The organism is Aeromonas sp. 1805 (assembly GCF_013085525.1).
In the GTDB taxonomy this organism is placed as follows: domain Bacteria; phylum Pseudomonadota; class Gammaproteobacteria; order Enterobacterales; family Aeromonadaceae; genus Aeromonas; species Aeromonas hydrophila.
In genome coordinates this window covers 1,585,001-1,641,470 of record NZ_CP038515.1, presented here as the reverse complement: position 1 = coordinate 1,641,470, position 56,470 = coordinate 1,585,001, and the positions used below count along the sequence as shown (strand labels likewise).

General features: G+C 61.7%; 52 protein-coding genes, 1 tRNA gene and 2 rRNA genes (2 of these 55 cut by a window edge). 21 read left to right on the top strand and 34 right to left on the bottom strand.

The features are described 5' to 3' along the window. Window positions 1-175: the start of a DNA-3-methyladenine glycosylase I gene (locus E5E96_RS07790; RefSeq protein ID WP_171281876.1), read on the bottom strand. The gene continues 407 nt to the left of window position 1, outside the view; only the first 175 of its 582 coding nucleotides appear in the window; its start codon is at window positions 173-175; its stop codon lies off the left edge, out of view. Window positions 176-384: 209 nt separating this feature from the next. Between E5E96_RS07790 and glyQ the strand changes: the two genes are divergently transcribed. Both glyQ and glyS read left to right on the top strand, forming a co-directional pair. Further along, on the top strand, window positions 385-1,308 hold the full coding sequence (gene glyQ / locus E5E96_RS07785) for a glycine--tRNA ligase subunit alpha (RefSeq protein WP_016348984.1): 924 nt from the start codon (window positions 385-387) through the stop codon (window positions 1,306-1,308). A 9-nt stretch (window positions 1,309-1,317) separates the two neighbouring features. After that, entirely contained in the window at window positions 1,318-3,387 is a 2,070-nt protein-coding gene (glyS, locus tag E5E96_RS07780) for a glycine--tRNA ligase subunit beta (RefSeq protein WP_171281875.1), read from the top strand. A gap of 79 nt (window positions 3,388-3,466) precedes the next feature. Here glyS and E5E96_RS07775 read toward each other — a convergent pair whose 3' ends face one another. Then, window positions 3,467-4,441, bottom strand: coding sequence for a hypothetical protein (locus E5E96_RS07775; protein ID WP_171281874.1), 975 nt, complete (start codon window positions 4,439-4,441; stop codon window positions 3,467-3,469). A 491-nt stretch (window positions 4,442-4,932) separates the two neighbouring features. Then, the gene (locus E5E96_RS07770) at window positions 4,933-5,439 is read right to left on the bottom strand and encodes an AAA family ATPase (RefSeq protein WP_171281873.1); all 507 of its coding nucleotides are present in this window, start codon (window positions 5,437-5,439) and stop codon (window positions 4,933-4,935) included. A 565-nt stretch (window positions 5,440-6,004) separates the two neighbouring features. On the opposite strand from E5E96_RS07770, the gene E5E96_RS07765 reads away from it, so the two are divergent. The 3 genes from E5E96_RS07765 (at window position 6,005) to E5E96_RS07755 (ending at window position 7,639) form a co-directional block, all read left to right on the top strand. Beyond that, a complete protein-coding gene (locus E5E96_RS07765) occupies window positions 6,005-6,385 on the top strand; it encodes a hypothetical protein (RefSeq protein WP_017410846.1) in 381 nt (126 codons plus the stop codon). Between the two features lie 257 nt (window positions 6,386-6,642). Next, the gene (locus tag E5E96_RS07760) at window positions 6,643-7,047 is read left to right on the top strand and encodes a g-type lysozyme inhibitor (RefSeq protein WP_171281872.1); all 405 of its coding nucleotides are present in this window, start codon (window positions 6,643-6,645) and stop codon (window positions 7,045-7,047) included. A 112-nt stretch (window positions 7,048-7,159) separates the two neighbouring features. After that, the gene (locus tag E5E96_RS07755) at window positions 7,160-7,639 is read left to right on the top strand and encodes a DM13 domain-containing protein (protein ID WP_171281871.1); all 480 of its coding nucleotides are present in this window, start codon (window positions 7,160-7,162) and stop codon (window positions 7,637-7,639) included. Between the two features lie 83 nt (window positions 7,640-7,722). Here E5E96_RS07755 and E5E96_RS07750 read toward each other — a convergent pair whose 3' ends face one another. Beyond that, on the bottom strand, window positions 7,723-9,264 hold the full coding sequence (locus tag E5E96_RS07750) for an AexT-like T3SS ADP-ribosyltransferase toxin (RefSeq protein ID WP_171281870.1): 1,542 nt from the start codon (window positions 9,262-9,264) through the stop codon (window positions 7,723-7,725). A 198-nt stretch (window positions 9,265-9,462) separates the two neighbouring features. Here E5E96_RS07750 and E5E96_RS07745 point away from each other — a divergent pair, with 198 nt between their 5' ends. Further along, complete coding sequence (locus tag E5E96_RS07745; RefSeq protein WP_029302611.1) at window positions 9,463-9,819, top strand: CesT family type III secretion system chaperone; 357 nt, start codon at window positions 9,463-9,465, stop codon at window positions 9,817-9,819. A gap of 122 nt (window positions 9,820-9,941) precedes the next feature. Here E5E96_RS07745 and E5E96_RS07740 read toward each other — a convergent pair whose 3' ends face one another. The 6 genes from E5E96_RS07740 to norV all read right to left on the bottom strand — a co-directional run bounded on the left by E5E96_RS07740 (window position 9,942) and on the right by norV (window position 16,301). Continuing rightward, entirely contained in the window at window positions 9,942-10,241 is a 300-nt protein-coding gene (locus E5E96_RS07740) for a hypothetical protein (protein WP_017410841.1), read from the bottom strand. A gap of 166 nt (window positions 10,242-10,407) precedes the next feature. Then, window positions 10,408-11,634, bottom strand: a complete 1,227-nt coding sequence (locus E5E96_RS07735; protein WP_043168070.1) for an aromatic amino acid transporter — start codon at window positions 11,632-11,634, stop codon at window positions 10,408-10,410. A 287-nt stretch (window positions 11,635-11,921) separates the two neighbouring features. Next, window positions 11,922-13,139 (bottom strand): 4Fe-4S binding protein, encoded by a 1,218-nt coding sequence (locus tag E5E96_RS07730; RefSeq protein WP_171281869.1) that lies wholly within the window; start codon window positions 13,137-13,139, stop codon window positions 11,922-11,924. Between the two features lie 121 nt (window positions 13,140-13,260). Next, window positions 13,261-13,602 (bottom strand): DUF1971 domain-containing protein, encoded by a 342-nt coding sequence (locus tag E5E96_RS07725; protein WP_019840749.1) that lies wholly within the window; start codon window positions 13,600-13,602, stop codon window positions 13,261-13,263. 51 nt (window positions 13,603-13,653) lie between these two features. After that, window positions 13,654-14,820: an NADH:flavorubredoxin reductase NorW gene (gene norW, locus E5E96_RS07720; protein ID WP_171281868.1), complete on the bottom strand. Its 1,167-nt coding sequence runs from the start codon at window positions 14,818-14,820 to the stop codon at window positions 13,654-13,656. After that, a complete protein-coding gene (gene norV / locus E5E96_RS07715; RefSeq protein ID WP_171281867.1) occupies window positions 14,817-16,301 on the bottom strand; it encodes an anaerobic nitric oxide reductase flavorubredoxin in 1,485 nt (494 codons plus the stop codon). The genes norW and norV overlap by 4 nt, the downstream gene beginning before the upstream one ends. Before the next feature lie 170 nt (window positions 16,302-16,471). On the opposite strand from norV, the gene norR reads away from it, so the two are divergent. Then, a complete protein-coding gene (norR, locus tag E5E96_RS07710; RefSeq protein WP_171281866.1) occupies window positions 16,472-17,998 on the top strand; it encodes a nitric oxide reductase transcriptional regulator NorR in 1,527 nt (508 codons plus the stop codon). A gap of 80 nt (window positions 17,999-18,078) precedes the next feature. On the opposite strand, the gene E5E96_RS07705 is transcribed toward norR, so the two are convergent. Beyond that, the gene (locus E5E96_RS07705) at window positions 18,079-19,083 is read right to left on the bottom strand and encodes a substrate-binding domain-containing protein (protein WP_011704143.1); all 1,005 of its coding nucleotides are present in this window, start codon (window positions 19,081-19,083) and stop codon (window positions 18,079-18,081) included. Between the two features lie 435 nt (window positions 19,084-19,518). Between E5E96_RS07705 and E5E96_RS07700 the strand changes: the two genes are divergently transcribed. The 6 genes from E5E96_RS07700 to E5E96_RS07675 all read left to right on the top strand — a co-directional run bounded on the left by E5E96_RS07700 (window position 19,519) and on the right by E5E96_RS07675 (window position 25,218). Next, window positions 19,519-20,640 carry a branched-chain amino acid ABC transporter substrate-binding protein gene (locus tag E5E96_RS07700; RefSeq protein WP_016348967.1) on the top strand — a complete coding sequence of 374 codons (1,122 nt, stop codon included), beginning with the start codon at window positions 19,519-19,521 and terminating at the stop codon, window positions 20,638-20,640. A 64-nt stretch (window positions 20,641-20,704) separates the two neighbouring features. Further along, entirely contained in the window at window positions 20,705-21,631 is a 927-nt protein-coding gene (gene livH / locus E5E96_RS07695) for a high-affinity branched-chain amino acid ABC transporter permease LivH (RefSeq protein ID WP_011704141.1), read from the top strand. Further along, complete coding sequence (locus E5E96_RS07690; RefSeq protein WP_044798805.1) at window positions 21,631-22,899, top strand: high-affinity branched-chain amino acid ABC transporter permease LivM; 1,269 nt, start codon at window positions 21,631-21,633, stop codon at window positions 22,897-22,899. Before livH ends, E5E96_RS07690 begins: the two co-directional genes overlap by 1 nt. After that, window positions 22,896-23,669, top strand: coding sequence for a high-affinity branched-chain amino acid ABC transporter ATP-binding protein LivG (gene livG / locus E5E96_RS07685; RefSeq protein WP_171281865.1), 774 nt, complete (start codon window positions 22,896-22,898; stop codon window positions 23,667-23,669). Before E5E96_RS07690 ends, livG begins: the two co-directional genes overlap by 4 nt. Window positions 23,670-23,679: 10 nt before the next feature. Next, window positions 23,680-24,381: an ABC transporter ATP-binding protein gene (locus E5E96_RS07680; RefSeq protein WP_011704138.1), complete on the top strand. Its 702-nt coding sequence runs from the start codon at window positions 23,680-23,682 to the stop codon at window positions 24,379-24,381. Window positions 24,382-24,384: 3 nt separating this feature from the next. Then, window positions 24,385-25,218 carry an AraC family transcriptional regulator gene (locus E5E96_RS07675; protein WP_171281864.1) on the top strand — a complete coding sequence of 278 codons (834 nt, stop codon included), beginning with the start codon at window positions 24,385-24,387 and terminating at the stop codon, window positions 25,216-25,218. Here E5E96_RS07675 and E5E96_RS07670 read toward each other — a convergent pair. After that, a complete protein-coding gene (locus E5E96_RS07670; protein WP_171281863.1) occupies window positions 25,215-25,901 on the bottom strand; it encodes a LysE family translocator in 687 nt (228 codons plus the stop codon). The genes E5E96_RS07675 and E5E96_RS07670 overlap by 4 nt on opposite strands. A gap of 70 nt (window positions 25,902-25,971) precedes the next feature. On the opposite strand from E5E96_RS07670, the gene glpE reads away from it, so the two are divergent. Both glpE and glpG read left to right on the top strand, forming a co-directional pair. Then, window positions 25,972-26,295 (top strand): thiosulfate sulfurtransferase GlpE, encoded by a 324-nt coding sequence (glpE, locus tag E5E96_RS07665; protein ID WP_011704135.1) that lies wholly within the window; start codon window positions 25,972-25,974, stop codon window positions 26,293-26,295. Continuing rightward, window positions 26,292-27,125, top strand: coding sequence for a rhomboid family intramembrane serine protease GlpG (glpG, locus tag E5E96_RS07660; RefSeq protein WP_011704134.1), 834 nt, complete (start codon window positions 26,292-26,294; stop codon window positions 27,123-27,125). Before glpE ends, glpG begins: the two co-directional genes overlap by 4 nt. A gap of 137 nt (window positions 27,126-27,262) precedes the next feature. On the opposite strand, the gene E5E96_RS07655 is transcribed toward glpG, so the two are convergent. Beyond that, complete coding sequence (locus E5E96_RS07655) at window positions 27,263-29,677, bottom strand: VolA/Pla-1 family phospholipase (protein ID WP_171281862.1); 2,415 nt, start codon at window positions 29,675-29,677, stop codon at window positions 27,263-27,265. Window positions 29,678-29,978: 301 nt separating this feature from the next. Between E5E96_RS07655 and E5E96_RS07650 the strand changes: the two genes are divergently transcribed. After that, complete coding sequence (locus tag E5E96_RS07650) at window positions 29,979-30,236, top strand: accessory factor UbiK family protein (RefSeq protein ID WP_171281861.1); 258 nt, start codon at window positions 29,979-29,981, stop codon at window positions 30,234-30,236. Between the two features lie 129 nt (window positions 30,237-30,365). On the opposite strand, the gene fre is transcribed toward E5E96_RS07650, so the two are convergent. The 5 genes from fre to trxA form a co-directional block, all read right to left on the bottom strand. Continuing rightward, window positions 30,366-31,064: an NAD(P)H-flavin reductase gene (fre, locus tag E5E96_RS07645; RefSeq protein ID WP_016348960.1), complete on the bottom strand. Its 699-nt coding sequence runs from the start codon at window positions 31,062-31,064 to the stop codon at window positions 30,366-30,368. 168 nt (window positions 31,065-31,232) lie between these two features. Continuing rightward, complete coding sequence (ubiD, locus tag E5E96_RS07640) at window positions 31,233-32,702, bottom strand: 4-hydroxy-3-polyprenylbenzoate decarboxylase (protein ID WP_017410827.1); 1,470 nt, start codon at window positions 32,700-32,702, stop codon at window positions 31,233-31,235. Between the two features lie 30 nt (window positions 32,703-32,732). Further along, window positions 32,733-33,740, bottom strand: coding sequence for a hypothetical protein (locus E5E96_RS07635; protein WP_039215403.1), 1,008 nt, complete (start codon window positions 33,738-33,740; stop codon window positions 32,733-32,735). A gap of 106 nt (window positions 33,741-33,846) precedes the next feature. Continuing rightward, window positions 33,847-35,112, bottom strand: a complete 1,266-nt coding sequence (gene rho / locus E5E96_RS07630) for a transcription termination factor Rho (RefSeq protein ID WP_005307308.1) — start codon at window positions 35,110-35,112, stop codon at window positions 33,847-33,849. A 207-nt stretch (window positions 35,113-35,319) separates the two neighbouring features. Beyond that, window positions 35,320-35,646, bottom strand: a complete 327-nt coding sequence (gene trxA, locus E5E96_RS07625) for a thioredoxin TrxA (protein WP_005307306.1) — start codon at window positions 35,644-35,646, stop codon at window positions 35,320-35,322. 113 nt (window positions 35,647-35,759) lie between these two features. On the opposite strand from trxA, the gene rhlB reads away from it, so the two are divergent. The 4 genes from rhlB (at window position 35,760) to E5E96_RS07605 (ending at window position 40,025) form a co-directional block, all read left to right on the top strand. Further along, complete coding sequence (gene rhlB, locus E5E96_RS07620; protein WP_011704129.1) at window positions 35,760-37,049, top strand: ATP-dependent RNA helicase RhlB; 1,290 nt, start codon at window positions 35,760-35,762, stop codon at window positions 37,047-37,049. Between the two features lie 14 nt (window positions 37,050-37,063). Beyond that, window positions 37,064-38,554, top strand: a complete 1,491-nt coding sequence (gene gppA / locus E5E96_RS07615) for a guanosine-5'-triphosphate,3'-diphosphate diphosphatase (protein ID WP_016348957.1) — start codon at window positions 37,064-37,066, stop codon at window positions 38,552-38,554. A gap of 195 nt (window positions 38,555-38,749) precedes the next feature. Further along, the gene (locus tag E5E96_RS07610; RefSeq protein ID WP_171281860.1) at window positions 38,750-39,730 is read left to right on the top strand and encodes a DUF4382 domain-containing protein; all 981 of its coding nucleotides are present in this window, start codon (window positions 38,750-38,752) and stop codon (window positions 39,728-39,730) included. Between the two features lie 25 nt (window positions 39,731-39,755). After that, the gene (locus tag E5E96_RS07605; protein ID WP_171281859.1) at window positions 39,756-40,025 is read left to right on the top strand and encodes a Rho-binding antiterminator; all 270 of its coding nucleotides are present in this window, start codon (window positions 39,756-39,758) and stop codon (window positions 40,023-40,025) included. Between the two features lie 59 nt (window positions 40,026-40,084). Here E5E96_RS07605 and E5E96_RS07600 read toward each other — a convergent pair whose 3' ends face one another. The 13 genes from E5E96_RS07600 to E5E96_RS07540 form a co-directional block, all read right to left on the bottom strand. Continuing rightward, window positions 40,085-40,831 carry a class I SAM-dependent methyltransferase gene (locus E5E96_RS07600; protein ID WP_171281858.1) on the bottom strand — a complete coding sequence of 249 codons (747 nt, stop codon included), beginning with the start codon at window positions 40,829-40,831 and terminating at the stop codon, window positions 40,085-40,087. A 94-nt stretch (window positions 40,832-40,925) separates the two neighbouring features. Then, a complete protein-coding gene (locus E5E96_RS07595) occupies window positions 40,926-43,469 on the bottom strand; it encodes an EAL domain-containing protein (RefSeq protein WP_044798790.1) in 2,544 nt (847 codons plus the stop codon). A gap of 204 nt (window positions 43,470-43,673) precedes the next feature. Beyond that, window positions 43,674-45,716: an oligopeptidase A gene (prlC, locus tag E5E96_RS07590; protein WP_016348952.1), complete on the bottom strand. Its 2,043-nt coding sequence runs from the start codon at window positions 45,714-45,716 to the stop codon at window positions 43,674-43,676. 222 nt (window positions 45,717-45,938) lie between these two features. Continuing rightward, the gene (gene hemB / locus E5E96_RS07585; protein ID WP_171281857.1) at window positions 45,939-46,958 is read right to left on the bottom strand and encodes a porphobilinogen synthase; all 1,020 of its coding nucleotides are present in this window, start codon (window positions 46,956-46,958) and stop codon (window positions 45,939-45,941) included. A 3-nt stretch (window positions 46,959-46,961) separates the two neighbouring features. Then, complete coding sequence (locus E5E96_RS07580) at window positions 46,962-47,747, bottom strand: TatD family hydrolase (protein ID WP_029305262.1); 786 nt, start codon at window positions 47,745-47,747, stop codon at window positions 46,962-46,964. 111 nt (window positions 47,748-47,858) lie between these two features. Continuing rightward, on the bottom strand, window positions 47,859-48,614 hold the full coding sequence (gene tatC, locus E5E96_RS07575) for a twin-arginine translocase subunit TatC (RefSeq protein ID WP_011704121.1): 756 nt from the start codon (window positions 48,612-48,614) through the stop codon (window positions 47,859-47,861). After that, complete coding sequence (tatB, locus tag E5E96_RS07570; RefSeq protein ID WP_171281856.1) at window positions 48,611-49,054, bottom strand: Sec-independent protein translocase protein TatB; 444 nt, start codon at window positions 49,052-49,054, stop codon at window positions 48,611-48,613. The genes tatC and tatB overlap by 4 nt, the downstream gene beginning before the upstream one ends. A gap of 3 nt (window positions 49,055-49,057) precedes the next feature. Beyond that, a complete protein-coding gene (gene tatA / locus E5E96_RS07565) occupies window positions 49,058-49,306 on the bottom strand; it encodes a Sec-independent protein translocase subunit TatA (RefSeq protein WP_011704119.1) in 249 nt (82 codons plus the stop codon). A 40-nt stretch (window positions 49,307-49,346) separates the two neighbouring features. After that, window positions 49,347-50,987 carry a ubiquinone biosynthesis regulatory protein kinase UbiB gene (gene ubiB / locus E5E96_RS07560; protein WP_171281855.1) on the bottom strand — a complete coding sequence of 547 codons (1,641 nt, stop codon included), beginning with the start codon at window positions 50,985-50,987 and terminating at the stop codon, window positions 49,347-49,349. After that, on the bottom strand, window positions 50,987-51,595 hold the full coding sequence (locus tag E5E96_RS07555) for an SCP2 domain-containing protein (RefSeq protein ID WP_011704117.1): 609 nt from the start codon (window positions 51,593-51,595) through the stop codon (window positions 50,987-50,989). The genes ubiB and E5E96_RS07555 overlap by 1 nt, the downstream gene beginning before the upstream one ends. Before the next feature lie 8 nt (window positions 51,596-51,603). Beyond that, the gene (gene ubiE, locus E5E96_RS07550; RefSeq protein ID WP_011704116.1) at window positions 51,604-52,356 is read right to left on the bottom strand and encodes a bifunctional demethylmenaquinone methyltransferase/2-methoxy-6-polyprenyl-1,4-benzoquinol methylase UbiE; all 753 of its coding nucleotides are present in this window, start codon (window positions 52,354-52,356) and stop codon (window positions 51,604-51,606) included. Between the two features lie 65 nt (window positions 52,357-52,421). Next, a complete protein-coding gene (gene crcB / locus E5E96_RS07545) occupies window positions 52,422-52,799 on the bottom strand; it encodes a fluoride efflux transporter CrcB (protein ID WP_171281854.1) in 378 nt (125 codons plus the stop codon). Between the two features lie 87 nt (window positions 52,800-52,886). Next, window positions 52,887-54,152, bottom strand: a complete 1,266-nt coding sequence (locus tag E5E96_RS07540; RefSeq protein ID WP_171281853.1) for a cytosine deaminase — start codon at window positions 54,150-54,152, stop codon at window positions 52,887-52,889. 93 nt (window positions 54,153-54,245) lie between these two features. Here E5E96_RS07540 and E5E96_RS07535 point away from each other — a divergent pair, with 93 nt between their 5' ends. Continuing rightward, a complete protein-coding gene (locus E5E96_RS07535) occupies window positions 54,246-54,500 on the top strand; it encodes a hypothetical protein (RefSeq protein ID WP_016348944.1) in 255 nt (84 codons plus the stop codon). A gap of 49 nt (window positions 54,501-54,549) precedes the next feature. Here the strand turns inward: E5E96_RS07535 and E5E96_RS07530 are convergent. The 3 genes from E5E96_RS07530 to E5E96_RS07520 form a co-directional block, all read right to left on the bottom strand. After that, window positions 54,550-54,625, bottom strand: a tRNA-Thr gene (locus E5E96_RS07530). 106 nt (window positions 54,626-54,731) lie between these two features. Beyond that, a 5S ribosomal RNA gene (gene rrf, locus E5E96_RS07525) occupies window positions 54,732-54,846 on the bottom strand. 108 nt (window positions 54,847-54,954) lie between these two features. After that, window positions 54,955-56,470, bottom strand: a 23S ribosomal RNA gene (locus E5E96_RS07520) (it continues 1,373 nt past the right edge of the window).

Sequence of the window (56,470 nt, the reverse complement as noted above, 5' to 3'; positions counted from 1 at the left end):
GATGGTAGCTCTCGGTGCGTTTCAAGATGGTGATCCACGACAGCCCCGCCTGCTGGCCGTCGAGGCAGAGCTTGGCAAACAGCTCACGCGAGTCATGGACCGGCCTCCCCCACTGTTTGTCATGGTATTCGATGTATTCCGGGTCTTTGGTCACCCAGGCGCAACGCAACTCCATTCCCTCTCTCCTGTCATTTCATCCAATCCCCGGGGTCGATGCCAACCTGGGCGTAGGAGTGCCGAGAACCCCTCCCGCCCAGGCCCGGCGCAGCGCCATCACATTAATCCGCTGTAATTTCGCCTATTATCCGACCATGCCAGACGGTATACTCCTTCGGTTCACATTCAGCAAATCTTGCTCTGATTTCATTTCGCGCGAAAAAAATTATGCAAAAATTCGATGTCAAAACCTTTCAGGGCCTGATCCTGCAGCTGCAGGACTATTGGTCCCGCCAGGGCTGTACCATCATTCAGCCGCTGGATATGGAAGTGGGTGCCGGTACTTCTCACCCCATGACCTGCCTGCGCGCCCTGGGCCCCGAGCCCATCGCCTGCGCCTACGTGCAACCGTCCCGCCGTCCGACTGACGGCCGCTACGGTGAAAACCCGAACCGCCTGCAGCACTACTATCAGTTCCAGGTGATCATCAAGCCTTCCCCCGACAACATTCAGGAACTCTATCTGGGCTCCCTGAAAGAGCTGGGTATGGATCCTGAAATCCACGACATCCGCTTCGTGGAAGACAACTGGGAAAACCCGACCTTAGGGGCCTGGGGTCTGGGTTGGGAAGTGTGGCTGAACGGCATGGAAGTGACCCAGTTCACCTACTTCCAGCAGGTCGGCGGCCTCGAGTGCAAGCCGGTCACCGGCGAGATCACCTACGGTCTCGAGCGTCTGGCCATGTACATTCAGGGCGTAGACAGCGTCTACGATCTGGTCTGGTCTGACGGCCCGCTGGGCAAGACCACCTATGGCGACGTGTTCCACCAGAACGAAGTGGAGCAATCCACCTACAACTTCGAACACGCCGACGTGGAGTTCCTGTTCCACTGCTTCGAGCAGTACGAGAAGGAAGCCCAGCACCTGCTGGCACTGGAAAAACCGCTGCCGCTGCCCGCCTACGAGCGCATCCTCAAGGCCGCTCACTCCTTCAACCTGCTGGATGCCCGCAAGGCCATCTCGGTCACCGAGCGTCAGCGCTACATCCTGCGCATTCGTACCCTGACCAAGGCCGTGGCAGAGGCATACTACGCCTCCCGCGAAGCGCTGGGCTTCCCTATGTGTCAGCGCAGTGAGAACAAGCAAGGTTAAGGAACGGACATGGCACAACATACATTTCTGGTAGAGATCGGTACTGCTGAGCTGCCGCCCAAAGCCCTGCGCTCCCTGGCCGAAGCCTTTGCCGACAACCTCAAAAGCGAACTGACCAAGGCCGATCTGGCCTTCGGCGACGTCGAGTGGTTTGCCTCACCGCGCCGTCTGGCGCTGAAAGTGAGCGAGCTGGCTGGCGAACAGCCGAGCAAGAGCGTCGAGAAGCGCGGCCCGGCCGTTGCCCAGGCGTTCGATGCCGAAGGCAAGCCGACCAAGGCTGCCGAAGGCTGGGCCCGTGGCAACGGCATCACCGTTGAACAGGCCGAGCGTCTGGTCACCGACAAGGGTGAGTGGCTGGTTCACACCGCCAAGGTCGAAGGCCGTCCGGCCGTCGATCTGCTGGGTGAGCTGGTTAGCCAAGCGCTGGCCAAGCTGCCGATCCCGAAAATGATGCGCTGGGGCGACAAGACCATCCAGTTCGTGCGTCCGGTCTTCACCGTGACCCTGCTGCTGGATGGCGAGCTGGTTCCCGCCACCATTCTGGGTATCGACTCTGCCCGCACCCTTCGCGGTCACCGCTTTATGGGCGAGAGCGAGTTCACCATCGACAACGCCAGCCAGTACCCGCAGATCCTGCAGGAGCGCGGCATGGTGATTGCCGACTTCATGGCGCGCAAGGCCAAGATCAAGGCTGACGCCGAAGCGGCCGCTGCCGCCTTCGGTGGCGTGGCCGATCTGGACGACGCCCTGCTGGAAGAAGTGACCGCCCTGGTCGAGTGGCCTGTGGTGCTGACCGCCAACTTCGAAGAGAAGTTCCTGGCCGTACCGGCTGAGGCGCTGGTTCACACCATGAAGGGTGACCAGAAGTACTTCCCGGTCTACGACAAGAACGGCAAGCTGCTGCCGAAGTTCATCTTCGTCACCAACATCGAGTCGAAAGACCCGAGCCAGATCATCAGCGGCAACGAGAAGGTGGTTCGCCCCCGTCTCTCCGACGCCGAGTTCTTCTTCAAGACCGACCTCAAGCAGACCCTGGCCTCCCGCCTGCCGCGCCTTGAAACCGTGCTATTCCAGCAACAGCTGGGCACCGTCAAGGCCAAGGTCGAGCGCATCGAGACCGTCGCCGGCTTTATCGCCGAGCGTATCGGTGCTGATGTCACTCAGGCCAAGCGTGCCGGTCTGCTCTCCAAGTGTGACCTGATGACCAACATGGTCGGCGAGTTCACCGACACCCAGGGTGTCATGGGGATGCACTACGCCCGTCACGATGGCGAAGACGAAGCGGTGGCCGTGGCCCTCAACGAGCAGTACATGCCGCGCTTTGCCGGCGATGCCCTGCCGTCCGGTCTGGTTGCCTGCGCCGTCGCGCTGGCCGACAAGTTCGACACCCTGGCCGGTATCTTCGGCATCGGCATGCTGCCGAAGGGTGACAAGGACCCGTTCGCCCTGCGTCGCGCCGCCATCGGTGCCCTGCGCATCATGACCGAGAAGCAGCTGGACTTGGATCTGGTTGAACTGGTGGAAGAAGCGGTACGCGTCTACGGCGACAAGCTGACCAACCAAACCGTCGTCACCGACGTGGTCGACTTTATGCTGGGCCGCTTCCGTGCCGCCTATCAAGACGAAGGTATCGGTGCCGACGTGGTGCTGGCCGTACTGGCCCGCCGCCCGACCCGTCCGCTCGACTTCGATCGTCGCGTCAAGGCCGTCAGCCACTTCCGCACGCTGGATGCCGCACTGGCACTGGCTGCCGCCAACAAGCGCGTGAGCAACATTCTGGCCAAGGTCGAAGGTGAGCTGCCGACTGCCGTCAAACCGGAACTGCTGGTCGATGCCGCCGAGAAGGCGCTGGCCACCCAGGTTGCCGAACTGCAAGCCGAACTGGCCCCGCTGTTCGCCGCCGGTGACTATCAGGCTGCCCTCACCCGTCTGGCCGCCCTGCGCGAGCCGGTCGACACCTTCTTCAACGAAGTCATGGTGATGGCCGACGACGAAGCCCTCAAGGCCAACCGTCTGGCGCTGCTGAACAACCTGCGCAACCTGTTCCTGCAAGTGGCGGATATCTCTCTGCTGCAGTGATATTGGTTGGGTTGATTGATATTAAGAACGGCGCCGTAAGGCGCCGTTTTTTATGATACGTCATTAATTTATCTTGTTATTAAAAGTCACGTTCCACATTTGGTAGAATGGAGTCAAATTGATCATCAATAGCCTGTATTAACTCCTCTACCTTCTCAATTAATTCAATAATTGTTGCTTTTGATATCTCTAAAAGCTCCCCATGTCTGTCCTTTCCATTTCGATGAACCCAATCATGTCGTTGAGAAACTGCTTTATATAACACTCCGATATCTCTTGGAAACTCTATCCCATATGTAATCTTATACAATGGCACCGCTATAGACTTCAGTTTATGCCATAATTTATCGACTAAACTTGCCTTAATATCTCTTTTTATTTCCTCTAATTGTTTTTCTATCTCGGCAGGTGAAGAGAATAATCGGCTCATTGGGATGTTCTTACCTTTATATTCTTCACTTTGGCTCAAAAAATTAAAAATGAAACGAGAATCCCGCTCTAATGATGAAATAAAAGCTTCAGCCAGATATGTTTCCATTGCAGTAATAATATTAACTTGCAGCATGCCAAGCATATATCGCTCTTTTTTTGGAGCAACCTGAATCTCAAGCATTCCTCTAATATGGCCAATGCTTTCATTAAAAGACGTCAATGGACTAACATAAGAATAAATATCTTCATATTGGTTTTCCATCAAGTCTATGAACTGTTCATAATACCAGTCTGATTTATCTGGGTTTCTTCCCCACTCGTAATTTTCAGAGTTCAAGTCATCAGCAAGCTCTTCAATAAAGCGATCTTCGACATATTCAGAAAACATTCCAAATAGCTCTTCACCTGCATCATATGGACCACCATGTATATATTGATAGCCACCTTCACGGCCATTATATGGTAGGTCTATAGGGTCTGAATAATTTTCAAAAAACCATGCCCTCATCAATTCTATTTTATCTTCGTTAGACTTGTACTTTAATGAATCAAGGCGATATTTTTTGGATCCAATATATACAGTTGCATTTTTCTTTTGAAAGTGTTTAATCTTATCTTCCATTTTAACCGCCCCGACATGAAAATTAGCTTCATATTAGGCCCACTGCTTCGATTAGCGAAGCGTAATCGGATGTTCGCGTAAATGGATTCTCCCGCCATAAGGGCCAGCCGAATTCCCCCTCTGGCTGGCCCCCCTGCTGCACGGCAACAACCGCAATCAAAACCTCTCGTGCGTCCGATTACGCTGCGCTAATCGAACCTACGTGAGGCGGTGAGATATGGTGCATGCCGGTCGGTGCCAAACATCGAGAAGCCCAACATTGACCTTGGGTTGGCATAACGCCCCCTCATCCCCAAACCTTCTCCCGCAAGGGGAGAAGGGGGCAGCTCGTAGGTTCGATTAGCCGCCAGGCGTAATCGGACGTTCGCGTAAATCAATTCTCCCGCTATAACGACCAGCCGAATTTCTCCCTCCGGCTGGCCGCCTCTGTTGCACGGCAACAACCGCAATCAAAGCCTCTCGTTCGTCCGATTACGCTCCGCTAATCGAACCTACGATTCCTGTGCCAATGCAGCGACAATCTTTTCCACGCTCTGGGTGACCGACAGGGTGGCGCTATCCAGTACCAAACGCTCCCTGTCCCAGGGTTGATAGTCGCGATAGATCACCGCCTGCCAGTCCGGCAATGCCAACCCCTCGATATCCACCGTCCGGTTTTCGACCCGCTCGCGGTGCAGCTTCGGATTGGAGCAGACCACCTCGACATCGAGACAGGGCACCCCGACCGAAAGGGCGATATCGTGGTAAGCATCCCGGGTCAGCTGGATGGGGTTAACGGAATCCGTGATGACGATCGAGCCAAGTGCCAGGTTCTCTCTGGCCAGCCCATAGGCGACGAAATAACCGGCCGGCCCCATCTCGTTATCCGCCTGTTCCGCAGCACGAATGGCCTGCTCTATGGTATCGATGCGCAGGTAGACGGCGCCCAACCGCTGGGCCAGCGCTCGTGCGATAGTGCTTTTTCCGCTGCCCGGCAAACCACTGAAGATGATCAGCATGTTCCATTCCCGTGATAAAAGAAGAACTCGAGTCATAGGGTATCGGATTGCCATCGCGCCCACAGCGTCTGATTCAAAGCTGCACGGGATATGCCCGCCAGCGGGTTCTCTTGCTCGGCAGCCATCATCGAATACGCGCGAATATAAGCCTGCCTCTCTACCGATCATCCAAATTCATATGCAGGCTGGCTGATGGATAGCAATAACCAAAAAAGATATTTTTACGCCCCATTTCTTCTTGTTGTGACTCATCAATTAAGCTGTAGCTTTTACCAAGTCATACCTAAAAATAAATAATGCAGCATTAAAAATGCTTTGTTTTATATATCCAACCATCTTTCGTATCACCGCGATGATGAAAAATAGTGACATCCGAATTCAAAAACAAACCATTGAAAATCAATACTTTATCTCCAATTTAAAATAGACACCCCAAACAAGGCACTTGCCAAGCAATATATAAAATCAATATCAGACTTATCAGAATTAAATAGGCATGGCCTTTTCCACCTCTCCATTTTAATTTCCGCCATTCACCCAAAACACACAAATGGAGATGTGTAGAATGATAATTAAACAGAAGTTCGTTATGTTGGCCGCCTTGTCCACCCTGATGTTATCTACCAGTGCCTTGGCCACTTACCGGGTCGACGTGCAGTGTCTTGATCGGGTCATGTTGACCGATGTGCATGCCGGCTATATCAAATCGGCCAGTGGCGGCCCCGACGCCGGCAATGCGGTGGTGATTTCATGGGAAAAGAATTATGAGCAGGGCAGCACGAGCTTCCATGTCTTCAAAAACCTGAATGATTACCCCGGCAGGGGCATGTTCGAAATGGCCCTGCTGGCGCTGGATCGCGGCCTGCCGGTCAGTGCCTGGGGCAATGACTCCCAATGCTCCGGTGGGATTCATCAGTTGAAGATTACCCGCAGCGTCAACCCCTAATCCTGCCCGCGCACTGATTCGTGCGATAAAGGGAGTGAACACCAAGCCGGGCCAGGCAGCTGCGCCCGGCTTTAACAACCCGCTCGACCACTTGCCTTGCGCTGCAACATGCGAAGCAGCGTCGCCACGCATCTCACCTGTTCATGCCAACTCGGCCGGGACGATATCTCTGAGCCGGATAGGCAACCCACCGATTTGGGCATATCTTGTCGAGGCGGCTCTGCCAGGGTGACAGGGCCCCTTCACGAGGTGCAACGATGAAACGAGCAATCCAGGCCGCCCTGCTGGCCATCACCATGGTCGCCGGTGCGCAAGCTGCCGACAAGATCACCACTGTCCAGGTGCAGTTTGCCAAGGGAACCCACAGCGCCCAGCTCAAGGGCAGCTTCACCGGCTATGACACCATCCATTACACCCTGGTGGCCAAGGCGGGCCAGACCATGACGGTCAAGATCGGCGGCAGCAGCAACGCCAACTTCAATGTCTTCGCCCCCGGCGCCCAACCCGGCCAGGCCGAGGCGATCGGTCGCAACGATGGCGATGGTCAGTGGCAAGGCGCCCTGCCCACCTCCGGCAAGTACCTGATCCAGGTCTATCAGATGCGTGCCTCCGCCCGCCGCGGCGAGCAGGTGCCCCACACCCTGGCGGTCAGCATCCAGTAAACCCCGCCTGCGCGATGCCCGTGCAACCACCGTCATGCCCCATTCCGGGGTGGGCATGACGGCGGCCTGCTGGTAGGGTGGTGCCATCAATTAATCAACGACCGAGACCGCCATGCAACGCAAAACCCTGGCCCTGCTGCTGACCAGCCATCTGCTGGTGGGCGCCGCCGGCTTTGCGGCCGGCATCTATGCCCTGCCGATCCTGATAGCCCCACCCGCCCCCGCCAACGAGCAGGTTGCCGCCCGGCAGGCCCAGGCCAGCTTTCACGGCACCTTTCGCCGAGATCTGCAAGACAGCGACCGGCTGCACTGGGGAGAAGGGCAGGTCAGCATAGGGCCCGATGCCATCAGCCTGATGGGCAAGCTGGCGCCCGGCCCCGACTACCAGCTCTACCTGTCGCCCACCTTTGTCGAGACCGAGGCCGACTTTGCCAGTCTGAAGGAGAAGATGGTGAAAATCGGGCCGGTGAAGACCTTCGACAACTTCATCGTCCCCCTCCCTGCCGATGTGAACCCGGCCGACTACGACAGCGTGATCATCTGGTGCGAGACCTTCGGCCAGTTCATCACCGCCGCCCGTTACCGGCAGTAACTCCGCAACCGGGCTACTCACCATGCAATAACGGACACCCTGAGGTGTCCGTTATTGCATGCAGTTTCCTTGTAGGGAGCCAATTACTCGAGATAACCGGCCTCGACGCCGATATGGGCCAGGGCCGCCAGCTCCAGCGGGGTCAGCTGGCTGACGGAGTCAATCATGGTCGGCTCACCACGTGCTGATTCGGGCAGCTGGAGGCGCACCTTCAGCTCGTCGGTCAGGCTGCCCACCAGGTTGCCCATGCGGGTCAGGCGGGAGACCAATACGGCTTCCGGGCTGCTCTCGCTGTCGGCAAAGGTCGAGACCTGCGCTACCGCGAAGTCGCAGACGGCCTTGGCTCGATCACCAAAATCCCCCTCCAGCTGTAGCAGCACCTGTCGCGCCGCGCTGTCGTCAAGACGAGCCAGCTCCGCCTTCATGTGGCCGGTATCAAAGCGCAGTCTTGCCCCCGCATCGAGTCGATCCTCCGGCTTGCCGGCGGTCTGGTCTGCCCATGCCTGATCGGTCTGACCGGCAAACTGCATCAGGCCGCCCAGCACCAACCGCTGGTTGGGACGCGCCGAGGCAAGACTGTCGAGCGCATTGCCCAGAGAAGCACCATTGGCATCGCTGCCGCCCGCAAGAGAGAGCGCCAATGTACGCAGGATCTGCAGATCACCCCGGGTTTGCAGCTTGGCCATATGGGAGCCATTGATGGAGCCGTCGGCAATGTGCTGGTGCAAGGCATTGAGGTCATCACTGCTCAGGGTAACCTCGGTCGAAGCCTGACCCCGCAGCAGGTAGCTGGCCTGGTAGCTGATGAGCTCCAGCGCCTGCTTGTAACCAGTGGCCTCGGTCTGGCGTGCCATGGTTACGGTTTCGCGGGCGGCAGGCTTGGCCTCTCCATGTGGAGCCGCCGCAACCTCGGCATTGGTGGTGGCCGGCAGCGGTTCACCAGCGACCTCGGCCTTGACAGCGCGCTGCAAGTCGGCCACTTCCGCCATCACGGCGTGCAGCTGGCTCATCGCCTCCTGTAACTGCTCCGGGGTGGCACTGGAGATCAACTCCGTTACCTTGCCGCCCACCGTGCCCCACTGCTGGAGCGGGATACCGACGATGGGACGTTCAAGCAAACCGGCCGCCAAGGTTTGGCTCTCCTGCCGCATGGAGCCATCCTTGATCCCGTTCAGTGAGGTTGCCAGCGAGCGCAGGGCGCCATTGCCGGTCGCCAGCCTGGCATGTTCCTGTCCCAGCTGCTGTGCATCTATGTTATTGAGCTCGTTCGCCTTATCGAGGCCACCCAGGGTAAAGGGCAGCGCCTTTTGCAGCAGCAGGCGCTTTTGGTCGGCCAGGGAGAGGTTGTCTGCCGGCGGTGCCGAGCGGGCGGGCGCCGCGGGGCTAGCCCCCAGCAGATTGCCGATCCACTCTTTCAGTGCCACAAACGGACGGGCCAACTGGGCTCCCAAACGGGACAGCAGCCCCTCTCCTTTTTGCGGTTCGCTGCGGCTGCCCAGCTGAAGGGCATCCTGACTGGTGGCAACCTGACGAGCATCCAGCTGGCCGAACTTGCCAACCCCGGCCGCAGCATCACTGTGCTGGGCGACGGCCTGCAGGCCGCCAGTATGTGTTTGAATCTGCATGGTGTTTATCTTCTCGTGATGTTTCGCGCTCAGTCTAGGAGAGGCAATGGGGGCGGACTATCGCGATTGGTCGGGATTTTTGCACTGAATGCGACACGCCACCCAACTGGCCGGAAAGCTAAAAAAACAGAGCCACCATTAACAGTGTCGTCTGCGGTGAGCTGCTCTAATTGCACCATCACTAATTTGGAGCCCTCGATGAACTCTCTCTATCACGCCGCCCTCCACCAGCTGTTTCTTTCCCTCTCTCTCCCCATGCCAGCACAGGAAGAGAGCGTCACCAGCCTGCAGATCGGCGAGCAAACCTACCACCTGACCGAACACCCGGCCAACTACCTGCTGATGTTTACCCGCCTAGAAGCCGCCACCAGCGCACAAGCCGCAGCGCAGAACTTGTTCAGCCAGGACCCCTGCAAACCGGTTCTGGCATTCGATCCGGATAGCCTGACCCCAGTCCTCTGGAGCCGTCAGCCACTGCAACAGCTCGATCGAGGCCAGATCCATCATCAACTGGAGCAGCTGGTACACGCCGCCAGCGAGATTGGCGCGATCTGACTCGCCCGCAGCAGGGCCGTATGACCGACTGCTGACCACACCACCCACAGCCCGCTCGGGCTGCGGTTGTCAGCCAATAAAAAAGGCGCCATCAGGCGCCTTTTTGTACTCAACCAGACCACTCAGCTCGGTGGAAAGTGGCCACCTATGCTGATCACATTCACCTGCTGCAGGGTGCTGTTGATGGTAAAAGCGACCCTGTGCTCCTGGCTGAGGCGGATCGTGTAGATCCCTTTATTCTTGCCGCTCAACTGCTCGTAGTGCATGTCGCCCACCTTGTCGGCAGCATTCTTGGGATCGGTACCCCGCACTATCTCCCGGCGCCACTCATGGTACTTGCTCATGGCCGACGCCGTCACGGCCACGTGCTTGTCCTTGTTGTAGAGGATGCGGGGTTGCGAATCATCGATAGTCCATGCCATAGCCAGCTCCTATTTTGGCTCCAAAGAGAACCAAACTATAGTGCACGCCATCCCACTGGCGAGTCCGAACGGCACCAACCTGTCTGTCTGCGTCACAATTTGGAACGCAAAACGGCGCCATCAGGCGCCGTTTTTTGTCGCAGTCTGCCGGGGCAGACCGGGGTGGTCAGCCGGTGTAGACGGGCAGCATGCCCGCCATGTTGAGCAGGTGGAATGCTGCGGTCAGCACCCCGAACAGGAAGACGCCGGCGATCATCGGCATGCCGCCCGGCGCCCGGAAGCCCTCCTGTTTGTCACCTTGCTTGCCCTTGCCGGCGCGCACCTTCCAGGCCAGCAGGGCCGGGATGATGCAGGTCCACAGGGTGGCCACGGCGCCCGCGTAGCCGATGGCCATCAGGAAGCCGAACGGGAACAGCAGGGAGAGCAGCAGCGGCGGCAGGAAGGTGGCCGCCCACGACTTGGCGCGGCCGCCACGGCCGTTGTCGAACTTGAACAGATCCGCCAGATAGTCAAACACCCCCAGTCCCACCCCGATGAAGGAGGAGAGGATGGCAGCCATGGAGAAGAGGTTGAGGGCGCTGGCCACCGCCTCGGATTCGATCACCGAGGCCAGCGCCTTGAGCAGCACGTCGACGTTGCCGCCCTGCGCCACCACGGGGCCGAACTCGCTGCGCGGCAAGTTGCCGAACACGCTCACCAGCCAGATGAGGTAGAACAGCAGGGCGATGGCGGTGCCGCCGAGGATGGCGTAGCGGGCGCGGCGCTCCTCACCGTAGTAGGCGCGCATGGACGACACCGAGTGGTGATAACCGAACGAGGTGAGTGCCACCGGCAGCATGGCCAGCGCATAGGGGGCATAGCTGGCGTGCTCGCTCAGGGTATCGAACAGCAGGGTCGGCTTGATGTTGAGCGACAGGCCCGAGATGCCGAACACGAAGCTCAGCCCCATGGCGATGACCAGCACTACTGAGATGCGATCCACCGCCCGGGTGGAGTGCCACACCAGGCCGGAGAAGCCCAGGGTAAACAGGATTGAGCCCCATTGGCTGCCGATGCCGGTCATGCCGTCGATGATGAGGCCGGCCGAGGTGATGTAGGCGTAGAGCAGGATGCCACCGACGAAATAGACGGTGAGGTTGTTGAGGGCGTTGAGCTTCTCCCCCAGCAGTTCGCGGGTAACGGTATCGAACGACACGCGCAGCGGATAGCCCTGATAGGACTCCAGCAGCATCCAGCCGGAGAGCGTCATCACGATCATGGTCAGGGTGATGGCCAGCACCGACCAGATGGTCCAGGCGCCCGCCCCCGCACTCGGCAAGCCCAGCATGCCGGCCCCTACACAGACGCCGGCAATGATGCATGCCCCGCCCACCAACGATGGTTTCTGTCCCATTTACTTCTCCAAAGACGATTGTGGATCTGATCGCGACCGCGGACCGTTGCATGTGCTACGCCGGTTGTCATGGTAGATCGCGCTCATCTAGGTGCCGGCGCCCGGCGCTGGCTGCTTCGCAAGGGAAACAAGGTGCGCTCAAGGCGGGCTGCCGGCTCGACACGGCAGCAGGGCCGCCTGTCGGGGAAGGGACTTTACCCTGCTACCCCTCAGGTATCAAATGCGGGTGCATGTTCAGGCTGCCCGATGGACCCTTCGCAGACAGCCTGCAACTGGCTCTTCACTACTCAATGGGTCAGTTGCGGCAGCAGTTGCAGCAGCTGGGCGCGATCCGCCAGTGGCGTCTGGCTGACCCAGATCCCCAGCAGGCCGTAAGCGAGCAGCGGCAGCACCAGCAGCAACAGGCAGAGCAGCCCCAGCAGCTGGCGGGGAGCGAGCCGGCGCCCCTGCGTGCCCAAGTGCAGCGCATCGGCCCGCTTGGGGCAGGCGGCCACGCAGCTCAGGCAGCTGGTGCACTCGAGACTGCGCACCGCGATCAGCTGGTGCACCTGGATGCGCGACGGGCAGGCCCGGCTGCACTTGTCGCAGTCGTGGCCCGCACTGCGCAGGCAACGGGCCGGGTCACGGCGAATGCGCAATGGGGTCAACAAGCCGAGCAGGGCCAGCCAGGCGCCATAGGGGCAGAGGTAGCGGCAGAAGCCCTGGCGGAAGGTGGCGGTGAGCAGCAGCACCCAGCCAAGGCACAGACCCGAGATCAGGGTCAGGTTGAAGAAGAAGGCCCCCATCTTCATGTCCGCCGCCTGATGGTAGGGGCTGGTGAAGTAGCCGGGCAGGGTGGCGCTTGGCACCGCGATCAGCACGATAAACAGCAGAAAGGCGAGCACCAGAAACTTCTGGCCACGCAACACGACATCGAGCCAGCGCGGCGGCGTCCACTCCCCCGCCAGCCATCGGCTGCGCAGGCCGTGCAACCACTCACCCACCAGCCCGAGCGGGCAGAACCAGGCACAGAACGCCCGCCCCAGCAGCAGGGCCGACAGCGAGAGCACCAGTACCGTGACGGTGGCCGCCGGATGGTGTGGATCCACCAGCCCCTGTCCGAGCCAGGCCCGCAGCCCGAGCCCGCCGGCGATGGGCAGGAAGCCGTCCACCACGTCAGGGCGTACCAGCCAGGGGCTCATCCCCTGCCCCAGCTGCCAGACATGCAGGCCGTATTGCAGCGTAACCAGCCCCCAGCAGAGCAGCAGCAGCTGGCGCGTGCGTACCCGCAGCCACTGGCTGTCGAGCGCCTCGAGGGTGGGCAACGGCCGCCGCTGGTGCCAGAGGGCAAGCGCGCCGGCCACCAGCCCCACGCCGAACCAGAGCAGGCTGTCCGCCGCCAGCAACCAGAGCATGAGCAGCAGGCCGAGGGCAAGACGCCACTGCCAGCCCGATCGCGCCTGCCACGCCAGCAGCACCAGATAGACCAGGCCGGCGGCCATGGTCACGGCTTCGATCACGCTCATGTTTCCCTCACTGCCTCATCCACAACTGGCGGCAAGGATAACGGACATCTGAATTGATTATTTTGATCTGCATGGGCAGAGGGGGACATTTGCGCCCAATGCCCCTCCCCATGATTGCACCTTATGCCTTGCGGCTGTTGAACAGCGGCTGGTCGGATTCGGCCTGCTCGGCCCAGAAGTGGATGTTGAAGCGGGCATCCTCCGACAGCTCGACCCTGTGCCAATACTGGGGCGGGCTGGTGGCAAACTCCCCGGCCCGGATCACCAGGCTAACCTCGGGCTCCTCAGCCTGCTCGTCGGCAAAACCGTGATAGGTGACGGTGCCCTCCATCACGCAGAGCTGGCCGAACACTCCGGCCGCGGTGTTGTGGTGGGTGAGCAGGGCCTGGGGCACATTCTGGCGGGTGAAGAAGGGGGTGGAGCGGCGCACCACCCAGTGAGACGGAATCAGTTGCATGGCCATATCAGTTCTCCTCGAGTGGCCGGGTCGACCCGGCCGGTGCAATGAAAGGGGTTAACGGGGCAGCTGACGCAGCAGCGGGAAGGCGGCGCTCATCTGGTCGCCCCCCACCACGAAGCCGCACAGCTCGCCGGCTTGATCGCGCGCCTCGGCCACCATGCCGTGGCTGTTCCAGCGGCACTGCCAGGCGAGATCCTCGCCCTTGGTGCGGCCGGCCAACTGCAAGGGATAACGCGGCGTCTTCACCTTCACCAGCATGGGCGGCAGGGTCAGCGGGGTCGGCGTGCCAAGCAGGGTACGCGCCAGCGCATTGGCCCCCAGCACGATTGGTTGCAGGAAGGGGAGCAGCTGACCCTGCCACTGCACGCAATCCCCCAGCGCGAAGATATGGGGATCGCTGGTCTGCAGCCGATGGTCGACCAAGATGCCGCGCTCCACTGCCAGCCCGGCCCCGCGGGCCAGGGCCAGATTCGGCCGCAGGCCGATCGCGGCGATCACCAGATCCTGCTCGCTGACGCGCCCGTCACTCAGAGTGACGCGCCAGCCATCGCCCGGCTGGCCATCTATCCTGGCGAGACCTGTCCCGAACTGCAGGCTGACCCCCTGGCTGCGCAGCGCCTGTTGCAGCGGCTGGGTCAGGGTGGCGGGCAGCAGGGCGCTGAGCGGGCTGTCGGCCAGATCCAGCAGGGTGACCTCGCGGCCATCGCTCGCCATGTCCATCGCCAGCTCGCAGCCGATGAGGCCGGCCCCCAGCACCAGGATGCGGCGGGCCTGCTGGATTGCCTCCTCGGCGGCGGCATACTCCTGCTGGCTGTTGAGGGTGACCAGATGCTCGCTGCCCGGCAGCTCGGGGCGTACCGCACTGGCACCGGTGGCCAGCACCAGCTGGCCATAGGGGAACTCCCCCTGCTCGGTCAGCACCAACCGCCGGGCTGGGTCGATGCCGAGCACCGGGCTGTGGGGCAGCAGCGCAATGCGCTGCTGCTCGGCAAAGTCGCTGCCGCTAAGACGGGTCATGGCTGCGGCGGCGCAGCCCCGGCTCACCACGTGACTCAAGTCCGGCTTGTTGTACTCGTCGCCGCTGTCGGCGGTGATGAGGCGGATGGGCTGCTCGGCGTCCAGCTTGCGCAGGCTCTTGACCAGCTGCTGGGCGGCGAAGCCGCTGCCGATCACCACTATTTCCCGGCTGATGCCAGCGTCACTCTGCGTTGTTGTGCTCATACACAGGCCTCCACGGCGCAGGGTTCGAATACCTCCTTGCCGATGCCGCAGCCCGGGCAGAGGAAGCTGTCCGGCACCTGGGCCCAGGGGGTGCCCGGTGCCACCAGCTGATCCGGCTCGCCCTGGGCCGGGTCATAGACCCACTGGCAGACGGTGCAGAGCATGGCCTGGTCGTCATCCCATTCGGCGGCGGCCGCTGCGGCTTTCGGCTCAACAACAGGCATCGCGGGAACGGGGGTCACGGCTGTCTGAGTGGCGGTGATCGGACGGGGCGCGTCCAGCGGGTGCAGCGCCCACTGACGGGCGAGCTGGCGGCCGTGCTCGCGGCATTCGGCCAGCGCCGAGCCATCCGGCCGCCACTTGGCCTTGAGGGAGATGCTGATGTCGAAACCCGCGTCCATCAGCCGGGTCTGGATCCGGTCCACCGCGCCACCGGTCCAGCCGTAGCTGCCGAAGGCCGAGGCACGCTTGTTGCGAAAACGCAGGCCGGTGATCTCTTCGAGCATGCCCGCCACCTTGGGCATCATGACGTTGTTCATGGTGGAGGAGCCCACCAGTATCCCCTTGGAGCGGAACACCTGGGTCAGGATCTCGTTCTTGTCGTGGCGGGCCACGTTGTAGATCTTCACCGCCACGCCCGGATCCACCTCGTGGATGCCCTGGGCGATGGCGTCGGCCATCATGCGGGTGTTGTTGGACATGGAGTCGTAGAAGAGGGTGATGCGATCTTCCTGATAGTGGTCGGCCCACTCCAGGTATTTCAGGATAATCTGGGTGGGGTCCTCGCGCCAGACGATGCCGTGGGAAGTGGCCACCATGCTCACCGGCAGGTTGAAGCCGAGCACTTCCTTGATCTTGGCGGTCACCAGCGGACTGAAGGGGGTGAGGATGTTGGCGTAGTAGCGCTGGCACTGCTCCATCAGCTCGGTCTGATCCACCTCGTCGTTGAACAGGTGCTCGTCACAGTAGTGCTGGCCGAAGGCGTCGTTGGAGAATAGCACCGCGTCCTCGGTCATATAGGTCATCATGCTGTCTGGCCAGTGCAGCATGGGGGTCTCGATGAATACCAGCTGCTTGCCGTTGCCGATGTCCAGGCTGTCACCTGTCTTGACCGGGTGGAAGTTCCACTCCGGGTGGTGATGATGGCCGGTGATGGAGTCGATGGCGTTGTGGGTGCAGTAGATGGGGGTGCCGGGGATGCGGGCCATCAGCTCGGTCAGGGCGCCGGCGTGATCCTCCTCGGCGTGGTTGATCACCACATAGTCGATGGCGGCGAGATCGATCTCCGCCGCCAGGTTCTGCACGAACTCGCGGCTGAACTTGTGATCGACGGTGTCGATCAGCACGTTCTTCCCTTCGCGGATGAGATAGCTGTTGTAGCTGGTGCCCTTGTGGGTCTTGTACTCGGTACCGTGGAAGTCGCGTACCTCCCAGTCCCGTTGGCCGACCCAGTGGATGTTGTTCTTGACGTGAATGCTCATCAGGCAGTTCCTCGGATGCAATAGTGTATGTTCGACTGAACCAGCTGTTGCAGCAGACGTGCCAACCTATAACCCATTGTTTTTATTGGTAATAAAAACCAGACATTGTCATTTAGACAGTCACTGCTTATAGTCAAAATCACAAACACACTGTCATTTGGACAATTATCGTGATCTCGACCGACAGCCTGGCGCGCATCGCCCTCGACTTGCAACTCGGCATCTCCCATCAGGACCGCTTCCACCGCCTGATCCAGAGCGTGCGCAGCCTGCTGAACTCGGATGCCTCGGCCCTGTTGCGCTACGAGGGGGGCCAGTTCATCCCGCTGGCCATCGACGGCCTGATGCAGGACGTGCTGGGGCGCCGTTTCGCCCTCAAGGATCATCCGCGCATGGAGGCCATCGCCCGCGCCGGCGACGTGGTGCGCTTCCCCGCCGACAGCAGCCTGCCCGACCCCTATGACGGCCTGCTGCCAGATCACGACGACTTCAAGGTGCACGCCTGCGTCGGTCTGCCGCTGTTCTCGGATCAGGCGCTGATCGGCGCGCTGACCATAGACGGCATGAACCCGGCCCAGTTCGACGCCATCAGCGACGAGGAGCTGCGGCTGGTGGGTGCCCTGGCCGCCGCCGCCCTCAACAATGCGCTGCTGCTGGAGCGGCTTGCCCGCCAGAGCAGCGAGCCGCTGGTCCCCGGCACCCGGCCCGGCCCTGAGCAGCCGGAGATGATCGGCCAGTCCCCCGCCATGGCACGGCTGCGCCACGAGATAGAAGTGGTCGCCAACTCCGAGCTGAACGTGCTGATCCTGGGGGAGACCGGGGTCGGCAAGGAGCTGATCGCCAAGGCGGTGCATCGCGGTTCCCAGCGTGCCAAGGCCCCGCTGGTCTACCTCAACTGCGCCGCCCTGCCCGAATCCGTGGCCGAAAGCGAGCTGTTCGGCCACGTGAAGGGGGCCTTTACCGGCGCCATCCACAACCGGGCGGGCAAGTTCGAGCTGGCGGATCAGGGCACCCTGTTCCTCGACGAGATCGGCGAGCTCTCTCTGCCGCTGCAGGCCAAGCTGCTGCGGGTGCTGCAATACGGCGATCTGCAGCGGATCGGTGACGACACCCCGCTCAAGGTGAACGTGCGCATCCTGGCGGCCACCAACCGGGATCTGAAGCAGGCGGTGGTCGAAGGGCAGTTTCGGGCCGACCTCTACCACCGGCTCAGCGTGTTCCCAATCCACGCCCCGGCGCTGCGCGAGCGCCCCGGCGACATCCCCCTGCTGGCCGGTTATTTTTGCGAGCGCTGCCGGCTCAGCCTGGGGCTGGAGCGGCTGCGCATCCAGCCACAGGCGCTGCAACTGCTCGAGCGCCACGACTGGCCCGGCAACGTGCGGGAACTCGAGCACGCCATCCACCGTGCCGCCGTGCTGGCGCGGGCCGAACAGGGCAGCCAGACCCCGACCCTCGCCAGCCATCACTTCAATCTGGCAGCCGGCCCCCTGCCCCCCTCCACCAGCCCCGCCATGGCGCCAATGACCCCCTTGCCCGGCGGCCTCGGCCTGCGCGCCGCCACCGACGCCTTCCAGCTTGCGCTGATCGAGCAGACGCTGGCCGCCCATGACGGCAACTGGGCCGCCACCGCCCGCGTGCTGGAGCTCGACGGCGGCAACCTGCACCGCCTCGCCAAGCGGCTCGGCCTCAAGGCCTGAGGCGTCCATTCAGGGCCATCAAATAAAAACCCCCTCGCTGGCGAGGGGGTTTTCTTGTTGATGGCTCTGCCGTGGCGCGATCAGCGCAGGGACTTGACCGAGCGGCGAACGATCAGCTCCGGCTGGACCGTCATCGACTCGACCTCCAGCTCCTTGTTGCGGATCCGGCTCACCAGCTGCTGCACCGCCAGCAGACCGAGCTCGGCCTTGGGGTGGCGGATGGTGGTGAGCGGCGGGCTGGAGAAGCGCGCCATCTCCACGTCGTCATAACCGATCATGGAGATGTCGTCCGGCACCTTGACCCCGGCTTCCCAGGCGGCGCAGATGGCGCCGATCGCCATGGGATCGTCAAAGGCAAACACCGCGGTCGGCCGCGGCTTGAGGGCCAGGATCCGCTGCATGGCATCGAATCCGCTCTGGCTCTCGTAATCCCCTTCGAAGATCTGCTCGTCTTTCAGGGTCAGACCCTGCTCGCCCAGGGCATCGCGCACCCCGTCCAGCCGCTGCTGGGTGGTCGGCTTGGCCAATTGACCGGTGATGCAGACGATGTCGCGGTGACCCTGCTCCAGCAGGTGGCGCACGGCTAGGCGCGCACCGATGCGGGCGTTGTCGTTGATGACGTTGGCAAAGTCACACTCGGTACCCCAGTCCAGCACCACTTGCGGCACGTTCTTGTGGATGCGCAGCATGTCGCGCAGCGGGGTATCGATGTCGGTTCCCAACACCAGCAGACCGTCGACCCGCTTCTCCATCAGCATGCGCAGATAGTGCTGCTGACGGGGCGGCTGGTTCTCGGTATTGCAGAGGATCAGGCTGTAGCCCTGCTCGAAGCAATACGCCTCCACCCCTTGCACCACTTCCGCAAAGAAGGGGTTGGCACTGGTGGTCACCAGCATGCCGATGGTCTTGGTCGAGTTTATCTTGAGGCTGCGCGCTACCGAGTTGGGCGCGTAGTTGAGTTCTGCCACCGCCTCAAGCACTTTTTGGGTTGCGTCTTCGCTGACCCGACGGGTGTGATTGAGTACATGTGAGACGGTGGAGATGGATACGCCTGCGCGGGAGGCGACATCCTTGATAGTGGCCATCTCTGTCTCCTGAAGATCAAAGGCGGAACATTAGCAGATTTCCCGAATAAAGGCTTGGTTTTAACGAGCACTGCCAATGAATTGTCAATGCTGGCTAATCTAGGCGCTCATTTCTATTTGCGCAAACGGATTTTGGTCAAAATGGGAGCAGTGTCAGGGTAAAATATCGTCAGTTTTTTCATCTATCATTTATCGAAAGCACACCTTGTTGAGAAGATGTTAATCAACACCTTTAGCATCAATATCTAAATCAGATTTCAATATTGGTTATTTGTTTCAAAAAAGCACTATTCCACCCTCTCTGGTTAGTATCTTTAACAGCTTGTTATTGCCCAGCGAGGAATGATAGAACCATACCTATTGCCGGACTGGCGGGATCACGGTTCGGAATGGCACACGGAAAATGAAACAATCCACTGATTAAGGGACGAATCGATGAATAAGTTGAGCAAAATGGCAGTCAGGACAGCGGTTTCTATGGCCCTGTTCGGATCGGTATCACTGGTCCACGCGGCGGATACCATCAAGATCGGCATCGCCGGTCCGGTCACCGGCCCGGTCGCCCAGTACGGCGACATGCAGTTCACCGGCGGCAAGATGGCGGTCGAGCAGATCAACAAGGCCGGTGGCATCAAGGGCAAGCAGATCGAAGCCGTCATCTATGACGACGCCTGCGATCCCAAGCAGGCCGTGGCGGTCGCCAACAAGGTGATCAACGACGGCGTCAAATTCGTGGTCGGCCACCTTTGCTCCGACAACACCCTGCCCGCTTCCGACATCTATGAAGATGAAGGCGTGCTGATGGTCACCCCGGCCTCCACCAACCCCAAGATCACCGAGCGCGGCTATCAGCTGGTGCTGCGTACCATCGGCCTGGACAGCGACCAGGGTCCGACTGCCGCCAAGTACATCATCGAGCAGGTCAAACCCAAGCGCGTGGCCGTCATCCACGACAAGAAACAGTACGGCGAAGGCATCGCCTCCAGCGTGAAAGCTGCGCTGGACAAGGCCGGCGTCAAGGTAGTGGCGTTTGAAGGCATCACCGCCGGCGACAAGGACTTCTCCGCCCTGATCGCCAAGCTGCAGAAAGAGAACGTCGACTTCGTCTACTACGGCGGCTATCACCCCGAGCTGGGTCTGATCCTGCGTCAGGCTGGCGAGAAGGGCCTCAAGGCCAAGTTCATGGGTCCGGAAGGGGTCGGCAACAAGGACATCTCCGCCATCGGCGGTCCGGCCTCCGAAGGCCTGCTGGTGACCCTGCCGAACAAATATGACCTGGTGCCGGCCAACGCCCCGCTGGTGGCCGCGTTCAAGGCCAAGGGTCAGGACTCCTCCGGTCCGTTCGTGTGGACCACCTATGCCGCGGTGCAAACCCTGGCTGCCGGTATCGCCAAGGCGGGTGAGGATGACCCGGCTGCCGTGGCTGCCGCCATCAAGGCCGCACCGATCGATACCGTCATGGGCACCCTGAGCTGGGCTCCGAGTGGCGACCTGAAAGGCTTTGAATTCGGTGTGTTCCAGTGGCACGCCGACGGTACCTCCACTCAAGTCAAATAATCTGCCGGTCGGGGTGACATGAGTCACCCCTCCTTTCTTTGCGGGCAAGTACAGGGAACGCAGTATGTCCGAACACTTCCTTTACCTGGTTCAGCAGTTGCTGAACGGGTTAACCATAGGCAGCACCTATGCGTTGATCGCCATCGGCTACACCATGGTCTATGGCATCATCGGCATGATCAACTTCGCCCACGGCGAGGTCTACATGATCGGCTCCTATGTCGCTTTCATGGTGATGGCGGGGCTCATGATGATGGGCATCGACAGCACCTTCCTGCTGCTGGGGGGCGCCTTCCTGGTCAGCATCGTCATCACCGGCACCTATGGCTGGACCATAGAGCGCGTCGCCTACCGCCCGCTGCGGGGCGGCAACCGGCTGATCCCCCTCATCTCCGCCATCGGCATGTCGATCTTCCTGCAGAACATGATGCGGATGGCCCAGGGCTCGCGCGACATCGCCATGCCCACCCTGATCTCCGGCGGCTGGACCCTGGGTGAAGCCGACGGCTTCCAGGCCAGCCTCTCCTGGATGCAGCTCATCATCTTCGTGGTGACCTTCATCACCATGCTGGCGCTGACCCAGTTCATCGGTCGCTCCCGCATGGGCCGCGCCTGCCGCGCCTGTTCGGAAGACATCAAGATGGCCAACCTGTTAGGGATAGACACCCATGTGGTCATCTCCATCACCTTCGTGCTGGGGGCCACCCTGGCCGCCGTCGCCGGCGTGCTGCTCGGCATGTATTACGGCGTCATCAACCCCTACCTCGGCTTCATGGCCGGGCTGAAAGCCTTCACTGCGGCAGTCCTCGGCGGTATCGGCAGCATTCCCGGCGCCGTGCTGGGCGGCCTGCTGCTCGGCGTGGTCGAGGCGCTCACCGCCGGCTACCTCAGCACCGAATACAAGGACGTGATGGCCTTTGCCCTGCTGATCGGCGTGCTGCTGTTTATGCCCACCGGCATTCTGGGTCGCCCGGAGGTCGAGAAGGTATGATGAAACGTCAATTGGTCCATGCCTGCATCGCCAGCCTGGTGCTGCTGGTGCTCTCCTTCTGGTTGCTCGGCTTCAAGCTCGAAACCGACGGCACCCGCCTGCTGGTGACCAGCCGGCTGGACGTGTCGCTGGCCTGGCTGCTGGGCGGCGCCACCCTGGTGTTCTGGTTCCAGCTGCTGCGCGGCCAGATAAGCCGGCTGTTTCAGGCCTCCATCAGCGGCTTCTCGGTCGGCTTCACCAAGCTGGTGCTGCCGAGCCAAGAGGAGGCGCCACGCCTCTACAACATCACCGCCGTGCTGGTGCTGCTGTTCGCGGTGAGCTGGCCCTTCATGGCCTCGCGCGGTGCCATCGATCTGGCCACCCTGGCCCTCATCTACATCATGCTGGGTCTCGGCCTGAACGTGGTGGTCGGCCTCGCCGGCCTGCTGGATCTCGGCTATGTCGGCTTCTACGCGGTCGGCGCCTACAGCTATGCCCTGCTCAACACCTACTTCGGGCTCAGCTTCTGGGAGTGCCTGCCCATCGCCGGGCTGACGGCGGCCACCTTCGGCTTTTTGCTCGGCTTCCCGGTACTGCGACTGCGGGGGGATTATCTGGCCATCGTCACCCTGGGCTTTGGCGAGATCATCCGCATCCTGCTCAACAACATGACCAGCCTGACCGGCGGCCCTAACGGCATCTCCGGCATTCCCAAGCCGACCCTGGGCGGTCTGGAGTTCAACCGTACCGTCAAGGATGGCGGCTTCGAGACCTTCCACGAGTTCTTCGGCATCGCCTACAACGCCAACCACAAGGTGATCTTCCTCTACCTGATGGCACTGGTGCTGGTGATCGCCACCCTGTTCGTCATCAACCGCCTGCTGCGCATGCCGCTCGGTCGCGCCTGGGAGGCATTGCGGGAAGACGAGATCGCCTGCAAGTCGCTGGGGCTCAACCCCACCATCATCAAGCTGACCGCCTTCACCATTGGCGCCTGCTTCGCAGGCTTCGCCGGCAGCTTCTTCGCCTCGCGCCAAGGCTTCATCAGTCCGGAGTCCTTCGTCTTCATCGAGTCGGCCATCGTGCTCGCCATCGTGGTGCTGGGCGGCATGGGCTCCCAGATCGGGGTGGTGCTGGCTGCCATCGTGATGACGGTACTGCCTGAGCTGGCGCGCGAGTTCAACGAATACCGCATGCTGATGTTCGGCCTCTTGATGGTGTTCATGATGATCTGGCGGCCACAGGGATTGCTGCCGATGACCCGTCCGCATCTGGAGTTAAAGAAATGAGAGCCAATCAGAAGTTAATGGAAGTTTCTGATCTGTCGATGCGCTTCGGAGGGTTGCTGGCCGTCAACGGCGTCAAGCTGGACGTGGACAAGGGAGAGGTGATCTCCATCATAGGCCCCAACGGGGCGGGCAAGACCACCGTCTTCAACTGCCTGACCGGCTTCTACCGCCCGAGCGGTGGCATCATCCGCTACAAGGGTGAGGAGATCCAGGGGCTGCCCGGTCATCTCATCGCCCGCAAGGGCATAGTGCGCACCTTTCAGCACGTGCGACTGTTCAAGGACATGACGGCGGTGGAAAACCTGCTGGTGGCCCAGCACAGACACCTCAACACCGGCTTTCTGGCCGGGCTGTTCAAGACCCCGGCCTTTCGCCGTGCCGAGCGGGAGGGGCTGGAGCAGTCCGCCTTCTGGCTGGAGAAGGTGGGGCTCAAAGATCTCGCCAACCGCGCCGCCGGCAACCTGGCTTATGGCCAGCAGCGCCGGCTCGAGATTGCCCGCTGCATGGCGACCCGGCCCGAGCTGCTGATGCTGGACGAGCCGGCCGCCGGCCTCAACCCGCACGAGACCGACGAACTGAACGAGCTCATCTCCAACCTGCGGGACGAGTTCGGGGTCTCGGTGCTGTTGATCGAACACGACATGAAGCTGGTGATGGAGATCTCCAACCGCATCTTCGTGGTCAACCAGGGCACCCCGCTGGCCCACGGCAAGCCGGACGAGATCCGCAGCAATCCAGCAGTGATCAAGGCCTATCTGGGCGAGTCGTAAGGATAAAAAGATGTTAGAACTTCGCAACGTATCGACCCACTACGGCAAAATTCAGGCGCTGCACGACGTCAGCGTCCAGGTAAAAGAGGGGGAAATCGTCACCCTGATCGGCGCCAACGGCGCCGGCAAGACTACCTTGCTGATGACCCTGTGCGGCGAGCCCAAGCCCAGCAGCGGCTCCATCTGGTTCGAGGGAGAGCAGATAGACTCGCTCTCCACCGCCCGCATCATGCGCAAGGACATCGCCGTGGTGCCGGAGGGGCGTCGCATCTTCGCTCGCCTGACGGTGGAGGAGAACCTGCTGATGGGGGCCTTCTTCGTCGACAAGGCCGAGCAGCGCGGCCTGCTGGATCAGATTTTCACCCTGTTCCCCCGCCTGCACGAGCGCCTGGAGCAGCGCGCCGGCACCATGTCCGGCGGCGAGCAGCAGATGCTGGCCATCGGCCGCGCCCTGATGAGCAAACCGCGCCTGTTGCTGCTGGATGAACCCTCGCTGGGGCTGGCCCCCATCGTCATCCAGCAGATCTTCGACACCATAGAGCAGCTGCGCCGCGACGGCATGACCATCTTTCTGGTGGAGCAGAACGCCAACCAGGCGCTCAAGCTGGCCGATCGCGGCTATGTGCTGGAGAACGGCCACGTGGTATTGCAGGACACGGGGGCGGCCCTGTTGGCCAACCCGGCCGTCCGCCAGGCCTATCTCGGCGGCTGACCCATGAGCAGGGCCGACACGGCGCCGGATCACCACAGTTTCTGGCACGATCCGGCCCTGCCTTTCATCGAGGCGCGGGCGGTGCAGGATGGCCGCCGCGTCTGCTACGACAAGCACAGCCACCCCCACTTCTCCATCGGCGCCATCACCGGTGGCCACAGCCACTATCTCAACCAGCGCAGCCGGCAGGAGGTCGGCCGCGGCCACCTGGTGCTGATGAACCCGGAAGAGGTGCACGCCTGCAACCCGATTGCGGATGAGCCCTGGTCCTATCTGATGTTCTACCTCGATACCGGCTGGCTGCAACGCCAGCAGGAAGAAGCTGGGCTGGGCGATGCGTTTCGTCCCTTCGACATGACCGCAAGCCAGGATCCCCTGCTCTATCAGGGGCTGTGCCGGCTCCACCGGCAGCTGTGGCAGGAGCCGGAGCCGCTCGCGCGCGAAGTGGCCTGCCACCAGTTCAGTCGCCAGTTGCTGGCCAGGCTCACCCCGGCCAGCTGGGACGATCGGCCGCCGCAGCACCTGCAGCGAGCCGCCGAACTGATGCAGGACGACTGCAGCAGCCCCCTCACCCTCGCGCAATTGAGTGCGGTGGCCGGGCTCACCCCCTCTCACTTCGTGCGCAGCTTCAGCCGCCATTACGGCATGACGCCCCACGCCTACCTGCTCGATCAGCGCATCCGCCATGCCCGCACCCTGCTCAGGCGGGGAGAGCCGCTGGCTGAGGTGGCGCTGGCCAGCGGTTTTGCCGATCAGGCCCACTTCCAGCGCCAGTTCAAGCGGCGGGTGGCCGCCACCCCGGGTCACTACCGCAGTCAGCTGATCCGGCAAGGCTAGCGCACCAGATAGGCGGCGCAGAGCAGCAGCAACAGCGCCATCGCCCGGTTGAACCAGCGCAGCCGCTGCGGCGCGAGCAGCAACCCCTGCAGGCGACTGCCGGCATAGGCCCAGCAAGCGATGGAGCACAGACAGATGACCAGGTAGAGGCCGCTGAACAGGGCCACCTGCCCCACCCCGCCCGCACAGCCATAGGCGCCCATCCCCATGCTGGCGGCGAGCCAGGCCTTGGGATTGAGCCATTGCATCAGTGCCCCGTACCAGAAGGAGGGCGCCACTCCGTCGACCCCCTCCACCCGGCCGCTGTCCACCAGCAGCTGCCAGGCCATCCAGCCGAGAAAGATCACCCCTGCCCAGCGCAGTGAATCCGCCGCCAGCGGCCACTGCAGCAGGGTGGCGCCCAGCCCCAGTCCCATCAACAGCAGCAACAGAATGAACCCCAGGGTGGCCCCGACCACGTGCCGCAGGCTGGCCGCAAAGCCGTGCCTGGCGCCGCTGCCGAGGGCGACCAGGTTGACCGGCCCCGGGGTGATGGACATGGCCAGGGCAAACCCGGCCATGGATAACAGCAGACTCGTCTCCATGAATAACGCTCGTAGCAGCAAAAGGAGCCCCCAGCCTAGCCGGCACCCCTCCCCCGGTATTGAAGGAAATTGCGATCGGTCACGGCAATAACCGGACACATTGCGGGCTTAGCGCCGGCCTCCGCTTGCGGTAAACTGACCCTCAATCACCTATTCGCAGGACATGTTAATGGACCAGTTTGCCCATATCAGTGCCCATGATGCCCACCAGAAGCTTGCCGCCGGGGCAGCCCGCCTCGTGGATATTCGCGACCCCCAGTCGTTCGAGACGGCCCATGCGGTCGGCGCCTTCCACCTCACCAACGGCACCCTGGTGCGTTTCATGAACGAGGTGGACTTCGATACCCCGGTGATCGTGATGTGCTATCACGGCAACAGCAGCCAGGGCGCCGCCCAGTATCTGCTGCAACAGGGGTACGATGAGGTCTACAGCCTGGATGGCGGCTTCGAGGCGTGGCGCAGGGAGTTCCCGATCCAGGCGGGCGACGCATGATCCAGCTGCTGGTGCTCGACAATGCCCGCATGGCCCAGGCGCTGGTGGACTATCTCTCCACCCTCGGCATCTCGTGCGAGCTGACCCAGTCCGAGCTTGGCGTCTCGGTCTGGCTGGCGGACGAACAACGCCTCGCCCAGGCCCAGCTGGAAGTGAAACGCTTCCTGGCCGAGCCGACCCACCCCCGTTACATGGAAGCCTCCTGGCAATCCGGCCGGGCCGATGCCCGCATCGACTACAGCAAGGGGATGACCGACCCGGTCACCGACTTCCTGCATCAGGCGGGGCCGCTGACCCTGGTGGTGATCATCGCCTGTCTGGCCATCTACGGGCTCGATGCCATCGGTCTGCCGATCTTCGATGAGCTGGCCTTCCACCCGACCCTGGCCCAGTTCACCGACTGGCAGGCGTGGCGCTACTTCACTCCGGCCTTCATCCACTTCTCGGTGCTGCACCTGGTGTTCAACCTGCTGTGGTGGTGGTATCTGGGGGGCCAGATCGAACAACGGCTCGGTAGCGGCAAGCTGCTGATCCTGCTGCTGGTAGGCGCCGCCCTGCCCAACCTGGCCGAGTTCTTCGCCAGCGGCCCGCTGTTTGGCGGCCTCTCCGGGGTGGTCTATGCCCTGCTCGGCTACTGCTGGCTGCGCAGCAAGTTGCAGCCGGCCTGCGGCCTCACCCTGCCACCGGCGCTGATGGGCTTCATGCTGTTCTGGCTGGCGCTCGGCTTCTTCGATCTGCTCGGCACCCGTACCGCCAACATGGCCCACCTGGCCGGTCTGCTGGTCGGGCTGCTGCAGGGCTGGCTGGACAGACACCACCAGCCCGCCTGAGTGGTAGTCATCGAGGTGCAGCAAGCTGCTCGGCAGCCAGAGCGGTCACCAACCAGGCCAATCTGAACCGGCGACAAGCGCGATGCCGGAAAACAAAACGCCGCCCCGAGGGGCGGCGTTTTTATTGGCCGACTGGCTTACTGCTTGAGCAGGCTGCCGTTGGTCACCTTGACCGCAGTACCGCCGCTCATGAAGAAGCTGGCGAACTGGGACTGCATCTCGGTGGTCACATCGCCGCTCGGGTCGAAGTTCTCGTCCGGCGCCAGCAGCGAGCTGTGGCCACCTGCCAAGAAGCGGGCCGCGTTGTGGCTGGCCGCACCGGTGGCGGTCAGCGGCTGCAGTGCCAGCACCTTGAACAGCGGCTCGGTACCACCCAGCGGGGCGGAGGCGATGCTGTTCGGGATCACCTGGTCAGACAGGCTCAGGGCGCCATCGCCGACGATCTCGGTGGCGAACAGCGGGAAGCTGCTCTGGATGCCGCGGCCGAGGTTGATCGGGTCAGCCGAATCCAGCACCGACTGGGCCGCGAAGCTGTAGCTCTGCAATGTGCTTGCCGCCGCCGCCTGCTGGGTAGTGCTCAGGCTTGGCAGGAACTCGTTGACGAAGCAGGTCGGTACCGCGGTCTTGCAGTTGGGCGCGTAGGCGGTGAAGCCCGCTTTCAGCTCGGCACTGCCGCTGGTCAGCACGCCCATCTTGATGGTCGGGCCGAAGGTCGGCGAGTTCAGCAGCAGCGGCGCGATGCCGCCACCCGGCATGGCCAGGCCGCCGGTGTCGAACTTGAACAGGGCATCCGCCTGCGCATTGCCGATGGGCTGGTTGGCAACCGCCAGCAGGTTGGTACCTGAGATGGCCCCCAGGGAGTGGCCCAGGAAGTGCACCTTGACGCCAGCCACGCCCAGAGCACCCTTGGCATTGGCCAGACCGACCGCCAGACGCAGGCCCAGCAGATCCGCCACGCTCTGTTTCAGGTTGTCGCGGGCCACGGTCAGGTAGCTCAGGTTCAGATACGGGGTCGGATTTTCGGAGGTGGTCACCGTCGCATCACTGCCACTCAGGGCGAAGCCGCGCTCGCCGTGCAGCGGGTGATCGATCACCACCAGCGCCACCTTCTTGCCTGCCTGCATGCCGGCATAGATCTGACCCAGCGCCAGTGCATAGGCGTTCTCTTTTACCGAGGTGACACCGTGCTGGTAGATGATCACGTCGGTGATGGTGTTGAGGGCATCCTTGGCGAAGACCCGCATCGGCACCGACTGCACCTCTTCCAGCATGGGCAGCGGGTTGAAGCGGCCGATGTTCTGCTCGGCATCCAGCGGCTTGCCGCCGGAGGTGAGGGTCACCCCGATCAGCTTGCTCGCCTCGACCAGCAGCTCGGCCTGACGGGTCGGATCGGCAATCAGCGTCGCCAGCAGGGCCGGGTCCACACCCGCGCCCACCAGCCCGGCGATCACTTCGCTGTCGGAGGCTTTCAGGGCATTGGCGATGGCGTACAGGCTGGGGATGGCACCGTGCCAGGACTGGGTCTTGGCCTTGTCCCAGGAACCGGCCGTAGCCGGCGAGGCGAGGAAGTAAGGCAGCTTGACGGTACCGGTATAGACCTTGGTCGCTTGAGCAATCGGGTTGAGCGGAGCACCGGGCCCGAAGGCGGTGGCGATCGCATCTTTCTGCTCTTGCGGCAGGAACTGCTCGGCGTCCAGCTGGGTCAGGAAGGCATTGCTGCCGGTCACGCTCAGGGTATAGGTGCCCGGCAGGCTGGTGTTGCCCTTGGCATCCTGCTTCCACAGGGCGGCCGCATCCAGGGTCGGGCTCTTCAGCACGGACGCCGCAGCCCCTTTCACCGCTACCAGCACGTCAGCACCGGACTGGGTACCGAACCAGTCGGAGAAGATGACGTGATCGGTGGAGACGCCGGTGGCAGCCTTGAACAACCCTTCCTGCAGGGCAATCAGACCGTTGATGGTCTGCTCCTGGGCATTGCTGCCGGCGTTGTTCTTGTAGTTGCCGTAGTCGTTGCCGGCCTTGACCGCATTGCCGCTGCTGTCCTTGAGGGAGTCGGTGGCCACGATCATGTAGTAGGAGGAGGGATTCAGCGGCTTGAGCGGCACCAGGTTCAGCTTGCCGGCCGCAGCGGCCACCACGAAGTCCACCCCGTAGGTCAGCACCTTCTTCACGCCGTTCGGGCGCAGGGCGGTGCTGTCAAAGCTCAGTTCCAGCAGGTAGAGCGGCGCGACCGAAGCGGCAAACTCCGCCGCGGCCGGGGCCTGCACCTGAATGCCGGATGAGGTCACGGGCACGATCTGGATAGCCTGGGTCGTGGACCAGCCATCCAGGGTCGACATGGCCGAGACCGGGTTGGAGAGATCTGCCGTTTCGGTGGAGAATTTCAGGGTGCCATCGCTGGCCCGGGCAGCCAGAGCACTGGGGCGCACGGCGTTGGAACCGGTCAACAGATAGTCGAGATAGCTGGAGGTGTCGCCTTTGTTATCGTCACTGCCACCACAGCCAGCCAGCATAGCACTGACAACCGCGGCATAAATTAGCTTCTTTTTCATATCCTTATCTCTTTTTAGTTGTTATCCATGAAATGCTGACTGAGTTGGGTGAGAACCCGACCGGTACATCTTAACAGCAACGCAACAATTATTAAGCCTCTGGTCGGTCATCTGATCTGCTTTTTTTGTGTACAGCATCAAGGAATTGGAATAGAAACGGGACTCGATAGGTTAACAGCTTCATCCCGAATACCAGACCCGACCAGCGACTGCCCGTATGGCAGCTGGCAAAAAGCGACCCTCGATCTCGGCAAAGCGGATCAATTGCCGGTAGAATGGCGCATTGCTTAAGGAGAACCACATGATCGACCCGAAGAAACTGGAAGAGATCGCCAAACAGGTGCACAACTCCCTGCCGCCCGGCATTCGCAGCGTGGGTGAAGAGGTGGAGAAGAAGATCCGTCAGGTGCTGCAGTCCCAGCTGGGCAAGCTGGATCTGGTCAGTCGCGAAGAGTTTGACGTGCAGACCAAGGTGCTGCTGCGCACCCGCGAGAAGCTGACCGCGCTCGAGGCCAAGCTGGCCCAGCTCGAGCAGCAGCTCGGTGCCAAAGGCGAATAACGTAGGTCGCCCATAAAGCAAACCCCAGCCAGGCTGGGGTTTGTTGTTTCTGGCCTGCCGCAGGGCAAGCAGCAGGCTGACTCAGCGAGGCCTCCTCGGTCACGCTATGTGGCCGGCCTCATGCCGAACTCAGATGAATTCGTAGGCGTCGCCGAAGATGCGCTCTGGCTCGGCGCCCAGGATCTTGAACTCCTCCCGCGCCGCGCCCGCCATCTCGAAGCGGCCGGCGACATAGATGTCGTAGTCATGCAGGCTGACGAAATCATCCATGATGGCCTTGTGCACCAGCCCGGTCTTGCCGGTCCAGTCAGCTTCCGGCTCCTGCACCACCGGGATGAAGGTGAGTGGGGCGTAGTCGCGCTCCCACTGCTGCATCTGCTCCTGCTCGTAGAGCCAGTGCGCCTGGCGCACGCCCCAGTAGAAGAACACCGGGCGCTTGCTGCCGGTATCGATCAGGTATTCCAGAATGGAACGGGCATAGGAGAAACCGGTGCCACCTGCCATCAGGATCAGCGGCCGGGGCGACTCTTCCCGCAGGAAGGCCTTGCCCGCCGCCAGTTCAATCTCGATCTCCCCCTGCTCGCGCATACGGGCCAGCACCTGGCCGGCATAGGCGTTTTCCGGGGTGGCGCCGATCTGCAGCTCCAGCATGCCCGGACGGGTCGGCGAGTTGGCGATGGAGAAGGGACGCTTGTCCGAATCGCTCATCACCACCAGCAGATACTGGCCCGGCTTGAAGCTGACCTCTTGCAGCGGCGTCAGGGCCACGTGCCAGATGGTGTCGACATATTCGCGCAGTTCCTCTACGCGGCACTTGATACGTTGCATTCTTATCCTTGTGACGGGCTCGCTCGGCCCGCTTTCGCTCTTGATTCACTGTGGACTGGCGACCAGCAAAGTGGTCAGGTCAGTCGAGCATACCCAATTCAGCTCAAATGGCATCAATCTTTTGCATCCCGGCCAGGCGGCACGGCCCGTCGGGCCTGCCGCCGCTCTTCAGCCGAGAATGTTCAGCTCGTCCCAGAGGGCATCGATCTTCTGCTTGACCGCCTCGTCCTGGACGATGGGCTGGCCCCACTCGCGATTGGTCTCCCCCGGCCACTTGTTGGTGGCGTCCAGCCCCATCTTGGAGCCGAGCCCGGAGACCGGCGAGGCGAAGTCCAGGTAGTCGATCGGGGTGTGCTCGATCAGGGTGGTATCGCGAGCCGGATCCATCCGGGTGGTGATGGCCCAGATCACGTCCTTCCAGTCGCGGGCGTTGATGTCATCGTCACAGACGATCACGAACTTGGTGTACATGAACTGGCGCAGGAAGGACCAGACCCCCAGCATCACCCGCTTGGCGTGGCCAGGGTAGCGCTTCTTGATGGTCACCACCGCCATCCGGTAGGAGCACCCCTCCGGCGGCAGGTAGAAGTCCACGATCTCGGGGAACTGCTTCTGCAACAGCGGCACGAACACCTCGTTGAGCGCCACCCCGAGCACCGCCGGCTCATCGGGCGGACGGCCGGTGTAGGTGCTGTGATAGATGGCATCCTTGCGCATCGTCATGTGGGTGATGGTAAAGACCGGGAACTCATCCACCTCGTTGTAGTAGCCGGTGTGATCGCCATAAGGCCCTTCGGGGGCCATCTCGCCTGGCTCCAGATAGCCTTCCAGCACGATCTCGGCGCTGGCGGGCACCTCCAGATCGCAGCTGATGGCCTTCACCACCTCGGTACGGCTGCCGCGCAGCAGACCGGCAAAAGCGTATTCGGAGAGGGTATCCGGCACCGGCGTCACCGCGCCGAGGATGGTCGCCGGATCGGCACCGAGCGCCACCACCACCGGGAAGCGCTCACCCGGGTGGGCCTCCTGCCACTCGCGAAAATCGATGGCACCGCCGCGGTGATCCAGCCAGCGCATGATCAGCTTGTTCTTGCCGATCTTCTGCTGGCGATAGATGCCGAGGTTCTGCCGCTTCTTGTAGGGGCCGCGGGTGATGGTCAAACCCCAGGTCACCAGCGGGGCAACGTCGCCGGGCCAGCAGTGCTGGATCGGGATCTGGTCCAGATCGACCGCCTCTCCCTCCAGCACCCGCTGCTGACAGGGGGCAGAGGAGAGCCGTTTGGTCGGCATGTTGAGCACCTGCTTGAAGATCGGCAGCTTCTCCATCAGCTCCTTGAAGCCGCGGGGCGGCTCCGGCTCCTTCAGGTAGGAGAGCCAGATCCCCACTTGGCGCAGGGCGGCCACGTTGGGCTGGCCCATGCCCATGGCGACCCGATCCGGGGTACCGAACAGGTTGGTCAGCACCGGCATGGCGTAACCCTTGGGATTTTCAAACAGCAGGGCAGGCCCGCCCGCCCGCAGGGTGCGGTCGCTGATCTCGGTCATCTCCAGATAGGGGTCTATCTCGCGACTGATGCGCTTGAGTTGTCCGCTTTGTTCCAGCTGCGCGATGAAATCACGCAAATCCTTGTATTTCATGCAGGTACCCTGTGTTCAGGCGATGCCGCATTATAACCCTGGGCGGGCGGCGGGTGTACCCGAATCGGGCAGCATCACCGGACTTGCATGGCGCTTTTCCTGCCGGGTCAGTCGATCGGCAAGCTGGGCCAGCAGCCTGGGTTCGTCCATCTGCAGCAGCAGGCTGGCCACCTGACCGCTGTATTGGCGATTGCCCAGCTCCGCCAGCAGGAACTGCTGGGCCGTGTCCGGCAGCGGCGAAAGTTGACTGAGTTGCTGCAGAGCGGGCAGCTTGAGTCGGGCATTGCGACTGGCGGCAATCAGCAGATCGCTGGCCGCCTGGCCCTGATGAAAGCGGCTCACGCTGGCGAGCGCGGCCACGCTGTCGTGATCCACCGGTTGATGCCACAGCTTCTGATAGAGGGCGCTGTCACCGGTACGCTCGGCCAGCAGCCGCAGCAGCCGGTTGTCGGGCAGGAAGATGCTCATGGCGGCCAGCGTGTGCGCCTCCCGTTGCAGGAGCGGAAGCGGCTGCCGATCGAGTACGGTCAGCAGCGCCTGCTGCTGCTGGGCCAGATCGGGATTGCGGCTGTTGTAGATCTGCTTGAACTCGAACGTGCCCTCTTCCAGCTGCTGGCGATAGTTGTCCTGCCAGGCCTGCTGTTGCCAGCGGCTCAACACCTGCCGCGCGGCGGCGGCAAAGTCGTAGGCGGGTTGCTGCACCAGAAAGCCGTCCACCTCTTTTTCCACCAGCCAGCTGGGGGCCTTGAACGACTGGGCGCGCACCCAGGCCAGCAGTTGTGGACTGGTAGCCCTGGGCTGGCTATTGAGGGTGGCCAGCAGCTGGCACAACAGATACTCCCGCTGCCCCACGGCCAGGGAGTCCAGCAGGGTGTCGATGGCGGCAAACTGCCCCAGTTGCAGCCGGCCGGTCAGATAGTCGAGGTGACCCTGCAGCCCCTCGTCGGCCACCAGTGCCGTCCGGGGCGGCTGCGTCTCGGCAGCCCCGACCGGCAGCACCAGCAACCAGCTCAGCAATATCAGGAGTACATGCTTCATGACGTCCCTATCCTTGTGACATCGAGGTTTCATACTACTCAGGCGACCGTAAAATAGATAAACAAAAACCGCGACCTGGGCCGCGGTTTGATGATTTTCGAGTCGGTTACTTCTGCTGGCGCCGCATGGCGTCGAAGAACTCGTCGTTGGTCTTGGTCATGGCCAACTTGTCGATCAGGAACTCGATGCCGTCGATCTCGCCCATCGGGTGCACAATCTTGCGCAGGATCCACATCTTCTGCAGCTCGTCGCCGGTGGTCAGCAGCTCTTCCTTGCGGGTGCCGGAGCGAGTGATGTCGATGGCCGGGTAGACGCGCTTCTCGGCAATCTTGCGCGAGAGGTGCAGTTCCATGTTGCCGGTACCCTTGAACTCTTCGTAGATGACTTCATCCATCTTGGAGCCGGTATCGATCAGCGCGGTGGCGATGATGGTCAGGCTGCCGCCCTCTTCAACATTGCGCGCGGCACCGAAGAAGCGCTTCGGGCGGTGCAGGGCGTTGGCGTCCACACCACCGGTCAATACCTTGCCGGATGACGGGATGACGGTGTTGTAGGCACGGGCCAGACGGGTGATGGAGTCCAGCAGGATCACCACGTCCTTCTTGTGCTCGACCAGGCGCTTGGCCTTCTCGATCACCATTTCGGCGACCTGGACGTGACGGGAAGCCGGCTCGTCGAAGGTGGAGGCGATCACTTCACCCTTCACCATGCGCTGCATCTCGGTCACTTCTTCCGGACGCTCGTCGATCAGCAGGACGATCAGTTCGCAGTCAGGGTGGTTGTAGGCGATGCTCTGGGCGATGTTCTGCAGCAGCATGGTCTTACCGGCCTTGGGCGGTGCGACGATGAGGCCGCGCTGGCCTTTACCGATCGGGGAAGCCAGATCCAGCACGCGGGCGGTGATGTCTTCGGTGGAACCGTTGCCACGCTCCATGCGCAGGCGCTCGTTGGCGTGCAGCGGAGTGAGGTTTTCAAACAGGATCTTGTTGCGGGAGTTTTCCGGACGGTCGTAGTTGACCTCGTTGACCTTGAGCAGCGCGAAGTAGCGTTCGCCCTCTTTCGGCGGCCGGATCTTGCCGGAGATGGTATCGCCGGTACGCAGGTTGAAACGGCGGATCTGGCTCGGGGAGACATAGATGTCATCCGGGCCGGCCAGGTAGGAGCCGTCTGCACTACGCAGGAAGCCGAAACCATCGGTCAGGATTTCCAGCACACCGTCGCCAAAGATATCCTCGCCACCCTTGGCGTGCGCCTTGAGGATCGCGAAAATAATGTCTTTCTTGTGCGCCCGAGCCAGATTTTCCAACCCCATGGATTCGCCAAGCTGTACCAGCTCGGACACAGGAGTGTTCTTTAATTCAGTCAGATTCATAGTGGTGAAAGTCTGTAAGCAAGGATTGAAATGAGGAGACAGTCTGCTGGATTGATGCTGATCGGATTTGATTTGCCGGGCTGATGTGTGAGCAAAGAGTCAGGCAAAAAGGTTAGCAAACGAGCGATAAATTAGCACCAATCGGGGTGAGCGTCTAGGTGATAAAACAGAAGGAGCGCATTATTGCAATGCGCTCCTCTTTGATTATTACAGGTTACCGTCCAGGAACTCTTTCAGCTGAGTCTTGGACAGGGCACCGACCTTGGTCGCTGCCACTTCGCCATTCTTGAACAGCAAGAGGGTCGGAATACCACGAATGCCATACTTGGGCGGAGTGTCGGCGTTATGGTCGATGTTCAATTTCGCCACGGTCACGCGACCGGCATACTCTTGGGCGACTTCGTTCAGGATCGGGGCAATCATCTTGCACGGACCACACCATTCGGCCCAGAAGTCGACCAGAACGGCGCCATCGGCTTTGATTACATCTGCCTCGAAGCTGGCATCGCTCAGCTGAACAATCTTGTCACTCATCTCCAACTCCAGTCAGTAATTAAGGCTTTATTGACGTATCAACAAAGGCAATAGTTGCCCTATTTGAAATGATCCTGTTTATTATTGCAAGCCTAACCTGATAACCTACCGCCATGAGCAAAACACATTTAACGACCGACAAATTCGCCCAAATGGGCCTCGAACCCGAAGTTCTGGCTGGTCTGGAATCAAAGGGATTTCACTATTGCACCCCCATCCAGGCACTGTCTCTGCCACTGCTGGTAGAAGGTCATGACCTCGCCGGTCAGGCCCAGACAGGGACCGGCAAAACCCTTGCCTTCCTGGCCGCCACCTTCAACTATTTGTTGACCCATCCGCTGACCAAGCCGCGCCTCATCAACCAGCCGCGCGCCATCATCATGGCCCCGACCCGGGAGCTGGCAGTCCAGATCTACAACGACGCGGAAAGCATGTCCGCTTCGACCGGCCTCAAGCTCGGCCTCGCCTACGGTGGCGAAGGGTACGACAAGCAACTGGCCGTGCTGGAACAGGGTGTCGACATCCTGATCGGCACCACCGGCCGCATCATCGACTACTTCAAGTCCAAGGTCATCGATCTGAGCAATATTCAGGTCGTGGTGCTGGACGAAGCGGATCGCATGTTCGATCTCGGCTTCATCAAGGACATCCGTTTCCTGTTCCGCCGCATGCCGCCCGCCACCGAGCGTCTGAGCATGCTGTTCTCCGCCACCCTCTCCCTGCGCGTGCAGGAGCTGGCCTACGAACACATGAACCACCCGGAACATGTACAGATCGAGCCGGAGCAGATGACCGGCGTGCGGATCAAGGAGGAGTTGTTCTATCCCTCCAACGAAGACAAGATGTTGCTGCTGCTCTCCCTGATGGAAGAGGAGTGGCCGGAGAAAGCCATTGTCTTCGCCAACACCAAGCACGTCTGTGAAGACGTTCATGCCTGGCTGGAGAACGACGGCCACCGCGTCGGCCTGCTGACCGGTGACGTGCCGCAGAAGAAGCGGATGAAGATCCTGGAAGACTTCACCAAGGGCACGGTCGACATCCTGGTTGCCACCGACGTGGCCGCCCGCGGTCTGCACATCCCGGACGTGACCCACGTCTTCAACTATGACCTGCCCGACGACGCCGAAGACTACGTACACCGCATCGGTCGTACCGGTCGTGCCGGCAAGAGCGGTCACTCCATCAGCCTGGCCTGTGAAGACTATGCCTTCAACCTGCCGGCCATCGAGGAGTACATCCACCACCCGATCCCGGTCAGCAAGTATGACCGCGAGGCGCTGCTGGACGACGTGACCGCACCGAAGCGGGTGTTCCGCAACCGTCAGCCGGTGAATCGCAACATGCGCGATCGCCAGGGCGGTGGCAACAGCAACAACCGCCGTCGTCCGCCCCGCAAGAGCTGAAAGGACTGGCCCAGTTGCACAACTCGCCGCTCTATGCCGCCATCGACCTCGGCTCCAACAGCTTTCACATGCTGGTGGTGCGCGAGGTCGCCGGTGCCCTGCGCACCGTCACCAAGGTCAAGCGCAAGGTTCGCCTCGCCGCCGGGCTCGATCCGGAGTTTCGTCTCAGCCGTGCCGCCATGGAGCGGGGCTGGGACTGCCTGCGTCTGTTCTCCGAACAGTTGCAGGACATTCCGGCCGACAATATCCGAGTAGTGGGCACCGCCACCCTGCGCCTTGCCACCAATGTCGACGAGTTCCTCAGCGAAGCGGAACGGGTGCTCAACCACAGCATCGAGATCATCTCGGGCGAGGAAGAGGCCAAGACCATCTATGAGGGGGTCTCCTGGACCTCGGCCGGGGAAGGCAACCGGCTGGTGATCGACATCGGCGGCGCCAGCACCGAGCTGGTGATCGGCGAGCACAGCGAAGCGAAACTGCTCAACAGCCTGCACATGGGCTGCGTCACCTGGCTCAACAACCACTTCGGTGACGGCGAGCTCTCCGAGGCCCGCTTCAAGCAGGCCATCGCCGCCGCCAAGGCGGTGCTGGAGAAGGTGGCGGAAGATTATCGTGCACTCGGCTGGCGTACCTGTGTCGGCGCCTCCGGCACGGTGCAGGCGCTGCAGGAGATCATGCTGGCACAGGGGAAGAGCGAGCGGGTCACCCTGCCCAAGCTGCAAGAGCTGATGGGTCAGGCCATCGCCTGCGGCAAGCTCGACCAGCTGCAACTGGAAGGACTGGCGGCCGAACGGCTGACCGTGTTCCCCTCCGGTCTCGCCATCCTGATCGCCATCTTCGAAACCCTGAACATCGAGAGCATGACCCTGGCGGGTGGCGCCCTGCGTGAAGGCCTGATCTACGGCCTGCTCGGCAACAATCACGACTGTGATGCCCGTGATCGCACCGCCGACAGCCTGATCAATCGCTACCAGCTGGACAAGGAGCACGCCGAACGGGTGCGCGACACCGCCGTCGAGGCGTTCAACCAGCTGCAGCCGGCCTGGCGACTCTCGAAACGCTACGGTCGCCCGATCCTGCGCTACGCGGCCCTGCTGCACGAGATCGGTCTGTGCATCGAGTACAAGAAGGCGCCGCAACACGCCGCCTACATCATCGACAACATCGACATGCCTGGCTTTACCCCGGCCCAGAAGAAGCTGTTGTCGGCCCTGCTGTTCAACCAGCGGGACGAATTCAAGCTGGAACCACTGGAGAAGCAGGGTGCCGTCACCGGTCGCCAGGCGATCCGGCTGGCCCGCATCCTGCGCATCGCGCTGATCCTCTGCATGCGCCGCACCCAGGGCACAGTGCCCCGCTTCACCCTCGAGGCCGATGAGGATGCGCTGACCCTGACCCTGCCGAGCGGCTGGCTGGACGAGCACTATCTGCGCGCCAGCGAGTTGCGCTTCGAGGTGGAACGCCAGCAGAAGATGGGCTGGCCCACCCGGCTGCTGGAAGCCTGATTGGGCCTCGCCCAATCAGTGCCTGCCCTGCCGCTCCGACAATCTCTTTCGCAGCCATGACTGGCGCCGTTCAAAGCTGACCCTTGATTTCATTGGGCTGGCGCACCGAGCTCGTCCTTTTCCCGCTGGCTGCCACCCCCGCCATTGCCGTCGCTCGACTAGAGTAGGGTTGTCTTCACAACCGGAATGGACGCCATGAAACCCTTGACCCTGATCGGCCTGACCGCCCTGCTCACCGCCTGTGGCGGAGGAGGCGGCGGCGACAACAACAGCCCGCAACAGGCCCAGCTGTCGCTGGCCTTCTCCGACGCCCCGGTGGATGCAGTCAGCAAGGTCTGCATCGCCGTCGCCAACATCAGCATCCACCCCGTCGCCGGCACCGAGCAGAGCTGGACCACTGCCAGTTTTCTCACCTCGGCCCAGGACGATGGCTGCACCCCGAGCGGCGAGACCATCCCGCTCGACAGTGCGGGCCGACCGCTGTTCACCTACATCGACCTGCTGCACTACCAGGGCTCCGTCAGCCGCCCGCTGCTGGCCAGCCAGAGCGTGGTGCCCGGCGACTACAGCCAGATGCGGCTGCGGGTGCTGGACGGACGAGAGGTTGCCAACCAGTTTCTGGACGGCACCCCCTACTCCTACGTCAAACGGGATGATGGGGTGATCAAGCCGCTGGAGGTGCCCAGCAGCGAACTCAAGCTGGATGCCTTCACCATCGCCGCCAACGGCCTCAGCGCCTTCACCACCGAGTTCGACCTGCGCCAGGCCATGGTGCTGCCGGGCCACGAGCAGTACTACAAGCTCAAACCCAGAGGGGTGCGGCTGGTGAACAACACCCAGGTCACCACCGTCAAAGGCACGGTCGCGGCCGGGCTGTGCGGCGGCCAGCTGACCGACAAGGCCTTCGTCTACTTCTACCAGCCCAGAAGCGATGACAACTACCCCGACATGGCGGACAGCGACAACGGCTTCTACGCCAGCGCGCCCGTGTTGCCGCAAAGCGGTGGCGGCTTTGGTTACGAGTTGGGATTTGTTAATCTCGGCAGCTACGATCTGGCGCTGGTCTGCAATGGCAACGAGGACGATCCGGCGCTGGCCGGCGACCCGCTGCAACTGGAACAGGTGCAGAAAGCCCAGGCGGTGGTGGCGCCCACCACCAGCATCAACTTCCAGTAACCGGCGACCAGAGGGCAACCCGCACATGAGCACCTACCAACCCATCAGTTGCGATCTCTACGACTGGCTGGAGATCGCCGCCAGCTGGCAGCTGCCGGTCACCCTCACCGGCCGGGATGGCCGCCAGTGGGCGGACAGGATCCGCACCATCGAGGCCAGAGCAGGGGTCGAGTACCTGGTGCTGCACGGTGGCGAGCGACTGAGCCTGGCGGAGCTGGCCACCATGGCGCTCAGCTGGCAGGGGGAGGAGAAGCTGATCCGTTTTGCTCCGCCGGCCCCAGCCGACGGCCAATAGATGGCAAGAGGGCCAACCCCGCCGGGTTGGCCCTCTTCTTTTACCCCTCGCGTGCGGCGTTATCCCGCCAGCGCCGCCATCACGTAGACATCGAAGCGGTTGCTCTTGGTCTCGATGGCCATGCTCGGCTTGTGTTCGTTGAGCCAGCCGGCGTAGTCCGGCCGTTTCACCACCACCCGCTTGTCCGCCATGGTGAGTGCCGCCGGCAGCAGGGCATCGGCGTCGAGATCCGGCCCCACCAGCGACTGGAACACCCGCATCTCTTTTTTCACCAGCGCCGACTTCTGCTTGTGAGGAAACATGGGGTCGAGGTAGATGACGTCGGGCCGCTCGGTCAGCCCCAGCAAGGTCTCCACCGCCGGGCCGTGCAGCAACTGCATCCGCTCGCGCACCCAGAGGCCAATCTCGGGATCCTGCGCGGCCCGCGCCAGCCCGTCCTGCAACAGGGCGGCCACCACGGGGCTGCGCTCGATCATAGTCACCTTGCAGCCGAGGGAGGCGAGCACGAAGGCATCGCGCCCCAGCCCGGCGGTGGCATCCACCACGCGCGGCATGGCACCCGCCTTGAGCCCCACCGCCTTGGCGATGGACTGGCCACGTCCGCCGCCGAACTTGCGGCGATGGGCGACCGCCCCTTCGACGAAGTCCACGTAGACCGCACCCAGCTTGGGCTCGTCCAGCTTGCGCAGCTCCAGCCGCGCCGCGGTGAACACCAGGGCAAACTGGGGAAGGTCGGTCTGGCCGAGCTGGCTGGCCAGGGCTTCGGCCTGAGGCGCCTTGGCGGGGTCTTCGAGGAGGATCTGCATGGTATCGGCTGTGTGGCGGTATCAGTGGGCGGAGTGTACCACAGCCCCCGAAGGTCGCTGTAGGGGCTCCGGCCGAAGGAGGGCGGCGGAGGGGCTAGCTGGTCTGCAGGAACATGCTCTTGTCGTTGAGCTGCAGGTACTCGGTGAGGTCGTCGTAGGCCAGCGGCCGGCTCAGCAGATAGCCCTGGGTGAAGGCACACCCCTTCTGGCAGAGGAAGTTGAGCTGCTCGCGGGTCTCCACCCCCTCGATCACCACCTGCATGCCGAGGTTGTGCACTATGTTGATGATGCCGTCCAGCAGCAGCCGGTCCTGTTCATTGAACGGGATGTGGCGCACGAAGGCCCGGTCGATCTTGACCAGGTCCACCGGGAAGTTGCGCAGATAGTTGAGCGCCGAGTAGCCGGTGCCGAAGTCGTCGATGGCCAGCTTGCAGCCCGCTTCGCGCAGGGCATCGATCCGCACCCTGTGCTGATCGCTGGTCTCCATCAGCAGGGACTCGGTGATCTCGATGACGATGTCCGCCGGGTCCAGCCCGAAGTGATGGATCACCTTGAGCCACTCGCTCGCCTCCGGATCTATGGTCTGGAACTCCAGGGTGGAGCGGTTGATCGACATCTGCAGATCCGGGAAGCCGGACTGCTGCAGCCGCGCCAGATCCCGGCACGACTGCCACAGCACCAGCGCCCCCAACCCCTGGATGAGCCCGGCCTCCTCCGCCAGCGGAATGAAATCCGCCGGTGACACCTGGCCCCAGTGCGGGTGGTACCAGCGCACCAGTGCCTCCAGCTTGGCGACCCGGCCACTGCGGTTGTCCCAGATCGGCTGGTAGGCCATGGTCAGCTGCTCGAGCTTGATCGCCTCCGCCAGATCCTGCTGCATCTGGTGGCGCTGGCGCACCTCTTCGCGCATGGAGGCGCAGTAGCTGCCGAGCAGCCGTCCCTGCCGCTTGGCGGCAAACAGCGCCTGCTCGGCGTTGCGCAGCAGCTCGTCGCTCTCCAGGCCATCGCCCGGGCAGAGGGTGATGCCGATGGTGGCGGTCACGTAGAGGTGCTGATTGGCCAGCATGAAGGGACGGGCGAAGCCGCCGATCACCTGCTTGGCAAACACCTCCGCCTGACGACGGTTGACGATGCCGGGCACCAGGAAGGCGAACTCGTCGCCGCCGATGCGGGCCACCAGGTCCTCGGTGCGCACCCGACTCACCAGCCGATCCGACACCTCCCGCAGCAGGGCGTCACCGGCGTGGTGATCCATGCTGTTGTTGACCGCCTTGAAGTTGTTGAGGTCGAGCACCATCAGCGCGAAGCGCTCGCCCCGCTCGCAGAAGCGGCTGAGGCAGCGGCCGAACAGCCAGCGGTTGGGCAGGCCGGTGAGGTTGTCGTAGTTGGCCTGGGCGGCGATCTTCTGCTCCGCCAGCTTGGTCTGGGAGAGGTCGCTGAAGATGGCGATGTACTGGCTGATCCGCCCCCCTTCCCGCAGGGTGCTGATCATCAGCTGCTGGGGGTAGAGCTTGCCGTTCTTGCGCTTGTTCCACACCTCGCCACGCCACACCCCCACCCGCTCCAGCGCGTGGTACATGTCGGCGTAGAAGGCCTGATCGTGCAGCCCGGACTTGAGCATGCTGGGCCGCTGGCCGCACACCTCCTCCTCGCTGTAACCGGTGATCTGCTCGAACGCCGGGTTGACCGAGATGATTCGGCTGTCGGCATCGCACACCAGGATCGCCTCGGAGAGATTGTCATAGACCCGGTGGGAGAGCTTGAGCTGCTCGGCGTGGCGCTTGAGGGGATCGATGTTCTCCAGCACCACCATCAGGTAGTCGGGCTGCAGCTGATCGTCCCGCACCAGGGTGACGGTGACCCGCCCCCACAGCACCTGACCGTCCCGGTGCAGATAGCGCTTCTCCTGGGTGAAGGCGGTGCGCTCGCCGCGCTTGAGCTCTTCATAGCAGGCGGCGCTGCGCAGCCAGTCTTCCGGGTGATTGAGCTCGGCGGCGGTACGGTGCAGCAGCTCGCTCTGGCTGTAGCCCAGCATCTTTTCGATGGCCGGGTTGGTCCAGAGGATCTTGCCGTTCAGATCGAGCTTGCCGATCCCCACCGGCGCGTGGGACATCATGGTGTGCAGAAAATCGTGGTACTCGGGCTGGGGCGGTGCCGGCTGTTGCAGCATCAGCGCCAGTTCGCGCCCGGCCAGCGGGGCCAGCAGGCGCAACAGGCCCATCACCTTGTCCATGTTGGTGAGCGGCCGCTTGAACAGCACGCTGCAGATGCCGACCGTCTCCCCCTGGGCACTCTTGAGGGCGATGCCGGCATAGGCCTGGATGTGCCAGGCCTGCAACACGGCGGCATGGGGAAACAGCTGCTGTACCCGATCGCTGAACCAGGTCTCTCCCTCCTGCAGGGTGATCTCCCCCAGGGTGGCGCTGACCGGAAAGCTGAAGTTGGTGATGTCGAGAGACGCGGGGTGGGCGGCGTGCACCTTGAAAGAGAGCCCCGCTTGATCCCTGCCTGAAATCAGGACGAAGTCGGCCCCGACCGCTGCTGCGATTTCACTCACAAAGGTATCGAAATATCCCTGACCACTCGAATGAGACAGACTTGAGATGATTTGATAGACAGACTCGAGTGCTCGCCTCATGGCAAGGTTCTTTCTCTCCTTGGAAGGTAGGACCCGACTCTACTGAAGAGCCGGGGACAGTGCAAACATGCTATCCGCAAGATATTAAAAAGCCTTGAGAAAAGGGACCAAAAGGTCCCTTTTTATCTCAAAAATCACGCAGTGATCCCACTATGTGGCAAAACTGTACCTGCTTGAAGCTCACGCCAGCCGGGGCCCGCAAACTCACGCGGCAATCCCGCTATGACGAAGCAGCGCATCCACCTGAGGCTCGCGGCCACGGAAGGCTCGGAACAGCTCCATCGGCTCCTTGGAGCCACCCTTTTCCAGGATGTTCTTCAGGAAGGACTGACCGGTGGCCGGGTTGAAGATCCCCTCCTCCTCGAAGCGGGAGAAGGCATCCGCAGAGAGCACCTCGGCCCACTTGTAGCTGTAGTAGCCCGCCGCATAACCGCCAGCGAAGATGTGGGAGAAACTGTGCTGGAAGCGGTTGAACGCAGGGGGCGTCATCACCGCCACCTGGCTGCGCACCTCATCCAGCAGCGCCGGGATCTGATCCGCGCTGGCCGGGTCAAATTCCTGGTGCAGACGGAAGTCGAACAGGGCGAACTCCAGCTGGCGCAGCATCTGCATCGCCGCCTGGAAGTTGCGGGCGGTCAGCATCTTCTCCAGCAGATCGGCAGGCAGCGGCTCGCCGGTCTCGTGATGGCCGGAGATGAAGGCCAGCGCCTCGGACTCCCAGCACCAGTTCTCGAGGAACTGACTCGGCAGCTCCACCGCATCCCAGGCCACGCCGTTGATGCCAGCCACGCCAGCCACGTCGATGCGGGTCAGCATGTGGTGAATGCCGTGGCCGAACTCGTGGAACAGGGTGACCACTTCGTTATGGGTGAACAGGGCGGGTTTGCCGTCCACCGGACCGTTGAAGTTGCAAGTCAGGTAGGCCACCGGCTTTTGCAAGGATCCATCCTGACGGTAGCGACGACCCAGGCAGACATCCATCCAGGCGCCGCCCTGCTTGTGCTCGCGGGCATAGAGGTCGAGGTAGAAGCTGCCACGCAGCTCGTCCTCGGCGTCGAAGATGTCGTAGAAGCGCACGTCCGGGTGCCAGGTGTCGATGCCGAGGCGCTCGCGCACCTTCATGCCGAACACCCGCTTGACCACCTCGAACAGCCCCTTCACCACCTTACTGGCGGGGAAGTAGGGGCGCAGCTGCTCGTCGGAGATGGAGAACTTGTGCTGCTTGAGCTTCTCGGCGTAGTAGGCGAGATCCCAGGCGGCCAGCTCGCCCTGACCGTGTTGCTCGGCGGCGAAGGCGCGGATCTCTTCCAGCTCGGCCTTGCCCTGCGGCAGGGACTTGGCCGCCAGATCGGTGAGGAAGTTCACCACCTGCTCGGGCTTGTCTGCCATCTTGGTGGCCAGGGAGAGCTCGGCGTAGTTGGCAAAGCCGAGCAGCTGGGCCAACTCGCGGCGCAGGGCAAGCAGCTCGGTCATGATGGCGGAGTTGTCCCACTTGCCGGCGTTGGGGCCCTGATCCGAGGCGCGGGTGGTGAAGGCCTCATACAGCTCGGCACGCAGCGCACGGTTGTCGGCATACATCATCACCGGCAGGTAGGAGGGGATGTCCAGGGTGAACAGCCAGCCCTCCTTGCCCTTCAGCTCGGCCAGCTGGCGAGCGGCGGCCTGTGCGCTCTGCGGCAATCCGGCCAGCTCGGCCTCGTCGGTCACCAGCTTGCTCCAGCCCTGGGTCGCATCCAGCACGTTGTTGCTGAAACGGGAAGCCAGCTCGGAGAGGCGGGCCTGGATCTCGCCGTAGCGCTGCTGCGCCTCGGCGGGCAGGCCGATGCCGGACAAGCGAAAATCGCGCAGGGTGTTCTGGATCTCCTTGCGCTGGGCGCCGCTCAGCAGCGGGAAGTCGTCGCTCTCGGCCAGTTCGCGATAGGCCTGATAGAGCCCCTCGTGCTGGCCGACATAGGTCTGGAATTCAGACAGCAGCGGCAGGCAGGCGTCGTGGGCCGCGCGCAGCGCTTCGCTGTTGAGTACGGAGTTGAGGTGACTGACCGGCGACCAGATCCGCGCCAGGCGGTCGTTGACCTCTTCCAGCGGGGCGATCAGGCTATCCCAGGTGTGGGGGTCGCGCTGGGCCAGCACATCGCTGATCTTCTGTTTGCAATCGGCGATGGCCTGCGTCACGGCAGGCTGGACCTGATCGGGCTGGATCTGGCTGAAAGGGGGCAGCGAGTCCATTGTCAGCAAAGGGTTGTTCATCCTGCGATACCTCTAAATTCTCTACAGCCCCTGCCGTCCAGAAGCTTGCTTGGACTACCTAAGATGTAGGCAGAAACCTCATTAATCAAGCCTTTGCCTGCCAGAGCGCGGCCTGTTGTCCACTTTTCGCCGAGATCTGCTCATTAAAACGGCGATCCGGATGCCAAAGACGACAATGCCGGCCCAGGGGCCGGCATTGTCGGTGACATCAGGCAAGATGCATCAGCGTCTGGCGTCTTCCTGCAGCCACTGGGCAGCCCGCTTGGCGAAGTAGGTGAGGATGCCATCGGCACCGGCCCGCTTGAAGCACAGCAGGGACTCCATGATGCTCTCCTTCTCCTTCAGCCAGCCGTTCTGAATGGCCGCCATGTGCATGGCATACTCGCCGCTTACCTGATAGGCGAAGGTCGGCACGCCGAACTGATCCTTCACCTGGCGGATCATGTCCAGATAGGGCATGCCCGGCTTGACCATCACGCTGTCGGCCCCTTCCTGGATATCCAGTGCCACCTCGTGCAGGGCTTCGTTGCTGTTGGCCGGATCCATCTGGTAGGTGGCCTTGTTGCTCTTGCCGAGATTGCCGGCAGAGCCCACCGCGTCGCGGAAGGGGCCGTAGTAGCAGGAGGCGTACTTGGCGGAGTAAGCCATGATCTGAGTGTTGATGAAGCCGTTCTCTTCCAGCGCCGCGCGGATGGCGCCGATGCGGCCGTCCATCATGTCGGACGGCGCCACGATATCCACCCCGGCAGCGGCATGGGAGAGCGCCTGTTTCACCAGGATCTCGGTGGTGATGTCGTTCAGCACATAGCCTTCGTCATCGATGATGCCGTCCTGACCATGGGTGGTGAACGGATCGAGCGCCACGTCGGTGATGACCCCCAGCTCCGGGAAGCTCGTCTTGAGGGCGCGCGTCGCCCGTTGGGCCAGCCCGTCCGGGTTGTAGGCCTCTTCCGCCAGCAGACTCTTCTGCTCCAGCGGAGTGACCGGGAACAGGGCGATGGCCGGCACGCCCAGCGCAACCAGCTCGGCAGCCTCTTTCAGCAGCAGATCGATGGAGAGCCTGTCCACCCCCGGCATGGAGGTGACGGCCTCACGACGGTTCTCCCCCTCCAGCACGAACACGGGATAGATGAGATCGTTGGCGGTCAGTACGTTCTCGCGCACCAGACGACGGCTGAAATCATGTTTGCGCACCCGGCGCAGACGGCGACCCGGAAAGGCGCCTGGAAGAGTTGTAGCCATGAATCACTCCTGAAGAGGAAGTTGGAAGAACGCGGCGGAGGTGGCCCGGGTGTGGGCCAGCAAGGCCTCGGGCGCTTCACCACGGCAGGCCGCCACCACCTGGGCGATGTGCGGCAAAAAAGCGGGTTCGTTGCGTTTTGGTCTGGGCTTCAGATCCCGCGGCACCAGATAGGGGGCATCGGTCTCGATCATCAGCCGACCGGCCGGAATGCGGGCCACCTGCTCGCGCAGCAGCTGGCCGCGACGCTCATCGCACAACCAGCCGGTCACCCCGATGTGCAGCCCCAGCGCCAGACACTGGTCCAGCTCCTCGTCGGAGCCGGTGAAGCAGTGCAGCACGGCCCCCGGCAGTTTGGGCAGCCAGGGGCGCAGGATCTCGATGAAACGGGTGTGGGCATCGCGGCAGTGGAGAAACACCGGCATCCCGAGCTCGGCGGCCAGCGCCAGCTGGGCGTCGAATACCGCATCCTGCACCGGACGAGGGGAGAAGTCGCGATTGTAGTCGAGACCACACTCGCCGATGGCCACCACCTGCGGCAAGGCTGCCAGCTCGCGCAGGGCGGGTAGGGTCGCCTCATCGACGCTCTTGGCGTCGTGGGGGTGGACCCCGGCGGTGGAGAAACAGTAACCCGGCCAGCGGGCGGCAAGGGTAGCGCTCTCGCGGCTGCCGACCAGATCGGTGCCGGTCAGGATCAGCGCCTCCACCCCCGCGGCGCGGGCGCGGGCCACCAGATCGGCCTGTTCATCGGCAAACTGGCTGCTGGTCAGGTTTACACCTATGTCGATCATGGGGTCAGCGGGTCCGAACAAAAGGAAGACATATCAGGTATTTGAAAACCATCTACTCAATGGGGCCTTACCATACGCCTCGAACGGGAGCATGAAAAGAGGAAGGGAGCCTTAGCTCCCCTCTTCAGTCTGTTCCTGCTTCTCTTCGCTCTCTTCTTTCACGTAGAAGCGGGCGAAGAACAGACCTATCTCCCACAAACCCCACATGGGGATCGCGAGCAGGGTCTGGGAAAAGACATCGGGCGGCGTCAACAGCATGCCGACCACGAACACCCCGACGATGACGTAGGGACGCTTCTCCCGCAGACTCTTGGGACTGGTCACCCCGGTCCAGCACAGCAGTATGGTGGCCACCGGAATTTCGAACGCTACCCCGAACGCGAAGAACAGGGTCAGTACGAAGTCCAGATAGCTGGCGATGTCGGTCGCCACCGTCACCCCGGCGGGCGCGGTGCTGGTGAAGAAACCGAACACCAGCGGAAACACCACGTAGTAGGCGAACGCCATGCCGGCATAGAACAGCACGGCACTGGAGGCGACCAGCGGCATGATCAGGCGCCGTTCATGCTGGTACAGACCGGGGGCGATGAAGGCCCAGGCCTGATAGAGCAGATAGGGGATCGCCACGAAGAAGGAGACCACCAGGGTCAGCTTGATCGGCGTCAGGAAGGGGGTCGCCACATCCGTCGCTATCATGCTGGTCCCTTCCGGCAACTGACTCAGCAGCGGCTGGGCCACGAAGTCGTAGATGTTGTTGGAGAAGTAGATCAGCGCGATGAACACCAGCAGGATGGCCGAGATGGAGCGCAGCAGGCGCGTTCTCAGCTCGACCAGATGGCTGATCAGGGGTTGCTCGGCCTGACTCATGGCTTCACCTCCCCTTGTTCGGCGCTCGGCTGGGCACTTGCGGCGGGGATCACGGTAAGCTCCTCATCAGGTGTCGCCACACTGACGGGGGCTGCCGGCTCCTCCTTCACCTCGGCGGCGGCCGGTGCTGGCTGGATGGTATTTTGTTGTTCGTATGGACGGGTCACCGATTGTGCGGCCGTTTTCAGCTGCTCGATAGACTCCTGCAGCTCGGGGCTCAGGTTGTTCATCTGCAACTGTTCGGCCTTCTTCAGGTCGTTGTGCAGATCCTGCAACTTGAGCTCCTGCTCCAGCTCGGCCTTGACCGAGTTGGCGGTGCTGCGGATCAGTCTGATCCAGTGGCTGGCGGTACGGATCGCCACGGGCAGCCGCTCGGGGCCGAGCACCACCAGGGCGACGACACCAATGACAACCAGCTCCCAGAAACCGATATCGAACATGGCTTAGGCCTGATCTTTATCTTTCTGCTTGGCAGCATCGCTAGGCTGGCCGGCCGCTTCGTTCAGCTGTTTCGGCGGAAACTCGGCATCCTTCTGCTCGGACTTGGTCTCCGGCTCGTCGGACAGCGCCTTCTTGAAGCCCTTGACCGCAGCGCCCAGATCACCGCCGATGCCGCGCAGTTTCTTGGTACCGAACAGCAGCACGACGATGACTGCGATGATCAACAATTGCCAAATACTGATACCACCCATGACTTTCTCTCCAGAACAGGCGCCCGCTGGCGCAGTTGATTTAATGAGAACGGGTTCGCAACCAACCCAGCAGCCAGCATAACCCGGCGCCGGCGAGGCTGATTTGTCCCCACTCAATGTGTTGTTTTTGGGTCAGCAAGAATACACCGGCCAATAGCAGGCTGGCTCCAACCCCTAAGAGGTAGCGAGCCTGACCCTGGCGGCGACTGTGCCGGCGAAAATCGGCAAACATCTGGTCGAAGTGGCGCTGCTGATGACGGGTCTGGCGCAGGGTCTCGTAGACCAGCTCCGGCAGTTCCGGCAGCTTTTCGGCCCAGAATGGCGCCTTCTCCTTGATGGCATTCCACACCGCCTTGGGTCCCACCTGCTGATACATCCAGTTTTCCAGATAGGGCTTGGCGGTCTGCCACAAATCGAGCTGCGGGTAGAGCTGGCGACCCAGCCCCTCCACATAGAGCAGGGTCTTCTGCAGCAGCACCAGCTGCGGCTGCACCTGCATGTTGAAGCGGCGCGCGGTGTTGAACAAGTTGAGCAACACGTGACCGAATGAAATTTCGGAGAGCGGCTTCTCGAAGATGGGCTCCAGCACGGTGCGGATGGCGAACTCGAACTCGTCCACCTTGGTATCGGGCGGCACCCAGCCGGACTCCACGTGCAGCTCGGCCACCCGGCGATAGTCACGGTTGAAGAAGGCGAGGAAGTTCTCGGCCAGGTAGCGTTTGTCTTCCCGGTTGAGGGTGCCGACGATGCCGCAGTCGATGCCGATCCAGAGCGGATTCTCCGGATGTTCGTAGGAGACGAAGATGTTGCCCGGGTGCATGTCGGCGTGGAAGAAGCTGTCGCGGAACACCTGGGTAAAGAACACCTCCACCCCGCGCTCGGCCAGCAGCTTCATGTTGGTGCCGTTGGCCTCCAGCGCGGCAATGTCGGAGACCGGAATGCCGTAGATCCGCTCCATCACCAGCACCTGCTCACGGCAGTGCTCGGTGAACACCTCGGGCACGTAGAGCGCCTCGGAACCGGTGAAGTTGCGGCGCAGCTGGATAGCGTTGGCCGCCTCCCGCATCAGATTGAGCTCGTCGAGGATGGTCTTGCGATACTCTTCCACCACCTCGATGGGGCGCAGTCGTCCACTCTGGGGCACGAAACGGGCCACCAGACGGGCCAGCGCCCGCATCAGGCGCAGATCGGCGTCGATGACCGGCTCGATGTCGGGGCGGATCACCTTGATGACGATCTCGCGGCCGTTCTCCTTCAGCCGGGCGGTATGCACCTGGGCGATGGAGGCGGAGGCCAGCGGCGTCTCGTCGAAGTCGTCAAACAGGGTCTCGATAGGGCAACCCAGACTGCGCTCAATCTGCTGACGCGCTGCCTGACCGCAGAAGGGGGGCACTCTGTCCTGCAGCAGGGCCAGCTCCTCGGCGATATCCGGTGGCAGCAAGTCACGCCGGGTCGAGAGCATCTGGCCGAACTTGATGAAGATGGGGCCGAGCGCCTCGAAGGCGAGCCGGATGCGGGCACCGCGATTCAGCCCCTGACGTTTGTTCTTGAGCCAGAACAGGCTGCGACGGGCCAGCCGGCCGGGCCAGGGTTGGTAACGGGCGGGCACCAGCTCGTCGATGCCCTGTTCCAGCAGGATGCTGATGATGCGATAGAGGCGTTTGAACTCCTTCGGGGTCATCAGGCTACCTGCTGCTCGAAGCGGGCCAGCCGCAGCTCGACCGCTTTCATCTGCTGGGCCAGCAACTCGACATCGTCGTTGAAGCTGGCCACTTCCAGCGGACCCGGCGCAAGCCGGATCTCTTCGGTCAGGTATTCGGCCAGCTGGCGCTGGCTGCGGCACAATTCACGTCCCAGCAGCCGACGTGCCTGACTGGCGCCGCGCAGCAGGGTGTGAGCCAGCACATCGCCGGTATAACGGGACAGCTCCTCTTCCCAGTCGATATTCAGCTCGCCCAACAACACGCTGAACGCCTGCACCAGCTGAGGGTCGCCGCTCAGATCCAGCTTCTCCTCGCGGATGTAGCGGGTCAGGGCGGAGGGATCCTTGAGCAGGCCGAGCGCGGTCAGGGAGAGGCTCAGCACCGCATCGGCCTCCCCTTCGAATTTGGCAAGCACATCCAGCCGGCGCTCGGAGAAGACAAACCAGAGTGGCTTGAGCTCGCGCAGCTCCAGCTTGAGTACCTTGCCCGTCAATTTGCGCAGCCGCTCCGGACTCTGCTTGTCGAGTCGCAGCAGCTGGTTGAGGCTGGTTTCGATCACCGCGGTGACCATGGCATCCATCGGCATAGGCGACCTTAAAACTTGTAACCGCGGTGCAGGGCGACCACGCCCTGGGTCAGGTTGTAAAACTCAACCTGCTCGAAACCGACATTCTCCATCATGCCTGCCAGAGTCTGCTGATCCGGATGCATGCGGATCGACTCCGCCAGGTATTTGTAGCTTTCGCTGTCGTTCGCAACGATTTCGCCCATTTTCGGCAGCAGTTTGAAGGAGTAGAGATCGTACAGCTTGGCGATCACTTCGCTGACCGGCTTGGAGAACTCCAGCACCAGCAGGCGGCCACCCGGCTTGAGCACCCGGAACATGGAGGCGAGCGCCTTGTCCTTGTCGGTGACGTTGCGCAGGCCGAAGCCGATGGTGATGACGTCGAAATGGTTGTCAGGGAACGGGAGCGCCTCGGCATTGGCCTGTACGTAGGAGACGTTGTTGGCCACTCCCAGATTGCGCAGCTTGTCGCGGCCCACCTTGAGCATGGAGTCGTTGATGTCCGCCAGCACCACCTGACCGGTCTCGCCGACGATGCGGGAGAACTTGGCGGTCAGATCGCCGGTACCACCGGCCAGATCCAGCACCTTCTGACCCTTGCGTACGCCGGAGCAGTCGATGGTGAAGCGCTTCCACAGGCGGTGGATGCCGAACGACATCAGATCGTTCATCAGATCATACTTGGCTGCCACCGAATGGAAGACGCCGGCGACCAGGGTTTCTTTCTCGGTCGAGGCCACGGTTTTAAAGCCAAAATGCGTTGTCGTAGTCTGTTCTGACATCCCTTAAACACCCATAGAGCAAAGAATGGCCGCCAGTTTACCAGAGCCAATGGCGTGCGGACACCTTAAACCCGGCTGGCGACCAACTGCATCCCCAGCACTACCATGGCCAGACAGAGAAACAGGTTGAGGCTGATATTGAGGGCGGCTTTCAGATAGGCCCCCTGCTGGGCCAGTACCACTGTATCCAGCGCGAAGGAGGAGAAGGTAGTCAGGGCACCGAGGATACCCACCATCAGCAGCGGTTTCAGCGGGTGCTCCACCACATGACCATGGCTGATCAGCGCAAAGGCAATGCCCATGATGAAGGAGCCGACCACGTTGACCATCAGGGTGCCATAGGGGAAATGACGTCCCAACAGCAGCGCCATCAGCTCGGCGATACCAAAGCGCAGGCAGGCGCCGATGGCCCCGCCGGCGGCAACATATAACCAGGTTTGCATGGGCGCACGCCTCCATAGTATCGGGCCGACATTATGCAAAATGTCAGGCCCGGGGGACAGCAGGGCAATTAATCGACATCGCCCGCATCAACGGCGAAAGTCGACCGGCTCGACCTGAGCGAGATGAATCGAGGTGCAGGATGGCGTGGTTTGCGCAATCACCCGGCCACCGCGAATGGAGTAACGCACCGGCACCTGGCGGCGCACCGCATCAAAGCCGTTCTCGGCGGGCAGGATCAGCAGGTTGGCCGGTTTGCCCACCTCGATGCCATAGCGATCCTGCACGTTCAGGGTGCGCGCGCTGTGGCAGCCGATCAGCTTGAGGCTGTCGTTGATCTGCTCGTAACCCATGATCTGGCAGACATGCAGCCCCATATGCAGCACCTGCAGCATGTTGGCAGTGCCCATGGGATACCAGGGATCAAACACGTCGTCATGGCCGAAACAGACATTGATGTTAGCTTCCAGCATCTCCTTCACCCGGGTGATGCCGCGACGCTTGGGATAGCTGTCGAAGCGCCCCTGCAGGTGGATGTTCACCAGCGGGTTGGCGACGAAGTTGATGTCCGCCATCTTCAGCAGCCGGAACAGGCGCGATGCATAGGCGCCGTTATAGGAGTGCATGGCGGTGGTGTGGCTGGCGGTGACTCTATGGCCCATGCCGCGCTCGTAGGCCAGGGTCGCCAGCGTCTCGATGAAGCGGGACTGCTCGTCATCGATCTCGTCGCAGTGCACATCCACCAGAACCTGATACTTCTCGGCAAGATCGAACACATAGCGCAGACTTTCGACCCCATATTCCCGAGTGAACTCGAAATGGGGGATGGCGCCTATCACGTCGGCGCCCAGCTTGAGAGCCTCCTCCAACAGCGCCTTGCCGTTGGGGTAGGAGAGGATCCCCTCCTGCGGGAAGGCCACTATCTGCAGCTCCACCCACTCCTTCATCTCCTCCCGCACCTCCAGCATCGCCTTCAGGGCGACCAGATTGGGGTCGGAGACATCCACGTGGGTGCGGACGAACTGGATGCCGTTGGCGATCTGCCACTTCAGCGTCTGGATAGCCCGCTGTTTCACATCCTCATGGGTCAGCAGTGCCTTGCGCTCGGCCCAGCGTTCTATCCCCTCGAACAGGGTGCCGGAGAGGTTCCAGCTCGGCTCACCGGCTGTCTGGGTGGTATCGAGATGGATGTGAGGCTCGACAAAGGGGGCGAGGGCGAGCCCCTCCTCACCATCAAGCTCGTGGGCTGCGAGCAGATGGGTGCTCATGGGTTCGATGGCACGGATCAGGCCATCCTGGCAGAGGAGCTGCCACATCCCCTCCCTGCCAACCAGACGCAGGTTCTTTATCAGCATGTTTTTGCTTCCTTTTTTCAAACACCAACGGCTTTTTCAATCCACAACTTAGCTTGGATCAATTTGATAGAAAAGCGTTCATATTGAATACATATGAGACTGTTACTATTGATAAACAGCAACAATAAAAGGGAGTTGATTGGGATGAAAGCAGGATTGACCGAGATCGGCAGCGCAGGCTTGTTTCACGAGTATCTGCAGACACTGGGTATCAACAAGCCACCGTTGACGTCGATCGACAAGCAGTGGGAATACACCCGCAATGAACGACTGGTGGCAGCCATTCAGATAGAAGCCTCCGGACAGGCTCGGTTCTATCTCGATGCCAGGCAGATTTCGGTAAACTGAGAAAAGCGGATACAAAAAAGCCTCCCGATTGGGAGGCTTTAATATTTAATGGTGCTGATACCCAGAGTCGAACTGGGGACCTCATCCTTACCAAGGATGCGCTCTACCAACTGAGCCATATCAGCACACTAACCGGTAAAGACCGCACTGTGTGCGCTATCTAAATCATCTGTCCAATACGACCTGACGTCGTATCGCGACCAACCACATCGCTGTGATTGCTTAATTGATGCCTGGCAGTGTCCTACTCTCGCATGGCGAATGCCACACTACCATCGGCGCTACCGCGTTTCACTTCTGAGTTCGGCATGGGTTCAGGTGGTTCCACGGCGCTATGGCCGCCAGGCAAATTCTTCAATCTGAGAAAGCTGACGTGAATAACGACCTGGTCATTATCACTGAATAAGTAGTTCGTTCATTCGCTACAAGGCCCAGAACACTTCTTGGGTGTTGTATGGTTAAGCCTCACGGGTAATTAGTATGGGTTAGCTCAACACGTCGCCGCGCTTACACACCCCACCTATCAACGTTGTGGTCTCCAACGGCCCTTTAGGACCCTCAAGGGGTCAGGGATGACTCATCTCAGGGCTCGCTTCCCGCTTAGATGCTTTCAGCGGTTATCGATTCCGAACTTAGCTACCGGGCAGTGCCACTGGCGTGACAACCCGAACACCAGAGGTTCGTTCACTCCGGTCCTCTCGTACTAGGAGCAACTCCCTTCAATCATCCAACGCCCACGGCAGATAGGGACCGAACTGTCTCACGACGTTCTGAACCCAGCTCGCGTACCACTTTAAATGGCGAACAGCCATACCCTTGGGACCGACTTCAGCCCCAGGATGTGATGAGCCGACATCGAGGTGCCAAACACCGCCGTCGATATGAACTCTTGGGCGGTATCAGCCTGTTATCCCCGGAGTACCTTTTATCCGTTGAGCGATGGCCCTTCCATTCAGAACCACCGGATCACTATGACCTACTTTCGTACCTGCTCGACCTGTCCGTCTCGCAGTTAAGCTGGCTTATGCCATTGCACTAACCTCCTGATGTCCGACCAGGATTAGCCAACCTTCGTGCTCCTCCGTTACTCTTTGGGAGGAGACCGCCCCAGTCAAACTACCCACCAGGCACTGTCCGCGACCCAGATTCATGGGCCTGCGTTAGAACATCAAACATACAAGGGTGGTATTTCAAGGACGGCTCCAGCGCAACTGGCGTCACGCCTTCAAAGCCTCCCACCTATCCTACACATGTAGGTTCAATGTTCAGTGCCAAGCTGTAGTAAAGGTTCACGGGGTCTTTCCGTCTAGCCGCGGGTACACCGCATCTTCACGGCGAATTCGATTTCACTGAGTCTCGGGTGGAGACAGCATGGCCATGGTTACACCATTCGTGCAGGTCGGAACTTACCCGACAAGGAATTTCGCTACCTTAGGACCGTTATAGTTACGGCCGCCGTTTACCGGGGCTTCGATCAAGAGCTTCGCTTGCGCTAACCCCATCAATTAACCTTCCGGCACCGGGCAGGTGTCACACCCTATACGTCCACTTTCGTGTTTGCAGAGTGCTGTGTTTTTGATAAACAGTCCCAGCCATCTGGTCACTGCGACTCCCAACTGCTCCATCCGCAAGGGACTTCACTGTCAAGAGCGAACCTTCTCCCGAAGTTACGGTTCTATTTTGCCTAGTTCCTTCACCCGAGTTCTCTCAAGCGCCTTGGTATTCTCTACCCGACCACCTGTGTCGGTTTGGGGTACGATGACTTGTAATCTGAAGCTTAGAGGCTTTTCCTGGAAGCAGGGCATCAATGGCTTCCGCACCGTAGTGCGTTCGTCTCGTGTCTCAGTGTTGTGTCTCCGGATTTGCCTAGAAACACCACCTACGCACTTTCACCAGGACAACCGTCGCCTGGCCCACCTAGCCTTCTCCGTCCCCCCATCGCAATTACAAGTCGTGCAGGAATATTAACC

Bases quoted from the DNA above. Each gene is read 5' to 3' on its own strand.
- E5E96_RS07740 (WP_017410841.1), bottom strand. From the start codon at position 10,241: ATGGCATGGACTATCGATGATTCGCAACCCCGCATCCTCTACAACAAG.
- E5E96_RS07540 (WP_171281853.1), bottom strand. From the start codon at position 54,152: ATGCTGATAAAGAACCTGCGTCTGGTTGGCAGGGAGGGGATGTGGCAG.
- ubiB (WP_171281855.1), bottom strand. From the start codon at position 50,987: ATGACCCCGAAGGAGTTCAAACGCCTCTATCGCATCATCAGCATCCTG.
- prlC (WP_016348952.1), bottom strand. From the start codon at position 45,716: ATGAACAACCCTTTGCTGACAATGGACTCGCTGCCCCCTTTCAGCCAG.
- E5E96_RS07680 (WP_011704138.1), top strand. From the start codon at position 23,680: ATGTTAGAACTTCGCAACGTATCGACCCACTACGGCAAAATTCAGGCG.
- glyQ (WP_016348984.1), top strand. From the start codon at position 385: ATGCAAAAATTCGATGTCAAAACCTTTCAGGGCCTGATCCTGCAGCTG.
- norW (WP_171281868.1), bottom strand. From the start codon at position 14,820: ATGAGCACAACAACGCAGAGTGACGCTGGCATCAGCCGGGAAATAGTG.
- E5E96_RS07650 (WP_171281861.1), top strand. From the start codon at position 29,979: ATGATCGACCCGAAGAAACTGGAAGAGATCGCCAAACAGGTGCACAAC.
- glpE (WP_011704135.1), top strand. From the start codon at position 25,972: ATGGACCAGTTTGCCCATATCAGTGCCCATGATGCCCACCAGAAGCTT.
- trxA (WP_005307306.1), bottom strand. From the start codon at position 35,646: ATGAGTGACAAGATTGTTCAGCTGAGCGATGCCAGCTTCGAGGCAGAT.
- E5E96_RS07535 (WP_016348944.1), top strand. From the start codon at position 54,246: ATGAGACTGTTACTATTGATAAACAGCAACAATAAAAGGGAGTTGATT.
- tatA (WP_011704119.1), bottom strand. From the start codon at position 49,306: ATGGGTGGTATCAGTATTTGGCAATTGTTGATCATCGCAGTCATCGTC.
- E5E96_RS07775 (WP_171281874.1), bottom strand. From the start codon at position 4,441: ATGGAAGATAAGATTAAACACTTTCAAAAGAAAAATGCAACTGTATAT.
- glpG (WP_011704134.1), top strand. From the start codon at position 26,292: ATGATCCAGCTGCTGGTGCTCGACAATGCCCGCATGGCCCAGGCGCTG.
- tatC (WP_011704121.1), bottom strand. From the start codon at position 48,614: ATGAGTCAGGCCGAGCAACCCCTGATCAGCCATCTGGTCGAGCTGAGA.
- E5E96_RS07690 (WP_044798805.1), top strand. From the start codon at position 21,631: ATGAAACGTCAATTGGTCCATGCCTGCATCGCCAGCCTGGTGCTGCTG.
- E5E96_RS07745 (WP_029302611.1), top strand. From the start codon at position 9,463: ATGAACTCTCTCTATCACGCCGCCCTCCACCAGCTGTTTCTTTCCCTC.
- E5E96_RS07655 (WP_171281862.1), bottom strand. From the start codon at position 29,677: ATGAAAAAGAAGCTAATTTATGCCGCGGTTGTCAGTGCTATGCTGGCT.
- E5E96_RS07605 (WP_171281859.1), top strand. From the start codon at position 39,756: ATGAGCACCTACCAACCCATCAGTTGCGATCTCTACGACTGGCTGGAG.
- ubiE (WP_011704116.1), bottom strand. From the start codon at position 52,356: ATGTCAGAACAGACTACGACAACGCATTTTGGCTTTAAAACCGTGGCC.
- E5E96_RS07755 (WP_171281871.1), top strand. From the start codon at position 7,160: ATGCAACGCAAAACCCTGGCCCTGCTGCTGACCAGCCATCTGCTGGTG.
- ubiD (WP_017410827.1), bottom strand. From the start codon at position 32,702: ATGAAATACAAGGATTTGCGTGATTTCATCGCGCAGCTGGAACAAAGC.
- E5E96_RS07595 (WP_044798790.1), bottom strand. From the start codon at position 43,469: ATGAGGCGAGCACTCGAGTCTGTCTATCAAATCATCTCAAGTCTGTCT.
- E5E96_RS07635 (WP_039215403.1), bottom strand. From the start codon at position 33,740: ATGAAGCATGTACTCCTGATATTGCTGAGCTGGTTGCTGGTGCTGCCG.
- E5E96_RS07760 (WP_171281872.1), top strand. From the start codon at position 6,643: ATGAAACGAGCAATCCAGGCCGCCCTGCTGGCCATCACCATGGTCGCC.
- E5E96_RS07700 (WP_016348967.1), top strand. From the start codon at position 19,519: ATGAATAAGTTGAGCAAAATGGCAGTCAGGACAGCGGTTTCTATGGCC.
- E5E96_RS07770 (WP_171281873.1), bottom strand. From the start codon at position 5,439: ATGCTGATCATCTTCAGTGGTTTGCCGGGCAGCGGAAAAAGCACTATC.
- E5E96_RS07730 (WP_171281869.1), bottom strand. From the start codon at position 13,139: ATGAGCGTGATCGAAGCCGTGACCATGGCCGCCGGCCTGGTCTATCTG.
- E5E96_RS07765 (WP_017410846.1), top strand. From the start codon at position 6,005: ATGATAATTAAACAGAAGTTCGTTATGTTGGCCGCCTTGTCCACCCTG.
- rhlB (WP_011704129.1), top strand. From the start codon at position 35,760: ATGAGCAAAACACATTTAACGACCGACAAATTCGCCCAAATGGGCCTC.
- rho (WP_005307308.1), bottom strand. From the start codon at position 35,112: ATGAATCTGACTGAATTAAAGAACACTCCTGTGTCCGAGCTGGTACAG.
- E5E96_RS07580 (WP_029305262.1), bottom strand. From the start codon at position 47,747: ATGATCGACATAGGTGTAAACCTGACCAGCAGCCAGTTTGCCGATGAA.
- E5E96_RS07610 (WP_171281860.1), top strand. From the start codon at position 38,750: ATGAAACCCTTGACCCTGATCGGCCTGACCGCCCTGCTCACCGCCTGT.
- E5E96_RS07600 (WP_171281858.1), bottom strand. From the start codon at position 40,831: ATGCAGATCCTCCTCGAAGACCCCGCCAAGGCGCCTCAGGCCGAAGCC.
- norV (WP_171281867.1), bottom strand. From the start codon at position 16,301: ATGAGCATTCACGTCAAGAACAACATCCACTGGGTCGGCCAACGGGAC.
- glyS (WP_171281875.1), top strand. From the start codon at position 1,318: ATGGCACAACATACATTTCTGGTAGAGATCGGTACTGCTGAGCTGCCG.
- E5E96_RS07735 (WP_043168070.1), bottom strand. From the start codon at position 11,634: ATGGGACAGAAACCATCGTTGGTGGGCGGGGCATGCATCATTGCCGGC.
- E5E96_RS07725 (WP_019840749.1), bottom strand. From the start codon at position 13,602: ATGGCCATGCAACTGATTCCGTCTCACTGGGTGGTGCGCCGCTCCACC.
- fre (WP_016348960.1), bottom strand. From the start codon at position 31,064: ATGCAACGTATCAAGTGCCGCGTAGAGGAACTGCGCGAATATGTCGAC.
- E5E96_RS07750 (WP_171281870.1), bottom strand. From the start codon at position 9,264: ATGCAGATTCAAACACATACTGGCGGCCTGCAGGCCGTCGCCCAGCAC.
- tatB (WP_171281856.1), bottom strand. From the start codon at position 49,054: ATGTTCGATATCGGTTTCTGGGAGCTGGTTGTCATTGGTGTCGTCGCC.
- E5E96_RS07675 (WP_171281864.1), top strand. From the start codon at position 24,385: ATGAGCAGGGCCGACACGGCGCCGGATCACCACAGTTTCTGGCACGAT.
- crcB (WP_171281854.1), bottom strand. From the start codon at position 52,799: ATGCAAACCTGGTTATATGTTGCCGCCGGCGGGGCCATCGGCGCCTGC.
- E5E96_RS07705 (WP_011704143.1), bottom strand. From the start codon at position 19,083: ATGGCCACTATCAAGGATGTCGCCTCCCGCGCAGGCGTATCCATCTCC.
- livH (WP_011704141.1), top strand. From the start codon at position 20,705: ATGTCCGAACACTTCCTTTACCTGGTTCAGCAGTTGCTGAACGGGTTA.
- E5E96_RS07555 (WP_011704117.1), bottom strand. From the start codon at position 51,595: ATGCCGATGGATGCCATGGTCACCGCGGTGATCGAAACCAGCCTCAAC.
- livG (WP_171281865.1), top strand. From the start codon at position 22,896: ATGAGAGCCAATCAGAAGTTAATGGAAGTTTCTGATCTGTCGATGCGC.
- hemB (WP_171281857.1), bottom strand. From the start codon at position 46,958: ATGGCTACAACTCTTCCAGGCGCCTTTCCGGGTCGCCGTCTGCGCCGG.